49 protein-coding genes (1 of these 49 only partly in view) are annotated in these 57414 nt (G+C 72.9%); 28 read left to right on the top strand and 21 right to left on the bottom strand.

The features are described 5' to 3' along the window. On the bottom strand, positions 1-112 hold a 112-nt coding region (locus FLV34_RS30495), incomplete at its 3' end, for a biotin carboxylase N-terminal domain-containing protein (RefSeq protein ID WP_147944737.1). Between the two features lie 211 nt (positions 113-323). Between FLV34_RS30495 and mycP the strand changes: the two genes are divergently transcribed. Together mycP and FLV34_RS30505 are read left to right on the top strand one after the other, a co-directional pair. Further along, positions 324-1478: a type VII secretion-associated serine protease mycosin gene (mycP, locus tag FLV34_RS30500; protein ID WP_142646528.1), complete on the top strand. Its 1155-nt coding sequence runs from the start codon at positions 324-326 to the stop codon at positions 1476-1478. A 117-nt stretch (positions 1479-1595) separates the two neighbouring features. Further along, positions 1596-3905, top strand: a complete 2310-nt coding sequence (locus tag FLV34_RS30505) for a serine/threonine-protein kinase (RefSeq protein WP_187280781.1) — start codon at positions 1596-1598, stop codon at positions 3903-3905. A 376-nt stretch (positions 3906-4281) separates the two neighbouring features. On the opposite strand, the gene FLV34_RS30510 is transcribed toward FLV34_RS30505, so the two are convergent. Continuing rightward, entirely contained in the window at positions 4282-4761 is a 480-nt protein-coding gene (locus FLV34_RS30510; protein ID WP_147944739.1) for a helix-turn-helix domain-containing protein, read from the bottom strand. Positions 4762-5070: 309 nt separating this feature from the next. On the opposite strand from FLV34_RS30510, the gene FLV34_RS30515 reads away from it, so the two are divergent. Continuing rightward, positions 5071-6528 carry an MFS transporter gene (locus FLV34_RS30515; protein WP_222709681.1) on the top strand — a complete coding sequence of 486 codons (1458 nt, stop codon included), beginning with the start codon at positions 5071-5073 and terminating at the stop codon, positions 6526-6528. A 2-nt stretch (positions 6529-6530) separates the two neighbouring features. Here FLV34_RS30515 and FLV34_RS30520 read toward each other — a convergent pair whose 3' ends face one another. After that, the gene (locus FLV34_RS30520; protein WP_147944741.1) at positions 6531-7436 is read right to left on the bottom strand and encodes a helix-turn-helix transcriptional regulator; all 906 of its coding nucleotides are present in this window, start codon (positions 7434-7436) and stop codon (positions 6531-6533) included. Positions 7437-7641: 205 nt separating this feature from the next. On the opposite strand from FLV34_RS30520, the gene FLV34_RS30525 reads away from it, so the two are divergent. Continuing rightward, positions 7642-8502: an SDR family NAD(P)-dependent oxidoreductase gene (locus FLV34_RS30525; RefSeq protein WP_147944742.1), complete on the top strand. Its 861-nt coding sequence runs from the start codon at positions 7642-7644 to the stop codon at positions 8500-8502. 56 nt (positions 8503-8558) lie between these two features. Here FLV34_RS30525 and FLV34_RS30530 read toward each other — a convergent pair whose 3' ends face one another. From FLV34_RS30530 to eccCa, 3 genes are read right to left on the bottom strand one after another with little or no spacing between them, the layout of a single operon-like run. Then, positions 8559-9677: a WXG100 family type VII secretion target gene (locus FLV34_RS30530; protein WP_147944743.1), complete on the bottom strand. Its 1119-nt coding sequence runs from the start codon at positions 9675-9677 to the stop codon at positions 8559-8561. Then, positions 9674-9979, bottom strand: a complete 306-nt coding sequence (locus tag FLV34_RS30535; RefSeq protein WP_142646515.1) for a hypothetical protein — start codon at positions 9977-9979, stop codon at positions 9674-9676. The genes FLV34_RS30530 and FLV34_RS30535 overlap by 4 nt, the downstream gene beginning before the upstream one ends. Before the next feature lie 20 nt (positions 9980-9999). Beyond that, positions 10000-13980, bottom strand: coding sequence for a type VII secretion protein EccCa (eccCa, locus tag FLV34_RS30540; RefSeq protein ID WP_142646514.1), 3981 nt, complete (start codon positions 13978-13980; stop codon positions 10000-10002). Between the two features lie 73 nt (positions 13981-14053). On the opposite strand from eccCa, the gene eccD reads away from it, so the two are divergent. After that, the gene (eccD, locus tag FLV34_RS30545; RefSeq protein ID WP_260617167.1) at positions 14054-15547 is read left to right on the top strand and encodes a type VII secretion integral membrane protein EccD; all 1494 of its coding nucleotides are present in this window, start codon (positions 14054-14056) and stop codon (positions 15545-15547) included. A 70-nt stretch (positions 15548-15617) separates the two neighbouring features. Here the strand turns inward: eccD and FLV34_RS30550 are convergent, their stop codons facing one another. The 6 genes from FLV34_RS30550 to FLV34_RS30575 form a co-directional block, all read right to left on the bottom strand. After that, positions 15618-16397, bottom strand: coding sequence for an SGNH/GDSL hydrolase family protein (locus FLV34_RS30550; RefSeq protein ID WP_147944744.1), 780 nt, complete (start codon positions 16395-16397; stop codon positions 15618-15620). After that, positions 16384-17025 (bottom strand): PadR family transcriptional regulator, encoded by a 642-nt coding sequence (locus FLV34_RS30555; RefSeq protein WP_147944745.1) that lies wholly within the window; start codon positions 17023-17025, stop codon positions 16384-16386. Before FLV34_RS30555 ends, FLV34_RS30550 begins: the two co-directional genes overlap by 14 nt. 281 nt (positions 17026-17306) lie before the next feature. After that, a complete protein-coding gene (locus FLV34_RS30560) occupies positions 17307-17684 on the bottom strand; it encodes a YbaB/EbfC family nucleoid-associated protein (protein ID WP_261985968.1) in 378 nt (125 codons plus the stop codon). 11 nt (positions 17685-17695) lie between these two features. Then, positions 17696-18085 (bottom strand): YbaB/EbfC family nucleoid-associated protein, encoded by a 390-nt coding sequence (locus FLV34_RS30565; protein ID WP_147944747.1) that lies wholly within the window; start codon positions 18083-18085, stop codon positions 17696-17698. Next, a complete protein-coding gene (locus tag FLV34_RS30570) occupies positions 18082-18963 on the bottom strand; it encodes a hypothetical protein (RefSeq protein WP_142646504.1) in 882 nt (293 codons plus the stop codon). The genes FLV34_RS30565 and FLV34_RS30570 overlap by 4 nt, the downstream gene beginning before the upstream one ends. Positions 18964-19146: 183 nt before the next feature. Then, complete coding sequence (locus FLV34_RS30575) at positions 19147-19464, bottom strand: hypothetical protein (protein ID WP_147944748.1); 318 nt, start codon at positions 19462-19464, stop codon at positions 19147-19149. Between FLV34_RS30575 and FLV34_RS30580 the strand changes: the two genes are divergently transcribed. Both FLV34_RS30580 and FLV34_RS30585 read left to right on the top strand, forming a co-directional pair. Further along, complete coding sequence (locus FLV34_RS30580; RefSeq protein WP_147944749.1) at positions 19463-19885, top strand: hypothetical protein; 423 nt, start codon at positions 19463-19465, stop codon at positions 19883-19885. The genes FLV34_RS30575 and FLV34_RS30580 overlap by 2 nt on opposite strands. Before the next feature lie 212 nt (positions 19886-20097). Next, the gene (locus FLV34_RS30585) at positions 20098-20538 is read left to right on the top strand and encodes a YbaB/EbfC family nucleoid-associated protein (protein ID WP_142646498.1); all 441 of its coding nucleotides are present in this window, start codon (positions 20098-20100) and stop codon (positions 20536-20538) included. 181 nt (positions 20539-20719) lie between these two features. Here the strand turns inward: FLV34_RS30585 and FLV34_RS30590 are convergent, their stop codons facing one another. The 6 genes from FLV34_RS30590 to FLV34_RS30615 form a co-directional block, all read right to left on the bottom strand. Then, positions 20720-22120, bottom strand: a complete 1401-nt coding sequence (locus FLV34_RS30590) for a hypothetical protein (RefSeq protein WP_147944750.1) — start codon at positions 22118-22120, stop codon at positions 20720-20722. Between the two features lie 26 nt (positions 22121-22146). After that, positions 22147-22572 (bottom strand): hypothetical protein, encoded by a 426-nt coding sequence (locus tag FLV34_RS30595; protein ID WP_142646494.1) that lies wholly within the window; start codon positions 22570-22572, stop codon positions 22147-22149. Between the two features lie 16 nt (positions 22573-22588). Further along, the gene (locus FLV34_RS30600) at positions 22589-24061 is read right to left on the bottom strand and encodes a WXG100 family type VII secretion target (RefSeq protein ID WP_142646492.1); all 1473 of its coding nucleotides are present in this window, start codon (positions 24059-24061) and stop codon (positions 22589-22591) included. A gap of 30 nt (positions 24062-24091) precedes the next feature. Beyond that, positions 24092-24448 carry a hypothetical protein gene (locus FLV34_RS30605; RefSeq protein WP_142646490.1) on the bottom strand — a complete coding sequence of 119 codons (357 nt, stop codon included), beginning with the start codon at positions 24446-24448 and terminating at the stop codon, positions 24092-24094. A gap of 92 nt (positions 24449-24540) precedes the next feature. Next, positions 24541-24840 (bottom strand): WXG100 family type VII secretion target, encoded by a 300-nt coding sequence (locus tag FLV34_RS30610; RefSeq protein WP_142646488.1) that lies wholly within the window; start codon positions 24838-24840, stop codon positions 24541-24543. Between the two features lie 39 nt (positions 24841-24879). Further along, complete coding sequence (locus FLV34_RS30615) at positions 24880-25230, bottom strand: WXG100 family type VII secretion target (RefSeq protein ID WP_142646486.1); 351 nt, start codon at positions 25228-25230, stop codon at positions 24880-24882. A 239-nt stretch (positions 25231-25469) separates the two neighbouring features. Here FLV34_RS30615 and FLV34_RS30620 point away from each other — a divergent pair, with 239 nt between their 5' ends. Genes FLV34_RS30620 through FLV34_RS42780 form a run of 3 tightly spaced genes read left to right on the top strand, consistent with a single transcriptional unit; the run spans position 25470 to position 28735 of the window. After that, positions 25470-26630, top strand: coding sequence for a hypothetical protein (locus tag FLV34_RS30620; protein WP_142646484.1), 1161 nt, complete (start codon positions 25470-25472; stop codon positions 26628-26630). Positions 26631-26633: 3 nt separating this feature from the next. Next, the gene (locus FLV34_RS30625; RefSeq protein WP_147944751.1) at positions 26634-27419 is read left to right on the top strand and encodes a WXG100 family type VII secretion target; all 786 of its coding nucleotides are present in this window, start codon (positions 26634-26636) and stop codon (positions 27417-27419) included. Next, entirely contained in the window at positions 27419-28735 is a 1317-nt protein-coding gene (locus tag FLV34_RS42780) for an SseB family protein (RefSeq protein ID WP_261985964.1), read from the top strand. Before FLV34_RS30625 ends, FLV34_RS42780 begins: the two co-directional genes overlap by 1 nt. 139 nt (positions 28736-28874) lie before the next feature. On the opposite strand, the gene FLV34_RS30640 is transcribed toward FLV34_RS42780, so the two are convergent. After that, positions 28875-29255, bottom strand: a complete 381-nt coding sequence (locus FLV34_RS30640) for a cupin domain-containing protein (protein ID WP_147944752.1) — start codon at positions 29253-29255, stop codon at positions 28875-28877. A gap of 100 nt (positions 29256-29355) precedes the next feature. On the opposite strand from FLV34_RS30640, the gene FLV34_RS30645 reads away from it, so the two are divergent. The 7 genes from FLV34_RS30645 to FLV34_RS30675 all read left to right on the top strand — a co-directional run bounded on the left by FLV34_RS30645 (position 29356) and on the right by FLV34_RS30675 (position 42259). Then, a complete protein-coding gene (locus FLV34_RS30645) occupies positions 29356-30210 on the top strand; it encodes an AraC family transcriptional regulator (RefSeq protein ID WP_142646476.1) in 855 nt (284 codons plus the stop codon). Between the two features lie 85 nt (positions 30211-30295). Beyond that, positions 30296-30712, top strand: coding sequence for a YbaB/EbfC family nucleoid-associated protein (locus FLV34_RS30650; protein WP_142646474.1), 417 nt, complete (start codon positions 30296-30298; stop codon positions 30710-30712). Further along, a complete protein-coding gene (locus FLV34_RS30655) occupies positions 30709-31059 on the top strand; it encodes a hypothetical protein (protein WP_147944753.1) in 351 nt (116 codons plus the stop codon). The genes FLV34_RS30650 and FLV34_RS30655 overlap by 4 nt, the downstream gene beginning before the upstream one ends. A gap of 2 nt (positions 31060-31061) precedes the next feature. Next, the gene (locus FLV34_RS30660; protein WP_147944754.1) at positions 31062-35987 is read left to right on the top strand and encodes a hypothetical protein; all 4926 of its coding nucleotides are present in this window, start codon (positions 31062-31064) and stop codon (positions 35985-35987) included. Continuing rightward, the gene (locus FLV34_RS40830) at positions 35945-41197 is read left to right on the top strand and encodes a hypothetical protein (protein WP_187280782.1); all 5253 of its coding nucleotides are present in this window, start codon (positions 35945-35947) and stop codon (positions 41195-41197) included. Before FLV34_RS30660 ends, FLV34_RS40830 begins: the two co-directional genes overlap by 43 nt. Further along, positions 41197-41709 carry a hypothetical protein gene (locus FLV34_RS30670; RefSeq protein ID WP_142646470.1) on the top strand — a complete coding sequence of 171 codons (513 nt, stop codon included), beginning with the start codon at positions 41197-41199 and terminating at the stop codon, positions 41707-41709. Before FLV34_RS40830 ends, FLV34_RS30670 begins: the two co-directional genes overlap by 1 nt. 10 nt (positions 41710-41719) lie before the next feature. Next, entirely contained in the window at positions 41720-42259 is a 540-nt protein-coding gene (locus FLV34_RS30675; protein WP_205830002.1) for a hypothetical protein, read from the top strand. 1 nt (position 42260) lies between these two features. Here FLV34_RS30675 and eccB read toward each other — a convergent pair whose 3' ends face one another. Further along, complete coding sequence (gene eccB, locus FLV34_RS30680) at positions 42261-43682, bottom strand: type VII secretion protein EccB (RefSeq protein WP_261985965.1); 1422 nt, start codon at positions 43680-43682, stop codon at positions 42261-42263. 463 nt (positions 43683-44145) lie between these two features. Between eccB and FLV34_RS30685 the strand changes: the two genes are divergently transcribed. Continuing rightward, positions 44146-44418, top strand: a complete 273-nt coding sequence (locus FLV34_RS30685; RefSeq protein WP_030508536.1) for a WXG100 family type VII secretion target — start codon at positions 44146-44148, stop codon at positions 44416-44418. 151 nt (positions 44419-44569) lie between these two features. Here FLV34_RS30685 and FLV34_RS30690 read toward each other — a convergent pair whose 3' ends face one another. After that, positions 44570-49327 (bottom strand): FtsK/SpoIIIE domain-containing protein, encoded by a 4758-nt coding sequence (locus FLV34_RS30690; RefSeq protein ID WP_147944755.1) that lies wholly within the window; start codon positions 49325-49327, stop codon positions 44570-44572. A 474-nt stretch (positions 49328-49801) separates the two neighbouring features. Here FLV34_RS30690 and FLV34_RS30695 point away from each other — a divergent pair, with 474 nt between their 5' ends. From FLV34_RS30695 to FLV34_RS30740, 10 genes are all read left to right on the top strand, one after another. Further along, complete coding sequence (locus FLV34_RS30695) at positions 49802-50485, top strand: hypothetical protein (protein WP_142646467.1); 684 nt, start codon at positions 49802-49804, stop codon at positions 50483-50485. Between the two features lies 1 nt (position 50486). Continuing rightward, positions 50487-51278, top strand: a complete 792-nt coding sequence (locus FLV34_RS30700) for a hypothetical protein (RefSeq protein ID WP_147944756.1) — start codon at positions 50487-50489, stop codon at positions 51276-51278. After that, positions 51275-52594, top strand: coding sequence for a CpaF family protein (locus FLV34_RS30705; RefSeq protein WP_142646462.1), 1320 nt, complete (start codon positions 51275-51277; stop codon positions 52592-52594). Before FLV34_RS30700 ends, FLV34_RS30705 begins: the two co-directional genes overlap by 4 nt. Then, positions 52591-53526 (top strand): type II secretion system F family protein, encoded by a 936-nt coding sequence (locus FLV34_RS30710; protein ID WP_147944757.1) that lies wholly within the window; start codon positions 52591-52593, stop codon positions 53524-53526. Before FLV34_RS30705 ends, FLV34_RS30710 begins: the two co-directional genes overlap by 4 nt. Next, complete coding sequence (locus FLV34_RS42785) at positions 53523-54584, top strand: type II secretion system protein (protein ID WP_261985966.1); 1062 nt, start codon at positions 53523-53525, stop codon at positions 54582-54584. The genes FLV34_RS30710 and FLV34_RS42785 overlap by 4 nt, the downstream gene beginning before the upstream one ends. Beyond that, complete coding sequence (locus FLV34_RS30720; protein ID WP_142646458.1) at positions 54584-54805, top strand: hypothetical protein; 222 nt, start codon at positions 54584-54586, stop codon at positions 54803-54805. Before FLV34_RS42785 ends, FLV34_RS30720 begins: the two co-directional genes overlap by 1 nt. A gap of 11 nt (positions 54806-54816) precedes the next feature. Continuing rightward, positions 54817-55359 carry a TadE/TadG family type IV pilus assembly protein gene (locus FLV34_RS30725; protein ID WP_261985967.1) on the top strand — a complete coding sequence of 181 codons (543 nt, stop codon included), beginning with the start codon at positions 54817-54819 and terminating at the stop codon, positions 55357-55359. Between the two features lie 20 nt (positions 55360-55379). Continuing rightward, positions 55380-55745 (top strand): TadE/TadG family type IV pilus assembly protein, encoded by a 366-nt coding sequence (locus tag FLV34_RS30730; RefSeq protein WP_167530251.1) that lies wholly within the window; start codon positions 55380-55382, stop codon positions 55743-55745. A 68-nt stretch (positions 55746-55813) separates the two neighbouring features. Next, complete coding sequence (locus FLV34_RS30735; RefSeq protein WP_147944758.1) at positions 55814-56215, top strand: pilus assembly protein TadG-related protein; 402 nt, start codon at positions 55814-55816, stop codon at positions 56213-56215. Positions 56216-56352: 137 nt separating this feature from the next. Then, positions 56353-57414 carry the 5' portion of a hypothetical protein gene (locus FLV34_RS30740; RefSeq protein WP_147944759.1) on the top strand. Its footprint extends 2346 nt past the window's final position, so only the first 1062 of its 3408 coding nucleotides appear in the window; its start codon is at positions 56353-56355; the stop codon falls past the right edge of the window.

A 57414-nucleotide genomic window follows, 5' to 3' on the forward strand; every position in this document is an offset into this window, starting at 1 on the left:
CGTCCAGATCCTGGTCCGCGTAGACCGCGACGCTGGACAGCCCGGCGTCTGCGCAGGCCCGGGCGATCCGTACGGCGATCTCACCGCGATTGGCGATCAGGACCTTGTGCACCGCGTGCATCCTTCCCTCGGGCCCCCTGGGTTATGAGCTGTGGTGGATTTTATGCACCTGCCGGCTCTGGACGGCGTCCGGCCCCTTACTGAGTGGGATCGCCGCCGTGCCTCGTCTCCCTGCACTTCCCTGCCCCATCGCCGGTATGTCCGGGTTGAAGCGGCATATTGTGAAGTGGCACCACCGGTCGGGTTCGTTAGGCTGATCGCTTATGCGGGGACCCGGCCTTCTGGCGACCGTGCTGGCTCTGCTTCTCGTGGCGCCGCCCGCGCCGCCCGCCGAGGCGCGCGTCGCGCCGGCTCGGTGCGCGCCGCGCAAGGGCAGCATGCAGGTGGCCGAGCCGTGGGCGCAGCGCAGGCTCGACCCCAAGCGGGTGTGGCCGCTCACCAGGGGCGAGGGCGTCACGGTCGCGATCATCGACAGCGGCGTGGACCTGACGCACCCGCAGATCCGGGTGGCCAAAGAGGTGGACTACACCGGCACGGGCCACCGTGACTGCGTCGGGCACGGCACGGCGGTCGCCGGGATCATCGCCGCCCAGTATCTGAAGGGCGTCCCCTTCCATGGTGTCGCGCCCGGCGTACGGCTGATCTCGCTCAAGCAGACGAACGAGGAGCGCGGCGACCCGGACACGCTGGCCAGGGCCATCGTGGACGCGGCCGACTTCGGCGCCGACGTGATCAACGTGTCGATCGACGCCCGCGACGATCCGAAGCTCAGGCAGGCCGTCGCGTACGCGGTCGGCAAGGACGCGGTGATCGTGGCGGCGGCCGGCAACACGACCGCGGAGGACGGCACGCCGGAGGCCTCCTATCCCGCCGCGTATCCGGATGTGCTCGCCGTGGGGTCGGCCACCCCGGACGGCCGGCGTGCCGACTTCTCCAACACGGTCACTCCCGTCTCCGTCCTGGGTCCGGGCCAGGACATCACCTCCACCTGGCCAGGGCGGTCGTACATGAGCGGGCTCGAAGGCACGAGCTTCGCCACGCCGTACGTCGCGGGGGTGGCGGCGCTGGTGCGTGCCCGCCATCCGGAGCTGAACCAGGAGCAGGTGCGCGGGCGCATCACCGCCACGGCGGACGGCGGACTGGGGACGGGCACGGGAGCCGGGATGGTCAACCCGATGCTTGCCGTCACCGCGATCCTGCCGATGGAGGTCGGCGGCGCTCCCGTCATCGCGCCGCCGGCGCCTGCCCCCTTGTCGCAGGACGCGGTGAGCAAACCGGCTCCGGTGGACCAGGAGGCGATCGACCTGGCGCTGACGATCGCGGCGGCGGCGTTGTGCGCGGTGGGGCTGATCGTGGCCGTACGGGTGTTCGTGCCGATGGGCAGACGGAGAAGGTGGCGTCCCGGCCGTGAAGGTTGACTCTTCGGCTTTGGGTAATTGACGTTTCAATGTTTTGTGCCTGCCGGAAACTGATGCTTTGCCCCATGTCCTCTTGGTTGAATGATCCTTATCAGGTCACTTCCAGAAAGGACTGAGATGCACCCTTTACGGCCGGGTGATCCCGAGCAGATAGGCGAGTACGCCATCCAGGGACGGCTGGACGAGGGGCCCCGCGGCGACGTCTATGTCGGCAAGGAGACCGGCGACGACGCCCCTGTGCGGGTGATCAAGCTCTTGGCCGCGGAGCCGGGTTCGGGGCAGGCCGTCCTCGACCGGCTCACTGTGGCCACGCGTGTGTCCAGCTCATATGTGGCCCGCACCATCACGGCGGGCCTATTCGGGGATCGACCCTACGTCGTCAGGGAACACGTCGAGGGACGCAGCCTGGCCGCCGTCGTGGCGGCCGAGGGCCCGCTCTCGGGGGAGGCGCTCGAACGCGTCGCGGTGGGCGTGCTCACCGCGCTGACGGCCGTGCACCTCGCCGACCTCGCGCATGGTTCGCTCACCCCGCACAACGTCATCGTCGCGGACGACGGCGTCAAGCTGACCGACGTCGCGGTCGGCCCACCGGTGGGCGAGCTCGCCTACCGGGCTCCGGAGCAGATCAGGGGCGAGCGCTACGACGCGTACGCGGACATGTTCGCCTGGGCCGCCACGGTGGTCTTCGCCGCGACCGGACGTCCGCCGTTCCCGCAGGAGCCGCAGGCCGTGCTCAACGCGCAGCCCGACCTCGGCGGCCTGGACGAACGGTTGCGCCAGGTCGTGCTGCCCGCGCTCGCCAAGGAGCCGGGGCAGCGGCCCACCGCGTACACCGCGATGCTGCAACTGCTCGGCGGCGCCGCAGGGGCACAACCGGCGCCGGCCCCCGGCGCGACGGTCGTGCTGCCCCCGCAGCCGGCGGTCGGGGGAGTCCCCGTTCCGCCGGCGCCTGCTCCCCAGCAGGGGCCGGTTCCGCAGCAGGCTCCTGTTCCTCAGGCCCCGGTGCCTGGGCAGACCTGGGGCCCGCCGCCCGTCCCTCAGCAGGCGTCCACCGCCTCTTGGCAGCCGCCTGCCATGCCGCAGGAGCAGCCCCAGCAGCAGACGTGGGGGCCGCCGACCACCCAGGGCCAGGTCGAGACGGCCAAGCGCAGGCCGTTCCCGGTCGGGCTCGCAGCGGCGGTCGGCGCCGTGGTCCTGCTCTCCGGAGTGGGGCTGTGGGGCGCCGGTCACTACTCCCAGGTCCAGTTGTCACCTGCCGCCGCGGAGGGCTCCGCGGGCGGGCACGGGAACGGCGGACGTGCGCTCGCGGACGGTGGAAACGCGGGCGGCGGAGGGACCACGGGAGGCGGCGGCACCACAACGGGAGGCGCGACCGGGGGCGGCGGATCGGCCCCGACGGCGGCGCCGCAGGTGACGGTGCCGTGGGCGCTGTCGTCCGACGACCCCGACTCGCCGGTGCAGCCGCTGGTGCTGCCGAGCGAGTGGCCGACGGACTCTCCGGTGACGCCGGAGCTCACGTCGGCGCCGACCCCCGGCCCGCTCGTGCCGATGCCGAGCCAGCCGGTGGTCCCGCCGCCGCAGCAGCCGACCTGGTCGACGACGCAGCCGACGGCCCGGGTGACGACCACCGCCACGGTCACCGCGCTGCCGAGCCCGGTGCCGACGCAGCCGACTCCCGAGCCCCCGCCCACGCAGTCGCCGAGCCCGGTGCCCACGGAGCAGCAGGAGCAGGTGCCGAGCCCGCGGCCCACCGCGCCGACCGAGGGGCCAACAGAGGGGCCAACAGAGGGGCCAACAGAGGGGCCCACCGAGAAGCCCGTCGAGAGGCCCAGCTGGGTTCCCTCCTGGGTACCGACCGAGAGGCCCGGGCGGAGGCACGCCCGGAAGCCCACCGGGGAGCCGACGGCGTCCGCGCAGCCGAGCACCCCGACCCCGACCCCGACCCCGATCCCGACCCCGACCCCGACCACGGTGGCGCCCAAGCCCACTCCGACGGTGAAGCCGACTACGGTGGCGCCCAAGCCCACTCCGACGGCGAAGCCCACGACGGTGGCCCCCAGGCCCACCACTCCGACTCCGGAGCCGACGACCGCGGCGCCGGTCCGGAACCCCTTCGGCCCCACCCAGGCCTGCGGTCCGGGCTTCTCCGTCCAGCGCAGCAGCGCCCTGGCGGGGGGCACCGTCTATCAGCTGTACAACCCCGGCACGGGGGAGAACTGCGTCGTCACGATCAAGACGGCCGACGTCGGCAAGGAAACTCCGGTCTCCGCGACGCTGGAAGTCCAGGGCGGCGGTTCCAAGACCGACAGCGGTAACTACAAGTACTACGCCGGCCCGGTGAAGCTGCAGGCCAAGGGCAAGTGCGTCAGGTATTCCGGCAGCGTCGGCGCGTCCAGCGCCGGCGGCGACTGGGACAACTGCCGCTGACGCTGCGACCGGCACCACAGCCGCACTGCGACTGGCACCCCCGGCTGGCACCCCCGGCTGGCACTTCCGGCCGACAGTGCCGGCTGACAGCCGGCTGACCGGTTCACACGAAGGCCGGGCGGACATCCGCCCGGCCTTCCGTCTGCGCGGCCCGTCTGCGCGGCCCGTCTGCGCGGCCCGTCTGTGCGGCCCGTCTGTGCGGCCCGTCCGCGCGGCTCTGCCGGTGCCACTCTGGGGAGGCGATCCCGGCTCGATCTCAGGCCGGGATCAGGCCGCGCCTCCGGCCGGCTCGGGACCGTGCCGCCCTGCCTGGATCACCGTGCCCGGATCGCTGCGCCCGGGACGCGCTCGGGGACGAGCTCGCGCGGCTCGCTCGTCACGCTGAGCCGTTGACCTGCAGCAGGTTGTCGAAGTCCCCGGGTCCGGCGACGGGCCACACGTTCTCTGCCGCGAGGGACTCTCCGCAGTGGGAGCAGGTCATGGTCGCCTCGACCGTCTCCCCGCAGCCCTTGTGCACCATCTGGAGCGGCGGCCCGTCGGGGGCGGCGTGCCGGTCCCCCCACTGCCTCATGGCGGTGACCACCCCCCACAGGTCCCGGCCCTTGTCCGTGAGGCGGGACTCGTATCGCGCCGGACGGTCACTGTAGGGGACCTTCCGCATGACGCCGTGCTCGATCAGGTGGCCGAGCCGCTGGTTGAGGATGTTGCGGGAGATGCCCAGGCGCTGCTGGAACTCGTCGAACCGGGTGACGCCCAGGAAGGCGTCACGCACGATCAGCATCGTCCACCACTCACCGACCACCTCAAGGCACTGGGCCACCGAGCAGTGCATGTCGGCGAAGCTTTTGCGTTCCACACACCCAAGACTACAAGTTGCGTCATAGAACTGACCAGCATTAGCGTGCGTTCTATGACGCAACTCAGGGGGGATTCGTCCGAATCACAGGACCCATCCCAGAAGTCACACGAGGGAACCGCGCTCACGGGCGCAACGGAGCTACCGCCGTCGGCGCCGGCCACGACCGGGACCACGACCGCGACCGGAACCGCGACCGCGACCGGAACCGCGACCGCGACCGGGACCGCGGTTGGGACCACGACTGGGATTGGGACCGGGATTGGGACCGGGCGGCCGTGGCTCGCGCTGGCCGCGGCCTGCCTCGGGATGATGATGACCTTCATCAACATCACCGCGACGATCGGGTCTCTCGGCTTCATCCAGTCGGGACTGCATACGTCCACCACGACCCTGGTATGGGTCAGCAGCGCGTACACCCTGGCGGTGGCAGGTCTGACGCTGTCCGCCGGCACTCTCGGCGACCTCGCCGGCCGGCGCACCGTCTTCCTCATCGGCACCGTCGTCATGGGCGTGGGCAGTCTTGTCGCGTTCGGCGCGGGCGACGGCGGGACGCTGATCGCCGCCGAGGCGGTGATGGGCGTCGGCGGCGCGATGATCCTGCCCAACAGCCTGACCATCGTCAGCCACATCTTCCCGGACCCCCGCAAGCGCACCGAGGCGATCAGCATCTGGGCGGGCTGCTCGGGCGTCGGCCTGGCCGGAGGTCCTCTGGTGGCCGGCGCGCTGCTCAACCACTTCTCCTGGCACAGCGTGTTCCTCGTCAACGCCGCGATGTCGCTGATCGTCCTGGCCGTCACGCCGATCCTGGTGAAGAACAGCCGTCACCTCGGCCGTCGTATCGACATCCCCGGCCTCGTGCTGACCACCGTGTCCCTGCTGGCCCTGACGTACGGCGTGATCGAGGGCGGGCACGTCGGGTACGGCGATACGCGCATCCTGGTCGCGTTCCTCGTCTTCCTCGTCACCCTTGTCCTGTTTGTCCGTGTGGAACTTCGCAGCGCGGACCCGATGCTCAACCTGACGCTGTTCCGTTCGGCGTCGTTCAGCACCGTCATGGGCGTGGCCCTGGTGATGATGTTCGGATTCGGCGGGGTGCCCCTGCTGATGGTGCTGTATTTCCAGCGCGTCCAGCACGCGTCGGCCCTGGACACCGGATGGCGCCTGCTGCCGATGTTCGCCGTCTATGTGGCCGTCAGCGCGGTGGCGGGACGCCTGATCCGCCGATTCGGCACCCGATCGATGCTCACGGCCGGGCTCGTCATCGCGGCGGCCGGGACGGCGCTGCTCATGGCGTCGCCGCCGGACGACTCCTACGCCTGGGTGTGGCCCGGAATGGTGCTGTTCGGTCTCGGTGCCGGCTTCGTGCTGGCACCGAGCACCGCCGCCTCCATCTCCAGCGTCCCCCACGAAGCCGCAGGCATGGCCAGCGCGTCCGTGAACATGTTCCGCCAGCTCGGAAACGTGCTGGGCGCCAGCGTGCTGGGCACCATCCTGACCGCGCACTTCTCGGCGGTGCTTCCCGAGCGTCTGGCCGGGGCCGGAGTGCCCTCCGGTGTCGCCGCCCAGGTCGAGAGCGCGGTCGCGCACGGCGGCCACGCGCCGGCGGGCGCCGGGGCGATGGGCGCCACGATCGCACGCGGTGTCGCGGGCGCTTTCACCGATTCTCTGCGGCCCGGGTTGATCGTCACGGTGTGCGCTCTCGTGCTCGCCGCCGTCCTGACGTTCGTCCTCTTCGCCGAGAAGTCGGCGGGCCACCGGAAGTGACATCAGCGGGCACGGTCGTCGGTGCCGGTACGCAGGTCGTATGGTGAGGCGGCGTCGGCGCCCGGGCCGGAGAGGGTCCAGCTCGCGAGAAGGTCCAGGGCGAGTTTCGAGCACGAGCCGGCTTCCGCGGTGTAGAGGAAGAGCGTCACGTCGGGGTCACCGGGCAGGCAGAGCGTCTCGAACTCGACGGTCAGCTCACCGACGAGCGGGTGGCGCAGCCGCTTGGAGCCGTGGGTGCGCTGGTGGACGCGGTGCTGCTCCCACCAGTGGGCGAACTGGCGGCTGTGCTCGCGCAGCTCGGCGATGAGGGCGGCGGTGGCATGGTCGTCCGGGTCGCGACCGGCGTCGAGCCGCAGGCTCTCGACCGCGGCCCGCGCCTGGACCTCCCAGTCGACGAACAGCGATCGGGCGGCGTCGTCGAGGAACATCCACCGCGCGTAGTTGCGCTGCCGGGGCGGCATCCGTTCGAAGTCGGCGAACAGCGCCTTCGCCATCCGGTTGGCGGCGAGCACGTCGGTGCGGCGGCCGAGTACGAGGGCGGGCTCGCCGTCGAAGGCGTCGAGGAGCTGGTAGAGCCCGGGGCGTACGCGCTGGACGCCGCGGGTGCGCCGCCGTACGGGCATCGTGGTCACGCCGGTGAGGTCGTGCAGATGCACGCGTCCCGCGTCGTCGAGGCCGAGGGCGCGGCCGATGGCCTCGACGACCGACGGCGACGGGGTGATGCGCCGGCCCTGTTCGAGGCGGGCGTAGTAGTCGGCCGAGACTCCGGCCAGGAAGGCGACCTCCTCGCGACGCAGGCCGGGGACCCGCCGGACGCGGCCGTCGGGGGGCAGGCCGGCCCGTGACGGGTCCACCTGGCTCCGGGCGCGTCGCAGGAAATCGGCGAGTTCGCGGTTGGTCTCTGCCATGCCCTCCAGTGTCTCTCTTGCCGTCTGAATCCTGCCTGGTCCTATTACTCCTAGGTTGCCCGGTGCGCGGTCGCACAGGGCGTGATATGGGCCTCCGCAGCGGGTCGAGGCGACCGATGCTGGTGCTGTGCCGGTCTCCGGGACCTCCGGGCCGGCGCCACCGCCGAATCCGGCAAGCACCGCCTTCTACCCGCAGAGGATGATCATGAGCTTTCCCGCCAGCCGACCGGCCGTATGGTTCGTGACCGGCACCTCCCGGGGCCTGGGCCTCGAACTGGTCAAGCAGCTGCTCGATCGCGGTGACCGCGTCGCCGCGACGACCCGGTCGTCCGAGCGGCTGCTCGCCGCGCTCGGCGACGAGACCGACGTCTCGCGCCTTCTCGCACTCACCGTCGACCTGCGCGACGAGGCGGAGGTCGCGTGGGCCGTCCAGGAGGCCACCGAACGCTTGGGCGGCCTGGACGTCGTCGTGAACAACGCGGGCTACGGCTTCCTGGCCGCGGTGGAGGAGACCGGCGACCGCGAGGTCCGCGACATGCTCGACGTCCAGGTCGTGGGCGTGTGGAACGTGCTGCGCGCCGCCCTGCCCGTCCTCCGCGAGCGGCGCGGGGGCCACATCGTCAACGTGTCCTCGATCCTCGGCCTGACCGCCGTGCCGGGCTGGGCTCTCTACTGCGCCGGGAAGTTCGCGCTGGAAGGGCTGAGCGAGGCCCTCGCCGCCGAGGTGGCGGACTTCGGCATCGGGGTCACGATCGTGGAGCCCGGCTACTTCCGCACCGAGTTCCTCACCGAGGACTCGCTCGCCCTGCCCGCCGAGACGACCGCGCACTACCCGGGCATCCGCGAGATGGTGCGCGACCACCTCAAGCTCCAGGGCGGCCAGCTCGGCGACCCGGTCAAGGGCGCCCGTGCGATCATCGACCGGGTCGTGACCGGGAAGGGCCCGTTGCGGCTGCTGCTCGGATCCGACGCCCACTCCTACGCCACGGCCAAGGTCGAGGCCCTGCGGGCGAACGTCGAGGCCGCCGCGCTCACCGCGCCCGCCACCGACTTTCCCGCCGCCTGAACGGCCGCCCTTCCCCGCCGCCGCGAAAGCACGTCGTTCAGATATGGGCTGCCGGGTCAGTATCCGCGATATCCGGTGCCGGTCTTCATGCCCACCACGCCGGGGACGGCCGAGACCGACCCGTAGCGCGCGATGGCGTAGCGGACGCCCGCGATGATGTTGTCCACCGGGTTCCAGATGTCCTTGTGCCCGGGCAGCGACCAGCGGTCGAACGTCGGGTCGATGGTCTGCATCAGGCCCTTCGACGGGGTTCCGGCGGCCGCGTTCGAGTCCCAGTTGTTGATCGCGTGAGGGTTGCCGCCCGACTCGTGCCGGATGATCATCCAGATGTCGTCCCGGTTCATCTTGTCGGCGGGGTAGCCCTGGGCCCTGAGGATCGCGATGGCCTGGTCGATCCAGTCCTTGACCTGTCCCGTGGGCGCGGGCCCGCCGCCGGCCGGCGGCGGGCCGCTGGGGCCGTAGCCGCCGAAGCCGCCGCCCGTGCCGTTCGCGCCGCTCAGGTTCGTCGGGTTGTACGAGGCGAGCGTCGGGCGCGGGTCACCGGAGGCGCCCGTGTAGCCGGGGGTGCGCTGCCAGTCGACGGTGTGCCCGTGCCGGGGCACGAACTCCTGCTTGCCCGGGTCGGGGATCTTGGCGAAGGTGAGCGCGCCGTCCCGGTAGTCGCCGCCGAGGCGGTCGCCCAGCGTCTTGGTGGCGTCGCCGACGGCCGTGTTCACCTGCTCCAGATGGGGCCGGGCGTCCTCGACGCCCCGGGAGACGATGGCCCGCAGCCCGCTGTCCAGCTCCTCGTCGGTGGCGTCCTGGTGCCGGCTGCGGTAGGTGGCCGCCTCGGCGACCACGTCACCACAGATGCCGTCGATCTTCGACTTGGCGCTCTCCAGGGCGGTGGCGACCTTCTCCAGCGCGCCCGCGCACGCGACCAGGGCGTCGTGGAGGCCGTCGGCCGCCTTGCCGTACCTGTTCATGTACGTGACGAAGGCGTCGGCGGAGCGGCCCTGCCACGCGGCGTCGACGGTGCGTACGGCGCGGCTCACCCCGCCCGCGTAGTCCTGCGCGTTGCCGGCCGCGCCGCGCCACTTCCCGGCGATGTCGCGGATCGCGCCGGGATCGCCGCTCACCTTCCGCAACATGGAGGCCAGCTCCGCACCCCCCGGCAGGTCGGCGACGCCACTCATGCCCGCATCGAGGTGGACGTGGCCTTGTTGGCCGTACGGACGTTGTCCTGCACGGTCTCCAGCGCCCGCTCGACGCCTTTCAGCTTGGTCCTCGCGTCGGCCGCCTCGGAGGTCAGCGCGGAGTAGGCCGTGTCGACGGCCGCGGCCAGCGCCGCCGCGCCGTCCACGTGCCCGAAGTCGGCCGCGCGGGCGCCGGGCGTCTCGGGCAGGCCGCCGTGCAGGCTCTCGTACTGGCCCCAGGCCTTGCGGACCGCCGTACGGCAGCTTTCGAGCGCCTGGAAGTGGATGTCGAAACCGGTCACGTGCTGCTCCTTTCCGTCCGTCACTCACCGTCCGGAGGAGGCAGGAACGCGGTCTGGGCGAGCCGCGCCCCGAACCTCCTGTCCACGTGGTAGCCCCGGCCGGGTGGCAGCGGATGCGCCCGGACGTTGCCGAACAGGTAGCCCTCGTCCTTGTTGCCGGAGAGGATGACGGCGGGGCTGGCCATGTCCTTCAGCTTCTGGATGACCGGGTCGTACATGGCCCGGCCGGCGCCGCCCATCTGGCGCGACAACACCAGGTGGAGCCCGATGTCCCGCGCCTGCGGCAGCAGGTCCACCAGAGGCAGCAGCGGGTTGGACGAGGTGGCGACCAGGTCGTAGTCGTCCACCACGATGTAGACGTCCGAGCCCTGCCACCAGCTCCGCGTCCGGAGCTGCTCGGGCGTGAGGTCGGCCGGAGGAAGCCGCTTGAGCAGAGCGCCGCGTACGTCGTTGACCAGCTCGGCGGCGGCGGTGCTCGACGCCGCGTAGCCGATGCGGTGGGCGGTCGCGGCCGAGTCGAGCAGCGACCTGCGGTAGTCGACGACGATCATCATCGCCTCGTGCGGCTCCCGCCTGGCCACCAGGCCCTCGGCGATCAGCCGCAGCAGGTTCGACTTGCCGCTCTCGGTGTCGCCCAGGACGACGAAGTGCGGGTCGGCGTCGAAGTCGAGCAGCACGGGCGAGAGTGTCGCCTCGTCGATGCCGATGGGGATCTTCGGGCCGGTCTCCTCGGGGCTCGGCAACGACGCCGCGGGCAGCACCGGAGGCAGCAGCCGGATCGGCTGCGCGGGCGGCCCCTGCCACGCCTCCCTGATCGCGTGCACGAGCCCGCGGACGCCCGCCGCGAGGTCTTCGGAGCTCTGCACGCCGTCGATGCGCGGCAGCGCGGACAGGAAGTGCAGCCCCTCCTTGGTGAGGCCGCGTCCCGGCACGCCCTCGGGGACCGCCAGCGACGCCTTCCTGTTCACCTCGGACTCGTACGCGTCGCCGAGCTTGAGCTCGACCCTCGTGCCGAACAGGTCGCGGATGCTCGACCGGAACTCCGACCACTTGTTGGTGGCCGCCACCACGTGGATGCCGTAGCCGAGGCCACGTGCGGCGATGTCGGTGATGACCGGTTCGAGCGACTCGAACTCCTGCCTGAGCGTCAGCCAGCCGTCCACGACCAGGAACACGTCGCCCCAGCCGTCGCCGTCGCGGCCGGACTCGGCCCGCATCCGCCGGTAGGCCGCGATCGACTCGATGCCGTGCTCGGCGAAGTCCGCCTCGCGCCGCTCCAGGATCGTGGAGATCTCGGCGACCGTACGGCGCACGCGGTCGGCGTCGAGGCGGCTCGCGACGCCGCCCACGTGGGGCAGCCCCTCCAGTGAGGCCAGGGAGCCGCCGCCGAAGTCGAGGCAGTAGAACTGCACCTCGCGCGGCGTGTGCATCAGGGCCATGCTCGTGATCAGCGTGCGCAGCACGGTGCTCTTGCCGCTCTGCGTGCCGCCCGCGACGCCGACGTGGCCCGCGCCGCCCGACAGGTCCAGCCAGTAGGGGTCGCGGCGCTGCTCGAACGGCCGGTCGACGATGCCGACGACCGCGTGGAGCATCCCCCGGCCGCCCCAGGTCGCGGTGGTCAGGCCGTGTTGCGGGGTGACGGACAGCGGCGGCAGCAGGTGGGCCAGCGTCGGCGGCTCGGCCAGCGGGGGCAGCCAGATCCGGTGCGCTGGGGGGCCGTGGCCGGTGAGGCGGCCGACGACGACGTCGAGCAGGCTGTGCCGCGGGCCGGCCTGCTCATCGGCGGGTGCCAGCTCCTTGGGCGTCTCGGTCACCTCGACGGGCGCGAAGGCGGTGCCGTACTCGACCACGTCGCGCATCGGACGGCCCGGCTCGCCGGACGCGGACCGCGTGGGGTCGGCGTGGTGCGGCCCGGACACGTAGGCGGCCTTGAACCGGGTCATGCCCGTCGTGTCGTACTTCAGGTAGCCGTTGCCCGGCGCGGGCGGCAGCTCGTACGCGTCGGCGACGCCGAGCACGACCCGGCTCTCCATGGCGGAGAACGTGCGCAGACCGATCCGGTACGACAGGTGGGTGTCGAGGCCGCGCAGCCTGCCCTCCTCAAGGCGCTGGGAGGCCAGGAGGAGGTGCACGCCGAGCGAGCGGCCGAGCCGTCCGATCATCACGAACAGGTCGATGAACTCCGGTTTGGCCGTCAGCAGCTCGCTGAACTCGTCGATCACGACGAACAGGGTCGGCATCGGCTTGAGATCGGCGCCCTGCTCCCTGGCCCGCTCGTAGTCGCGCAGCGAGGCGTAGTTGCCCGCGGCCCGCAGCAGCTCCTGGCGACGCACCATCTCGCCGTGCAGCGCGTCGTGCATGCGGTCGACGAGCGGCAGCTCGTCCTCCAGGTTGGTGATGACCGCCGACACGTGCGAGAGGGACTCCAGGCCGAGGAACGTCGCGCCGCCCTTGAAGTCGACCAGCACGAAGTTGAGGATCTCGGAGGAGTGCGTGATGGCCAGGCCGAGGACGAGCGTGCGCAGCAGCTCGCTCTTGCCGGAGCCGGTCGCCCCGATGACCAGGCCGTGCGGGCCCATGCCGCCCTGCGCCGACTCCTTGATGTCGAGCTCGACGATCCGCCCGTCGGCGCCCAGGCCGATCGGCACCCGCAGCCGGTTGCGCCCGGCGCGGGGCTGCCAGATCACCGCGGGATCGAGCCGTACGGGGTCGCCCACGCCGAGCAGGTCGGTGAGCGAGGTGTTGACGCCGAGCACGTCCTGCGCCTCGCCCTGGGCGCCCGCGGAGGCGCGCAGCGGCGCGAGCTGCCGGGCCAGGCCCTCCGCCTGGGGATAACCGAGCCGGTCGGGGTCGCCGAGCCGGTTGCTCGACCGCCGTCCCGTGTGGTCGATCTTGACCATGTGGAAGCCGTCGGGCTGGACGTCCAGCCGGAGCGTGATCGCCTCGGGCACCGGCCCGGTCACCGCGGACAGGTCGATCACGGTCACGCCCTGGATGGCGTCGGAGCCGAGCTGGCTGTCGTGCGGCACGTGCCCGCCGTCCACGATCACCACGTGGTACGGCAGGGCATCCGCGGAGGCGCCGGGACGGAACCTGGCCCGCTCCCTGAGCTCCTCCCCGACCAGCGCGTCGAGGTGGCCGAGGTTCTCCGCCATGAGCCTGACCTGGCCCGCGGCGTCGTTCTGCTCCGGGTGCAGGGCGTGCGGCAGCCACTTCACCCACTCCCAGTGGGGCATCCACTCCTTGCTCGCGCAGATCATGATCCGCATGTCGTCGGGGGAGTGGAAGACGACGAGCTGCGCGATCATCGCACGCACCAGCTCGCGCATCGCGGTGGGGTCGCCGGTGAGGTGGATGCGGGCGAAGGAGTGCAGGGCGACCGCGACGGGCAGCCCCGAGACCGTGGCGTGCGCCCGGACGAACCGGCGCAGCGCCCCGGCCGACAGGGCGTCGAGGTCCTCCACCGGCTTGGTGTCCGGCGGGACGAGCTGGATGGCCAGCTTCTGCACGCCGGTGCCGAGCCGTACGGTCGCGAAGTCGTCGTCGCGCGGCCTGCGTTCCCACAGGCGCGGCCCCATCGCGAGCCACCACAGCGAGTCGGGTGGCGGCCCGCTCCACTCCAGCGCCTCCCGCTGCTGCACGGCGGCCCTGCGGACCTTCCTGCGGATCTGCGACAGATAGCGGAAGTAGTCGCGGCGCAGCCCGTTGAGCCGGTTCCTGCGCTCACCGGAGTTGCGGCCGAGCTGGCCGACGCTCATGCCGACCATGGAGACGGCGAACAGTCCGCTGGCCACGTACATGAGGGGGTTGCCGTTGCCGCCCGCCGTGAACATCAGCGCCATCGCGGCGCCGCCGGCCAGCATCGGCACGTACGTGAGCATGGACATCAGGCCCTGCGGCTGGACCTCGGGAATCTCCGGCGGGGATTCCAGGAGGATCTCGCCACGGGGCGGCTTGGGGCCCGGGCGGCGCTCGGGACGCGAGACCACGACAATGCTCATCTGACTGACTTTTCTACCAGGTTTGCCGATATTTTCGGGCTGTCAGAGAGATCTCCGGGAGAGGATTCCCGCTGTGTCATCGCCGGTCCCCCTCCACGTCCAGCAAGGTGTGGTCCAGCAGGGCATGGTTCAGCCCGGCCCGGGCCCGCACGGCCCGGCCCAGCAGGGCGCGTTGCCGCAGGCGACCGTGCCGCTGCCGCCCCTGTGCCACGTCACGGTGGTCGCCCCGCGCAAGAAGGCGGACCTCGCGCTGCCGTCGGACATCCCGCTGCCGCACGTCATGCCCGGACTGCTCCGGGCGGTCGGCGAGGTCGGCGGCGAGGCCGCCGCGGCCCCCGGCTGGGTGCTCCAGCGTCTCGGCGGGCCGCCGCTCGACCTCGGCCAGAGTCTGGGGGCGCTGGGCGTCCTCGACGGCGAGGTCCTCTACCTGCGCCCGCGCGACGCGGTCATGCCGCCCGCGGTGTTCGACGACGTGGCCGACGTCGTCGCCACCGGCACCAAGGAGGGCGGCGGCAGGTGGGAGCCGCGGCACACGCGGCTGCTCGGCATGGGCGTGGCCGCCGCGCTGCTCGCGCTCGGCGCCGTCGTCCTCGCCCTCGCGGCGGCCCCGCCGCGGCTCACCGCGGGGGTGGCCGGAGCAGTCGCGGTGCTCCTCGTCGCCGCCGGGGCCGTGGTGTCGAGGGCCGTCGGCCAGCCCACCGCAGGCGCGCTCGTCGGTTACGCGGCGCTGCCGCACGCCTTCCTCGCCGGTCTGTTCACGCCCGGGGCCTCGGGCGCCGTGCTGATCCTCGGGGCGCCGAACCTGCTGGCCGGGCTCGCGTACACCGCGCTGGTGGCGACGGTCGGCGGCGTGCTGATCGCCGACGGCGTGGCCGGCTTCCTCGGCGTCGCGGTGGCGTCCGTCGCCGGGGCCGTGGGCGCCGCGTGCGTGATGGTCTTCGGGGGACCGGGCGCCGGGGCGGCGGCCGTGGTCGCCACGGCCCTGCTGGCGCTGAGCCCCCTCATCCCCACGCTGTCGTTCCGGATGGCCAGAGTGCCGCTGCCGCCGCTGCCCACCAGCGCCGAGGAGCTGCGCAGCGACAACCAGCGGATCGACGGCCCGCTGGTGCTCCAGCGGACCGCGCAGGCTCACCGGTACGCCACCGGCATGGTCATCGCGATCGCGCTCGCCGGCGTGGCGGCCGAGCTGCTGCTCGTACGGCACGGCGGCTGGGTCGCCGACACCACGGCGGCGACGCTGGCGCTGGCGCTGGCCATGCGGGCGCGGGTCTTCGCGGGGGTCGCCCAGCGGCTGTGGATGGTCCTCACGGCGGTGGCCGGGGCCGCCACCCTGGCGTTCGCGGTGGGCACCGGCGCCGACGCCGTCGGCGAGGTGGCCGTGACGATCGGGGTGCTGTGGACGGCCCTGCTCGCGCTCGGTCTCGGCCTCTGGCTGCCCGCGGGCAGGCCCTCGCCGTTCTGGGGGCGGGCGGCCGACATCCTCGACGCGCTGCTCATCGTCGCGCTGGTGCCGCTCACGCTGGGCGTGCTCGACCTGTACTCCTGGGTGCGCGGCCTGTCGGGCTGACCGTCCCTGTCGTGGGCCGTCCCTGTCGTGGGCCGTCTCGGTCGTGGGGCCGTCTCGCGGGGCGTGTGGGTCACGCCGTCGGCCGTACGGGCAGCAGGGCGGGGCGCTTGGCGGTCCGGCCGTCGCCGGACGACCTGCCGAGGAGGCGCCGCACCAGCCACGGGCCGAGGAACGTGCCCGCCCAGCGCACCTCGGCGCCCACGGCCCGCCAGCCGGCCGGATCGACCGGGGGATGCAGAGGCAGCGTCCAGCCGTCGTCGCTGCCGGGCAGGCCGAGGGCGTGGGCCACGGCCGCGGCGATGCGCTCGTGGCCGAGCGGACTCGCGTGGAGCCGGTCGGCGCTCCAGAGCCGGGGGTCGGTCGAGACGGCGTGGTCCGCCGTTTCGGCGACCACGACCCCGTGCCGCGCCGCCGCCACCCGGATGCGGTCGTTGAGGTCGAACACCCGCGACCGGAGCGGCCGGGCGATCGGTGCGATCTTCCCGACGTCCGGGAACGTGAGGGTCGCGACGCGGGCGCCCGCCGTCGTGAGAGCGGCGAACATCGCCTCCAGGTGCCCGGCCACCTCGGCGGCGTCGAAGCGCGGCCTGATCAGGTCGTTGACGCCCGCGACGACGGTGACCAGATGGGGGCGCAGGGCCAGGGCCGGCGCGAGCTGCTCCGCCCGCACCTCCCCGGCGAGCCGCCCGCGCACCGCGAGATTGGCATAGGTGACCTCCGGGTCGACGGCCGTGAGCCGCTCGGCGAGCCGGTCGGCCCAGCCCCGCGGGTGGGCGGGATCGCCGTCGCCGAGCCCTTCGGTCTGGCTGTCGCCGAGGGCGACGTAACGCAGGCGCTCATCGGTCGGCACGGGCCACCTCCGGACGGCGAGAAGCCGGTGCGGCCCCTTCGCCTGCCACGGCCGGGGTTTCTTCGCCCGCGACGGCCGCGTTCCTGGCCCGGAGGATCGCGGCGGTTCGCCGGCACCAGTCGCGGTTTCCCTCCTCGAAGGCCAGGCCGCGCAGACAGGTCAGGTATGGCCCTATGCGCCGGCCCACGCGAAGGAACTCCTCCTCGCCCAGGTCGCCGCGCATCTTCCGCAGGATCCGCCGGAACAGGTCGATCTTGGCCTCAGCCATGGCGGCCCGCTCCTCGACCTGCCGGATCAGCGCTTCGGCGTCGACGTGGTCGGCCGCCTGCACCTTGACGAGCAGATCGTCGCGGATGAACGACGGCTTCGACGTGTCGGCCGCGAACCGCTCCAGCTCGGCGAGCCCGGCGTCGGTGACGTGGAAGAGGCGCTTGGCAGGCCGGGTCTCCTGGACCACCCGCCGCCCCGCGACCAGCCCCTCCTTCTCCAGCCTGGCCAGCTCGGCGTACAGCTGCTGGGGCAGGGCGTGCCAGAAGTTCGCCACGCCGACATCGAACGCCTTGGCCAGCTGATAACCGCTGAGCTCCCCGTCGAGCAATGCCGCGAGGACGGCGTGCCGCAAGGCCATGAACCGCTCCCTTCTCTCCGTTAGTCAAGGATATGACTATTCAAAGATCTGACTATCAGGAGATTGACGAGGCCCTGGGGAGAGGGTTCGAGCGGCGGCGACTTCGGCTGGAAGCGGAGTGACACCCGCTCGTCGAAGACGCGGCGGGTGTCTTGGGTTAGGGCCGGTGGGTGCCGTGGGGTGGCTCCCGTTCTCCGGAGGCACGTGGGGTGTCTTGGGCTAGGGCCGGTGGGTGCCGTGGGGTGGCTCCCGTTCTCCGGAGGCACGTGGGGTGTCTTGGGTTAGGGCCGGTGGGTGCCGTGAGGTGACGCCCGTTCGTCGAAGGCGCGGCGGGCGTCGCCGAGGAGATCGGCCACATGGGGCAGGCCCGCCGCCTCCAGCCCGCCGCGCATCAGCTCCTCCTTGGCCGCCTCCGCCGCCGCCTCGGCCCGCCGTACGGCCTTGAGGACGGCTTCGGCGAGTCCGCGGCCGTCGAGCCTGCGCATGCTGAGCGGGTGGATGTCGAGGGCGAGCAGCGTGCCCACGGCATCGACGGTCGCGGTGATCCTGCCCTCGTCGGCCCTGCCGATGTGCTTCCGCGTGCTCCACTCGGCGGCGAGCTCGTCCATCAGGGCGGCCGCGGCCGTCAGCCGCTCAATGCGCGCCCGGAGCTCACGCATCTCGTTCACCGTCACTCCTCGCGAAGCAGGGCCTGGACGTAGGGCACGAGCGGGTCGCCGGACGGGGGCGCGTCGCCGAAGTCCGCCGTGAACTCCTCCATGGCCTTGGTCAGCCGCTCGCCGGTCGCGCCGCGCGCGGCGCCGATCGCGCCCTGGATCGCGGCTGACATCGCGACGTGGTCGAGGTCGCGCATCGCCCGCGGGTCGATGCTCAGCCCGAGCAGGTGACCCGCGCCGGTGACCCGGGCCGTCACGGCGCCCGTGGCGTCGGTGCCCTCGATCACCTCCTCGCTCAGGGTGTGGAGCAGGTCGGCGAGCGCGCCGACGCGGCCCTGCACCTCCCGCACCAGGCCGGCGACGTCGCCCTCCCTGCCCTCGTTGAACGCGGCCGTGTTCCTCATCGCAGGTCCCTGTTCGCCGGCTGCCAGTAGTCGTGGATGTTCGCCCGCTCCGCCACGGCGGGGGTGAGCGTGAGGTCACGGCGGCCCCGCGCCGGGTCGCCCTGGTGGTAGAAGGCGGCCCGCACGTCGTTGAGCTTCTGCTCCATCTTGTTGAGGTCGCTCTCGTACGCCATGTAGATGTCGGCGAACTGCTTGACGAGGTTGCCCAGCGCGCTGACGAACGCACCGGCCTGCGAGATCAGCGCGACCCGGCCGACCGGGTGCGCGCTCATCGCCGCCAGCGAACGGAGGACCGGCGCCGAGGTCGCGTAGAGGCCGAACACCGACAGGTCGTACTCAAGGACCTCCTTGAACTGGCTGTGCATCGCACCGCTCATCTCACCGGTGATCCCGTGGAGCTTCTCGTACAGGACCGTGGTGTTGAAGCGCACCCGCCGCCCGAGCAGGTCCGCCGCCTGGCCCTTCCAGTTGGGGCTGACGTCCTGGAAGTAGGAGAACCAGATGTCCGACCTGCCGCTCTCCAGCCGGCCTCCCATCTCCTTCCAGGTCTCCCGCCTGTCGTAGAAGAGGAAGGGGTTGCCGAGGTTCAGCGTGGCGGCCACGTCCAGGGCGAGTGCCGCGACTCCCAGACCGGACATGGCCGAGGCCGCACGCGTCTGCTGCCGCAGCGGGTTCAACCCCTTGACCAGGCTCTTGAAGAAGCCGGGGTCGGTGCGGGTGGCGGCGGAGGCGGCGGCCGTGTCGGCGGAGCCGGCCGGTGCCACGGAGACGGTCCGCTGGACGTTGCCACTCGAATCGGTGATGTAGAGCTCCTTGGGGCCCGAAGTGGGCCGGCCGGGAACGAACAGCGTGCCCGGCTCGCTGGGCGGAGTCGACATGCGGGTCCTAATCGGTTCTTGGAGTGAGCCGTGCGGCAGACTCCTGGTGGCAGCCGCCGGCAGGTGAGCACTTGTGATTCCTGGACGTTGAGCCCTGCTGAAAGACCGTGCCCCTGCCGGTCGGCCGGGAGAGTCGATCGCTGATGGGATGTCGCGCCCGCTGGGCCGGCGTGAGCACTGCTTTCAGGGGCGCGGCTGCTGGATCGTGGCCTTGCTCGCCTTCTCCGCCGCGACGTAATTGTCGGCCGCCCTGACCAGCGTCTCGCCGTCCGTGTGCAGGGCGTCGCCGAGGATGGCCGCGGCGCCCGACCAGGTGTCGGAGATCGTGTTGAACCGGTGGACGACGGTGAGCCCGACGATGGGGATCCCGGCGAGCGGGGCGAGGCTCCAGCCCTGGAAGCGGGGCGTCGCGTCCCCCAGCCGCCGGACACCGTCGGCGGAGCCGCTCACCGTGCCGGCGAACTTCCTGATGAAGCTCGCGGCCACCTCGTAGCCGGGCATGGCGCCTGAGCCGCCAGAGGGTGCGGCCGGGGCCGCCGGCGACCGCGGGGCCCGCTGTGGGGCCTGCTGCGTCCCCGGCTGCGTCCCCGGCGGTGTCCCCGGCTGCCGTACGCGCAGCGAGTCGGGCAGGCAGGGGCCCGGCGGCGGGCAGGGCGGCGTGTGCGGGCACGGGCTGACCATCGACGGCACGGACGGAGCCGGGGAAGCGGGGGACGTCGGTGTCGCCGCCGCCGTGGGCGCGCCGGTCGGCGGTGCTGCCGATGATGCGGTGGACGGTGTGGCGGGCGGCGTGGTGGACGGTGTAGCGGACGGCCCCGGCGAGGGCGGTGCCGTGGACGCCGGTGGGGTCGTCGGCGGTGTGGCCGAGGTGGGCGGAGCCGGGGAAGCGGTGGGCGACGCCGTGGCGGGGACCGGTGGCTGACTTGACGAGGGTGCACCATAGGACACGTGATCTTGCCTATCACCGGGTTTCGGGTCCCTGCCATGCGTCGGGGATACGTTTCCGCAGGTAGAAAGCGGAAATTCGGCGGATGTTCACTGATGCGTAACGGGTGAGCCGATAAAACCCGTACGCCTCGGTTTGAATGCGTTAACTTGCCGATGTTCCGAATATCGCGGGGAAAAGGGGCTCAGATGGCCGACGGCGGGTTCGACGACTTCGACGTGGAGCGTTTCCAGCAGCGAGTGGACGCCAGGATCACGGCCGTCGAACGGCTCCAGACCACCCTGTCCTCGCTGGTCGGCCGGGCCCGCGACGAGGACGGCCTGGTCAGCGTGGAGGTCTCCGCCCGAGGGCTGAGCGAGCTGGAGCTGCATCCCAAGGCCATGCGGCTGAGCTCGGGGGAGCTGGCCGAGCGGATCAAGGAGACGATGCGGGCCGCGTCCGACGACCTGTATCGGCAGATGAACCGGGCCATGGCCGACGCGCTCGGGCCGGAGGGCGACCAGTCGAAGTTCCTGGACGACCCGGAGGCCGTGCTCGCCCAGGTCAGAGAGGCGGAGTCCGCCTTCGACCGGACAGCGAAGGACGTGCTGGGCGAGCTCGACCGCATCAGCCGCAGCCTGGGCCTGTAACCCGCCGCCCGCTCCACAGCGGGCGGGCCCTGGGCCGGGCATGACCACGCGCGCCGCGACCACCGGCGCCATGCTGTCTGTGCGGCCCGGCCCCGCGCCCGCTGCGACCACCGGCACCGTGGCGCTCGTCGTGGTGGCGAGCGCCGCGAAGCCCGATGCGGCTGATGTGGTCGCGGCGGGGTCAGCCGATGCGGTCGGGGCTGGTGGTGCCGGTCACGCGCCAGACGTCCGGCTCGGGGTCGTAGATCTCCCGCTGGCGCTCCTCCCGGCCCTCCGATCCGGCCGCGCCTGCCGGGCCGTAGGGCATGAAGGAGGAACCCCCGCCGGCCTGGCCCGGCCGCAGGGCGCCGAGGACGGACTCGCCCGCCTGCACGCCGCCGACGCCGAAGCCGGTCCCGAAGCCGCCGCGCTGCCCGCCGTACGTGCCGATCACCCCGCCGGGCGGGAGCGTGCCGGTGGGGCCGGTCGTCGTGACGGGAAGGTGCGTGTCCGGATAGCCGGTGAGCCCGTTGGGGATGGTGCCCGCGGGGTTCGTGCCGGTGGGCAGGGGATGGGCGTTGGCCAGGTCGGTCCTGTCGGAGCCGCCGATCACGGGCGGAGCGGTGCCCGACCCGTCGCCGGAACCACCCGGCTGCCCCGCGTTCTGCCCGGAACCGTTCTGCCCGGTGCCGTTTTGTCCTGTGCCGTTTTGTCCGGTGCCGTCCTGGCCCGTGCCATCCTGTCCGGTGCCGTCCTGGCCAGGGCCGTTCTGCCCGGGGTCCGACGAGCCGGAGTCGCCCGACCCGTCCGTGCCGCCGCCGCCCGAGCCGCTGCCGTCGGAGCCGGGGCCGCCCGTGCCGCCGCCCCCGCCGGAGCCCGAACCGCTCGACCCGGAACCCGAGCCCCCCGAGCCGGACGTGCCATAACCGGACGTGCCGTCACCGGTGGAGCCGCCGTGCCACGTGTCGGTGGTCGTGACGGGCGCCCCCGTCCCGCCCACGTGGATGCGCGGCGACCGGGTGAGGTCGATGCTCGTCGGCTCGATGGCGGGCAGCTCGAAGGCCAGCCCCTCGGCGAAGGCGTTGTTCGCCTGCTGGATGTCCTCGTTGAGCTTGCGGAAGTGTCTGCGCGCGGCCTCGTCCGCGTCGGTGGGCGGGCTGCCCGTGGTGCCGCCCCCGGCGCCCTCGTTGCTGGTGTCCGTGGCGGCGGGGAAGTTGGCCTGCGCGTTCTTCACCACGGTCGCGTACCAGGACATGGCGGCTCCGCTGGACGCCATGGCGTCACCCAGCGCGCCCGCCGTGGCGTACAGCGCGCGGAGCGCCGACTGCACCTGGACCGCGGCCGGGCCGCGCCACACCTGGGCGAGCTCCTTGGCCGTCCTGCTGAGCGCGGCCTGGATGCCGCTCTCGGACGGGCCGTTCCCGCCGATCGTCCCGCCCATGAGGTCGGCGGCGTCGAGGAACGCCTGGCCGGCCCTGCCCATGTCGTCCGGCTTGGCGGCGTCGAGCTTCTGCTTGATCTGTTCCCGGGTCAGATTGCCCTGGTCGAGACCGTAGAGGGTCTCGTAGATCTTGATCAGCTCCCAGCCGGAGTCGGATCCCATCGAGGTCTATCTCCCTGCCCTCTGGCTCACGCGCTGCTGCTCTCGTGGCCCTTTTGGTAGTTGGCGACCGCCTGCTCGACGGCCGTGACCAGCGCCTCGACCCGGTCGATCAGCAGTTGGTACTTGCCGCTGAGCACCTCGTGGGCCTGCTCGGCGTTCAGTCCGAAATATCGGGCCGTGTCCCACGGACCGGCCTCGGCCGGGCCGACGTTGGTCAGGCCCTGGACCTCGCCCGCGGTGCCCGGGCCGCTCCAGGTGGCGCTCATGCTCGCCGGAGCGCGACCGCGCAGTGTCCCGAGCTCCTCCCGCAGCCCCTTGAGGACCTGGAGGACCCGGGTGTGCTCGATGTACGGCCCGCCCGCCGCGCCGTCCGGGCTCCCGTCGAGACCCGGCCAGTCCGCGGGTAGGCGCAGCTTCGGTGGCGGCGAACCGCCGCCGGAGTCAAGGGACACGTCACACCTTTCTCGATCATGCCCTGTCGATGCGGGGGGAGGTGGTCGGCTGGTCGCTCATGAAGAAGTCCTCGTCCTCCAGCAACCAGGTGGTCCGCTCGCGTTCCTCGCGCTCCTCGCCGTTGCCCGTGCCGTGCGGCGCGATCGGGAGCATCGAGCCTCCGGCGGAGGATCGCAGACCCGCCGCGTTCACGCCGGTCACGCCGCCGGTCCCGGCTCCGGCACCTGCGCCGCCGCCCGCTCCGGCTCCGCCGTAGCCGCTGCCGCCGAAGCCCGTGCCGTACCCCGCGCCCGCGCCACCGCCGGAGCCGCCCGATGCGCCGAACGCGTCGAGCCCCGGCGTGTGGCCGGCCAGGCTGGTGCCCGGACCCGCGCCGTACTGTCCGTTGCCGGCGCCGTTGCCGCCCGCGCCGTTGAGACCGCTCCCGTCCAGCCCGCTCCCGTTCAAGCCGCCGTTCAGTCCGGCGCCGTTCAGGCCCGAGCCGTCGAGCCCGTCGAGGCCCGTCCCGTTCGGTCCGCCGTCGAGCCCGTTCCCGAACCGCCCGTCGCCGCCCGCCGCCGATCCGGGCCCGCCCCCGAGCCCGTACGGCGGGTAGCCGGTGTCGAAGCCGAGCCCGTCGCCGGAAGGGTCGTTTCCGAGGTCGCCGAGCGACCCGAGATCGCCCAGGCCGTTCACGTTCGTGCGGACGTTCCCGTTCGGGAGGCTCCCGCCGGGCCCGGTGACGGGGTTGAACGGGGGAGGCGTCATGTCGAACTTCGGCACGTCGGTGTCGAGTGAGGCGGGGAACATGTCGTTGGCGGCCTTCGTCGCCTGGGTGAGCTTCTTGAGGTGCTCCTCGGCCGCCTTCATGTCCTTCTCTTCCTTCGACTCCCCGAAGATGTTGAGGAAGGGGCCGTCGCCGAAGATCGAGCCGATGGCGCCGCCGATGCCGCCGACGATGAACCCGCCGACGCCGCCGATGACGGCTCCGGGGATGGCTCCGACACCCGCGAAGGGGGAGCCGGCGATGGCGCCGCCCGCGGCGCCGACCGCCCCGGCCTCCAGGGCGGCGTCATACCAGTCGATGTCGCTCTTGGTGGGCTTCGGGACGTTCTCCCCCCGGAACTGGTTGAGCGAGCTGGCGTACACGTCCAGCGCGGGGACCACGCCGCGCGGTGTGGAGGGCGGTCCGGAGCGGCCGTCGGGCAGGGAGGTCTCCACGATCGCGTTCATCACGGCGAGCGTGGAGGTCCTGAGCCGGTGGAGCTGCTCCTTCACCTGCTTGGCGTCGTCGCCCGTGGTCCAGTGCTTGTCGAGGGCGTCCAGGTGCTTGTCGAGGGTGTCGACCACGGTCTTCAGCTTGTCGTGCACACCCTTGAACTCGCCCGAGGCCGCCCTGATCAGCTCGGGGTCGGTCTTCCCGAGCGCGTCGCGCAGGGTGTCGAGCATGACGACGCCCGGGTCGGACGCGTCGATCGCCGCCCTGATCGGCATCTTTCTCTCGGCCAAGACGCCTCCTTAACCGTTCCCCGTGTACGGCTAGACCTGCGCCGTGCCCGCCTGCTGCACGCCCGCCTGCTCGCCGGCGTCGAGATTCCTGATCGCCAGCTCCAGACGCTCGGCGGCGATGCCCAGGGTCGCGGCGATCTCCGCGTAGATGGCGGTGACCGCACTCTCCGCGCTGGTCACGCTCGTGTGGAAGCCCATGGCCGCGGGCCAGAACCCGCCGATGGCGTCACGCTGCGCGATCAGCTTCTTCACCGCGCCGCCCTCGGCGAAGGCGACCGGAGTCACCTCGCGCTTGGACGCCCCGGGCGCCAGCAGTTCGAGCGCCTCCTCGAAGTCCTTGCGGGCGTTCCTGAGGGCCGTACGGCTGACCTCCACGCCTCGGGACATGCGTCACCCTCCCGTTCACGGCCGAAGACGGCGCCGACGAGGGATCGCCGGTGCCGCCGGCCGTACGTCGGACGTTCGCTCTGCCTGCCGTCCTACTTGCCGTCGAACATGGCGGCGTTGATGCGCTCGACGTCCTTCATGTTCATGTTCGTGATGTTGATGTTCTTGGCCAGCAGGGACACGATGTCCGCCAGGCCCTTGGCCTCCTGCTGCCAGATCCGCCGGGTCTGGTCGTAGGCGTCCTTGGCGCTGCCCTGCCAGATCGCGGTCTTGGTGTTGAGCTTGTTCTCCAGGTTCTCCAGCTCCGTGACCAGCCTGTTGAAGGCGTTCTGGAACTCGGTCTCGCCCGTGTCGAGACCGCTGAAGTTGACCTTTGTGATGTCGAAGTCCACCGTCGCGCTCTCCGTCCGTTGCTGGTGGTCGTCTCGGGCTCAGCGGCTGTACGAGGCGGGCGGGGCCTGGTTGATGAGCGCCTCGATCTTGTTGATCTCGGCGGTCACCTGCGTGTTGAACTCGGCGTAGTTCTTGTTGTTCGCCCGGATGCTCTCCGCGAGGGTCTGCAGGCTGCCCAGGATGACGTCCATGCGCTCGTGCCACAGCAGGTGCACCTTGTTGAACGCGTGGTGCGACTCGCCCTGCCAGTGCACCTTGAGGTTCTCACCGGCGCTGTCCAGGTAACGCTGGATGCCGCGGATGTTCTCGGCCGCGTCGCCGATCCAGGTGATCGCCTCCTCCAGGTCGTGCCGGCTTACTTGGGCCTGGCTTGCGCCAGAGTGCGACATGGTCACCTCCACTGATCCTGTCGAATTCCCCCGACCAGGAGGGTCGGGTGATGACCCAAAAGTCACAGTAATGGATCAGAAGGGGGCTTGCCGGGACTGTCCCAGATTAAGATTTTGTCACGTCGCTTACGCATTTGTCAGACGGCAGGTTAGGGGTTTCATACGATTTGCGAGCTTTGTGGTGACTCGGCCGTAAGTAGTTGAAAACGCAATCTGTCGGCAACCGGCTGGAGGGTGCTGTGACCGATACGAGCGGCGGCGGGAATCCTTTCGCCGGCCTGGCGAACACGATGAACACGGGCGGCGTGGTGGACCCCCGCCTGGTGGACCCCGAGTTCAAGATGGACTACCCCGAGGTCACGAAGTTCGGCAACGACGTGGCCGGCCGGGGACAGGTCCTGGGGGCCACGAGCGGGCGGATCAAGAACATTCACCTTCCGATGCTGACCTTCGGCGTGATCGGCGGCAGCCTGAACGGCGTGCACAGCCGGGTGCGGGACCAGACGGCCGAGGCCGTGGCGAAGGGCCAGGAGGTCCTGGAGTCCTACCGGCCGGCCATCGACCAGGCGGTCGAGAACGCCAAGGAAGCCGAGAAGCAGAGCTCCGGCGGCCCCGGGGACCCCCATCAGCCCGGCCTGCCGGGCGGCCCGAAGGCCCCCGGGTTCGACCCCAAGAAGCTCGGGCTCGACGGTGGCGGGCTGCCGAAGACCGACCCCGGCGCCGACCTCGGCAAGGACCTCACGCTGCCCAAGGACAAGCTCGGCAACGGCCTCGACGACGACCTGCCGCGCCCGGACGTGCCGGACGGCAGCTCGCTGCCCGATCCAGGCGACATCGGCGACGGCCTGCCCGGCCCCGGTGACCCGGACGGCAACGGCCCCGGCGGCAGCGGCCTCGACCCGAACGGCGGTCTCGGTCAGAACGGCCTCGGCTCCACGGGCCTCGACGGGCTCGGCCAGAACGGTGCGAACGCCCTGGAGACCCCCAAGCTGAACAACCCGGGCGACACCTCCCTCTCCTCGTACAACCCGAACCCGTTGCAGACGCCGACGCCGCCGTCGGTCCCCGACCTCGGCACGACCGGCTACGGGCCGGGCGACTACTCCCTGAACCGGCCGGGGAGCGGCGGCTACGGCTCGGGCGGCTACGGCTCCGGGGGTGCGTCGTACGGCTCCGGAGCGAGCGGCGCGGGCGGCGGGCTGGGCTCCGGCGCCGGGCGGGCCGGCGGCGGGTCCGGGGGGATCCCCGCCATGCCGTACGCCCCGATGGGCATGGGCGCGGGGAGCAACGACGACGGCAAGGAGCGCACGCGGGGCCCGGCGGTGCCGGAAGACGAGAGCACCTGGTTCGGCGACGAGGACGTGGCGCCTCCCGTCCTCGGGATGCAGGAGGACATCTAGGCCATGGTGAGCATCGGCAACGTCGAGATCTGGAACGCGCAGAACAACTTCATCACCGGCGCCGGGCTGGCCGGCACGGCCTCCCTCCTGGAGCCGGCCGCCCGGCCGCTGGCGGCGGTGCTGCTCGCGATGGTCGCCGACCCCGACGCGATGGCGCGGGGCGCGCGCGAGTGGCGCAACGAGGGAGGCGACGACGCCAACGCGTCACCCGACATCGGGCAGCTGCGCACTGATCTCCGCGGGCAGATCACCGCGCTCGAGTCGGACGGGCATCTGAAGGGGCAGATGCTGGCCACGATGAAGCAGAAGTTCGCCGAGCTGGACACGCAGCTCGACTCGCTGGACAGGGGAATGAAAGGCGTCGGCGACAGCCTCGACTCCGCGGCCCAGATCTACACCGCGGCCAGTTACATCTCGCTGTCGCTCGGCGGGGCGGCGATGACGCTGGCGTACGCCGGCGCCGCCGCCAAGGGCAACCCGATGACGCTGGCCGTAGTCGAGCCCATGGTGATAGCGGTGATCGCCTCCCTGTCGAGGATCGCGGAGCGGGTGTTCGCGATCCTGGGGAGGGTGAGCTTCAAGGTCGCCGCGATCTTCATGGGAGTCTCCTATCTCACCGCCGGCGTCCAGCAGAAGTTCCCCGGCATGCAGGCCATCACCATGGAGGCGCCCGACTTCGCCAAGGCCAAGGTGGCCTTCGACCCGTCCACCGGAGGCCTCGCCGAGCCCCTCCCCGACCCCGACGACATGCCGAAGACGCCGTCCTTCATGCCCCCGTTCAGCCTCTGATGGAGTGGGCGGCCAGCGCGTTCGAGCGGCGGCTCGGGGCGGCGTACGACGCGGGGGACCTGGCGGTCTGCCTGAGCATGCTCAGGGACACCGAGCTGGCGCTGCCCGCGCCCCCGGAGGGAGACGCCGCCTGGCCGACGATCACCGCGCCCGACCGGGTGTGGCTGCCCGCGTACACCTCGGTCGAGGCGATGCGGGCGGCCACCGGGTTGTCGCGGGTCAGGATCACCTCGCTGGTCGAGCTGGCCGCGGGCTGGCCCGACCCGCGGTGGGGCCTGGCCGTCAACCCCGGCCTGCCGGTGCGCTTCCTGCTCGAACCGGGCACCGTGGCCAGGCTCGCGGTCCCCACCCTCGCGCAGGACCGCAGGGCGGAGCCCGAGCCCGCGCTGCCGGTCGTGCAGAAGCCGCTCACGCCCCACGACCTGCGGTCATATCTCGGCGAGGGGGAGTCGCGCGTCTCGGGCTACTGCCACCACGCGCTCGACGTCGCACACCTGGCGACGCCGGCCGTGCTCGCCGACGCCATCGGCCGAGGCGACGACGACGGTCTGCTCAGCCGCGAGGGCTCGCTGTTCCTGCTGCGGTGGCGCACGGTGGGGCTGAACCTCTACCGCACGCCGTACGGCGGGACCGACGAGGCGGGCATGGCGGCGGTCGCCGGGTGGGTCATCGAGGAGCCGCCGTTCGCCGGAATGGGCCTCGCGCCCAACGCGGACTCCCTTGTCCGTGAATACAAGGTGGACGCCGTACGGCTGCCGCACGCCTCTGAGATAGTCGAGCTGACCCTGGCCGGCAGCGAGGTCGTACGCGCGGTCTACGACGGCGACCTCGGCCGCTGGCTGCCGCCCGGCCCGGAACAGCCCCCGGAACAGCCCCCAGAACAGGCCCTCGCACCGGCACCGGCGTCGGCGAGCTCCTATCGGGCGCGCCGGCGCGGAGCCGAGTTCACGGCGAATCCGGACGCGGGACACGACGGGCTGCTGATCCGGCTGCTGAGCGACGGGCCTGCCGACGGGTTCGAGGAGCGGGCCCCGGGCCGCTTCGTCCGGCCGGTGCCCGCCGAGGAGTGCGAGGCGGTCTTCCACGTCACGCGGGTGTGCGAGTGGCGCGGCGCCCCCTGCCTCGTACGCGACGAACGCCCGGGCGAGCTGCTGCTCGAATACACCGGCGGGCGGCTGCCGGTCGCGCGGGCGCTCGGCATGGAGCGGATCGAGCGGGGCGTCCACCGGCGGTGGGTGGGCCACGCCGAGGTGAGCGGGCTACGCGAGCACGCCGAGCCTCTCGACCTGGGCTCGGACGAAGGGAGCGGACGTTGACGAGCGAGACCGATCCGCACATCCACGTCGCGCAGCGGTTCGCCGGCGGACGACCCGGCCGGGCCGGCTTTTGAAGCACGCCGCGGAGACTCCTCGCCGCGCCGTCGCCCCAGCGGTCCCCGCCCTCGCCCGCGATCTCCTACAGGGGTTCGGCGGCCCTGGTCATCGGGCCGCCCGCGTCGCCGGTGTTGAGCGTGCCGACCGGCTCCACCAGCATCACGGCCGTCTCCTCCTCGGCCACGGGGCAGTGCTCGACGCCGCGGGGCACCACGTAGAGCTCGCCGGGCCCGAGGACGACGTCCCCCTCGCGATCCTCCTCGCGCAGCCGGATGGTGAGCCTGCCGCTGACGACCACGAACAGCTCGTCGGTCTCCGGGTGGGTGTGCCAGACGAACTCTCCCTTCAGCTTGGCGAGCTTGATCTCGTAGTCGTTGAGCCCGGCGATCGTTTTCTGCGTCCACAACTCGTCGATCCGGGAGAGCTTGTCGGCGATGTTGACGGGGTCGAGGGAAACGGACATCGTGTGTGCCTCTCACTTCGGATGCACCGCCCGGAGCGGGCGATGACGCACGTGATGAGCGTGGCCCGGCCCGCTGTCGCCCGTCTTGTACGTTCTTAGCGTGACGGCTCACCATCGTCCGCCGACGGTCAGTGCCTGGCGGCCGCCGGTGCCCGGCATCGCCGAGGTCTTCCACGCGCACTTCACCGACCATGCCTATCCGGCCCACACTCACGACACGTGGGACCTGATGATCCTCGACGACGGCGCGGTCGACTTCGGACTGGACCGTCGCCGGCACGCCGCCGCCGACCTGTCCGCCGTACTGCTCCTGCCTCCCGGTGTCCGGCATGACGGCAGGACCGTCACCGCCGCGGGCTTCCGCAAGCGCGTGCTCTACCTGGACACCACCGTGCTGCCGGAACGTCTCATCGGCAAGGCGGCGGACGCCCCGATCCTGGCCGACCCACTCCTGCGTGACCGGATCCACCGCCTGCATGCCGCTCTCGGGCATCCGGGAGAGGTGGTCGAGGGCGAATCACGCCTGTTCTTCGTCGCGGAGAGGCTGCGCTTCCACCTTGAGGCGTTCCGGCATCGGGAGCCCGGCCGGGAGGCGCACCGGCTGGCCGTCGAGCTGCGTGAACTGCTGGACGCCCGGGTCCGGGTGGGGCTGTCGCTGCGGGAGGCGGCCGCCGTCCTCCACTCTCATCCGACACACCTGATCCGCTGCTTCACGCGGACGTACGGCCTGCCGCCGCACACCTATCTCACGGGCAAGCGCATAGACCTGGCCCGCAGGCTCCTGCTGAGCGGTCAGCGGCCGGCCGATGTGGCGACGAGCGTGGGATTCCATGACCAGGCGCACCTGAACCGGCACTTCACCCGGCATGTCGGCATCACACCCGCGCGCTATGCGTCCGGTGGGCACGTGTCGCGTAGGGATGCCCGTCAGGCGTCCCGAGGGAATCGACACTAACCGGATGCCAAACGAAGATGTGATAATCCCCGATATTGGACGTTGATCGGCATTGGGGTGAACGCGGGCGATCGGGGTGATGAACATGGCCGGGGGACAGACGCCGGATGCCGCCGGAATGCGGGCGTACGCCGAGGAACTGCGGGCCACGTTCATGCGCCTGCAGGAGGAGGCGCCCGTGCTGCACGAGAAGGCGCGCGCCGTACAGGTGACGGAGAAGTCGCGTGACGGGCTCGTGGCGGCCACGGTCGGGGCGAACGGCGACCTGATCAGGCTCGACCTCGACCCACGCATCTATCGGCGGCAGGACGCGCGCGGCCTGGCCGACGCCATCACGCGGACCATCCACGCCGCCGTGGCCAAGGCCCAGGACCGGGTCGTCGAGATCTTCGCGCCACTCGTTCCCCCTGAGCAGATGAGGGCGCACATCGAGGGTGACCTCGATGCGGTGCTCGAACAGATGTCGAGGCAGATGCCGAAGCGGACACCGGAGAGCCCATGAGCGAGCTGTTCGAGGTGAACTACGTCGACATCCGCCCGCAGCAGCTCGCGAAGGGCCTGTCGCAGTGGCACGCCACGGCGACCGACGTGGAGAGCGGCTACGCCGCCGCACTGCGGGAGATCCAGCGGCTCAACGCCGCCGAGCCGTGGGGACACGACACGGCCGGCGCCGCCTTCCGCTCCGCGTACATGGAGGGCGGCGGGCCCGACACGCTGATGAAGAAGGGCGAGGAACTCGCCGCGAAGGTGGTCGAGCTCGGCCCGACCGTACGGCGCAGTGCCGAGAACGCCCGCGGCATGGACGGAGAACGGGCCAGAGAGGTGCGCGAGATCCTGAAGCGGGTCTGACGATGACGCACTCCTCCACCACCGGCACGGGCTCCGGTGCCAAGCCGGCCACGACGAACGGCGACGTCACCTCGAACGGCGACGGGCTGCCCGCGTTCGCCGACGGCGGCGGCTCGGTCGTCGACGTCACCCCCGCCTGGGGCGAGTCGCTGCCCGCCTGGGCCGACGACCTCATCGCCCTGCTCACGGCGGGCCAGACCTGGCCGGAGGCGAGCGAGAGCCAGTTGTGGCAGCTCGCCCGCGCACACCGGTCCGCGACCGTGAACGTCGTGCAGTCCGTCGATCCCGTGGGAGCCGCCGCCGTCGCCGTGCTCAGCGGGATGCAGGGCCCGTCGATGCAGGCGTTCCTGAACCGGCTCGGCGAGCACTACTCGGAGGACACCGGCCTGCTCAAGGTGGCGAACAACCACTTCGCCTACGGTGCGCAGGCCGACAACTTCGCCCGGGAGACGCAGTATTCGAAGCTGTCGGTCAACGTGGTGTTCTGGATCGCGCTGATCGCCACGTTCATCGCGCTCGTCGCCGCCTTCTACTCCGCCGGGGCCTCCACCCGGGTCATCGGGCCGATCGCCGCCCGCGCCAGGGCCGAGACACAGAAGATCCTCGAACGGCTCGCCCTCATGGCCGGCCGCCCCGCCGCGGCCCAGGCGATCGCCAAGGGGACCATGCTGGCCTCGGTCCGGACCGGCCTGCTCGGCCGCATCCTCGCCAGCCCCCTGGGCAGAGAGCTCGTCGAGGAGATCGGCGAGGAGGTCGCCGGCGACGCACTCGCCCAGTCCGAGCAGCGGAAGTCGGGCACCCGCAACGGCTGGGACTGGAAGATGACGAGCGCCACCGCCCTGGGCGCGGCGGGCGGCGCGGGCGTCGGCATGCGGGTCGCGCACCCGGTCAGCAAGCTGGTCAACAGGACGCCCCTGCTCAGAAGGCTGAACACCGACGCCCCCGGCTTCGGCAACGCGTTCAAGCGCTTCCCCGGCAGGGCGTTGACGACCGGCCTCACCAACGTGATCGCCTCCCCGGCCGGGAGCATGCTGGCCAACGGGCTCGTGTACGGCCAGTGGGAGCTGCCCGACGGGGAGTCGCTGGTCGGGGCCGCACTGTCCGGCGCCGGCCGTACGAACACGATCAGCCCGTTCAACCCTGACGTGATCCAGGCGGTCGCCAGTCCGCGTACGGCCCTGGCCTCGGCGTACGACACCAGCGTCCACACCGATCTGACCCGGGCCCTGTCCACTCCGTCTCCCAATCCCACGGCCGGGCAGCCTTCGGGTGGCGATCCCGGCTCGGCGAACACGAACACGGCGGGCAGCGGCCAGACCGCGACCGGCGGTGGAACCGCGGGCTCGGGCAGCACGACCACCGCGTCCGTCGCGGGGCACCCCTCCGGCGGTTCGGCCACCCCATCCGGTGCCGGCCAGACGGCAGCCGCGACGCCGAGCGGATCCGCCCAGACCTCCAGCTCCGCGCCGTCCAGCTCCGCGCCGTCCGGCCAGGTGACGGCCGCACCCCCCAGCGGCTCCAACCAGCCCTCCACCACCGGCCAGCCCGCCACCGCAGGGTCCTCCGCACAGTCCGGCGTGAGCCCGACGAACCCCGGCACAGCCACCACCGCCAACGCGGGCGCCACCACCTCTGGCACCTCGGGCTCCAGCACCGCCACGAACGTCACCAACGCGAACGCGACCGGCGCCACGAGCGCGACCAGCGCCACGAACGCAGGCAACGCGACGAATGCAGGCAACGCGACCAACGCCACGAGCGCCGCGGGTACTACCGCCGCGAATCCGGGTCAGGGTCAGGGCGCCTCGCCAAGCGCGTCCGGCCCGCAGACCACCGCCAGTTCTGCCCCGGGTGCGAGTGGCACCACCGGTGCGGCGGGCTCGAACACCCCGGCCTCCGCAGCGACCCCGAGTGCGAGTACGTCCGGCCCGGCCAACACGGCAAACACGGCGAACGCGGGCAGCGCGAACCCGGGGCAGGCGTCGGCGGCTGCTTCCGCTGCCTCCCCATCGGCCGGCTCTGTGAGCACGCCCGCCGCGGCCATGCCCGCAGCCCCTGCGGCGACGCAGGCGTCCGCTTCGCCGTCGGCTGCTGCCTCCGGTGGCACCACGTCATCCAGCACGTCGTCCGCCACTTCGTCGGCCACATCGTCCGCTGCGGCGTCACCGGCCGCCCCGGCCTCCCCGGCGGCGTCCTCGGGAACGAACAGCGGCAGCGCTTCGGGAAGGACCTCCGCAGCACAGACGGCGGCGCAGGCGGCGGCTCGTACGGCGGTCTCCGACGTGCTGCTCACGATCGCGCCCGACACGCTCTTCCTGCGCGACGGTCGGGGCGCGAGGCTGACCGGCCCCGACGGCAGGCCGATGCAACTGTCGGGCGAGGACATCAAGACCGTTACGGAGCGGCTGGCGGCGCGTGCCGCCGAGGGCGTGGACACGCCTCGGCTCCATGCGGAGGCGGCCGCCCTGCTGGGGGCGAGGATCGCCGAGGAGAGCCTGGGACTCCCTGCCGAGGGGGCACTCGACGCGCTCGCCCGGCTCGCCGACGCGACGCCGGACAACCGGGGCGCCGCTGCCGAGGTGGCCGGTGAGGTGCTGGAGGACAACCCGCGCGGCTGGCGGCCCGACCGGCTGAGCGACGCGGGGGCCAGGCTGGTGGAGGAGGCGACGGTCCCGCCGCACGGACCCGAGCACGCTCTGCGCGTCGGCCGCTCCTCCGACACCGCCTCCGACATCGTCCGCCGCGCCGAGGCTCTCGCCGGGATCACGTCCGCGACCGGCGCGAACGGAACGGCCAACCCGGCGAGCGGAGGCCAAACCGCCGCGCCCGCCTCCAGCACCACGCCCGCCTCCAACACCGCCCCCGGAACCACGGCGCCCGGAACCACCGCGTCCGGAACCACTGCGCCCGGAACCACCGCGTCCGGAACCACGGCGTCCGGAGCCACCGCGTCCGGAACCACGGCGTCCCCGACCGCGGGGACCGCTCCGGCGACGAACTCCGCCCAGGCGGCCAACCCCCAAGGCCCCAGGCGGTCCGGACCGCGTACGACCCGGGGGAACGGCCGGGTGACCGCCCGGCCGATCGCGCGGAGCCTGTTCGTCGCCGACGGCAGGGCGTCGCATCTGGCCGACCTGTCGTCGAGTGAGGCGGAGCAGGGCTTCCTGGCGCTCCAGCCGTCCGACGTGGGCCCGGACGTGACGGCGCTGGGCCTGGCCGGCGAGCGGACGGTCGTCGTGGACACGGGCTGGCTCGGCGGGCAGCACTTCCGGTACGAGATCGGCCGGGTTCGCGGCGGTCGTCTCGCCGAGACCAGGGTCAGGTCGGGCACGGCCGAGGACCCCCACGTCGTACGGCTGTCGCCGCGCCTGGCGAACGACATCCTGCCCCGGGTGTGGCTGCACGAGATCAGCGACGTCTTCCAGCGGATGTCCGGCCCACGGCAGGGCATGGTCCGCTCCTTCCTGAGCCGTACGGCCGAGCCGGACCCCACGGCCTGCGTGACCGCGCGCTATCGCGAGCACGCGCTCCTGGACAGGCTGTGGCGGGAAGCCCCGGCGTCGGAGCGTCCCGCCATCGCGCACGAGATCGAGCAGATCGGACGGGAGATCGAGAGGCTCGGGCACACCGCCCCCGAGCCCCCCTGGTCGGCGCCCCGGCCACCCACCGCATCCCAGCAGGCCCCCGGCCCCGCGACGCAGACCGCGAACGCACCAAGCACCACCGGACAAGGCGCGACATCGTCCGATCCGGTGGCGGAGCTGCGCGGGCTGGCCCGCTCCCAGCGGGAGACGCTGACGGACGCCGCCGGTGAACTGCTCACGGCGGTCAAGGAGAAGATCCGCAGCACCAGGGCGGCCGCGGCCGATGCGAAGAAGGCCGAGGATGCCGCGGAGAAGGCGTCGCGGGAAGAGGACCTCGACGCCGGGGAACGCCGCCGCAAGGCGCTGACGGACCGCGACGTCCACCGGGCGAGCGCCGAACGCGCCCGCCACAGCAAGGAGGCGTACGCGCGGGCGTTGCGGCGGGCGGTCGAGGCGCGCACGAAGTACGAGGCGCTGGAGAACGCCCTCGACGCCCTCCCCGCCAACCGTACGGGCCCGCTGCCGGCGGATGTCGCCCGGCTGGCCCGGGAGGCGGAGGAGGCCCACACCGCGTACAAGGAGGCGCACGCGGACGCCCTGCCGCTGCCCGAGGTCCTGTCGGAGGCGACGCCGGCGGGCCGGCTGCCCCATCTCGAACGGCTCACACGGGTCGTCAACGAGATGCTCGAACGTGCCGGGGTCGACCACCGCTACGCGCCCGACGAGCTGTCGCACGTGTTGCGGTCGAACTTCAGGTGGCTGGTGTCGGAGGACGGCGCGCTGCTGCGGGTGGGCCGCGGCACGCGGGGCGAGCTGCGGCTGCGGCTGAAGGTCACGGACCTGGTCGAGGTCTTCGGCCATCCGGTGCGGCACTCGCAGTCGATGCTCGGCCAGTTGCCGCAGGGCGGACGCTCGGCCTCCGTCACCGCGAACCGTTCGCTGCGCCTGGCGCCGAGCTTCGACCTCAACACCTTGAGCAAGCCGTTGCAGTACGTGCACTGGGTCGGGCTGCTGATGAAGTTCGGCGTGCTCAGGGCCGGCGTCACGTTCGGCAGGAGCGAGTCGTTCAACGGCAACGCCTCCGAGTTCGCGCTGGCCGGCGCGGTGCAGGACAACGCGGGCGAGGCGCTGGTGCTCGACGGGCTCGCCTCGGCCGAGGTCGAGCTGCGCACCGCGAACGGCACCGAGCGGGCGCAGGTGGACAGCGGCGCCCCCGGTGACGCCCGGAGCCTGCAGGTGTATCTGCCGCACACCCACGCGCAGCGGGGGCCGGCCGAGGTCACCCGGCTCCCCAGGGGCCAGTGGCAGCGGACGCCGTTCCCGAGCACGCGGTCACCGGGCTGACCGGGCTGCAGGACCTCGCCGACCGCACCGCCGAGCGGATCGGCCGCCCGGAGATCGGCAGGATGACCCGCGACCAGATCGTCACGATCATGACGAAGGAACTGCCCGCCCGGCTCGGCGAGGCGGTCAACGATCCCGAGGGGCTGCACCGTCCGATCACCGTCAACGGCCGGGTGGTCGGCTACGTGCGGATCAAGAGCGAGGTCGTGATGGACACGGCGCGGCCGGTCGGCACGCCGAGCATCAAGCACCGCCTGGAACGGCTGCGCGTGGGGTTCTCGGGCGCGTCGGGTTCGCGCTCGGCGGGCCGGTCGGTCGACGTCAAGGGCACCGCGGGAGCCCAGCTTCCCATCGGCGGCCCGCGTCTGCTCGGCCGTCTCCACCTCGGCGGATTCAAGGCCGCCGCACCGCGGATCACGGCGGGGCTCGGCCGTTCCTGGTCGCGGTCGCGGTCGATGAGCGCGGGCGGCACCGCCATCCGGCCGAGCGTGCAGCGCTGGGCCGGCCACACCCAGGCGTACGCGCTGGAGCTGAAGCACACGGTGACGGTGCAGCTCAACACCGACGAGACGCCGCTTCCCGCCGTGCACGGCGAGAGCACGGGCCTGTTCCGCATGCCCGAGCCGCACGCGTACCGCTACGGCCTGCCGGTCGACCGGGCGGCCGTGGTGAACGCGGAGGAGGGCAGGCTCAGGGACGACCCGAAACCCGGCGTGCCGAAGGGCCGCCTGGCCCGGCTGCCCGGCTGGGCCCGCGGCACCGGGGCCGGGCCGGGGCTCGTGCAGGCGAGCGACCGTCCCGAAAGCGTCGAGAACTTCAACGAGGTGCGGGCGAAGGTCGTGGCGCAACTGCGTGCGCGCGGCCTGCTGCCGGGCGAGGACGGCCGGCTGTCCCGCGACCCGCTGACCCGGGCGAGCCAGATCGCCAACATGATCGAGGTGGCCGAGCAGCTCTCTCCGGCCCGCCTGCAGACCGGCTATGACCAGGCCATGCAGGACGGCATCATCCTCGACCTGGTGAGCCAGGGCATCGGCCGGGCCAGCCGGCATCTCACGGTGCGCATCCGGCTGGAGCAGTCGGGCCGGGAGGATTTCGTCGGCACCAGCGCCGCCGTGGTCGCGGCCGACCTCGACATCTCGTCGGAGACCTCCGGCCGCACGGTCAGCCGGTCGAGCGGCCGGTCCGTGGACGTCGGCCCCGCCCTCGGCCTTGAGCCGGGCGGGGTCGGCTCGACCGGCGCGGACGCGGGCGTCCACTGGAACAAGGGCAGCGCGGCCGGCCTGACCGTCAACGACACGGGCAACCTGGTCACGCTGATAGAGGGCACCGCTCCGGCGGCGATCTTCGAGGTTCCGCACACGCTCACCGTGGACCTGATCGAGGACGGGAAGATCACGCCGCTGGCCCAGAGCGACGACGTGTGGATGCGGGTGCTGCTGCCCTCCGATCTCCTGCCCGAGGACCGGACCGGGGTCTCGCCCCGCCACCCGACGTCCCCGGAGGCGCTGAGCCTGGCCACTCTCCTGCACGTGGACGGGACCGGCGTGCTCGACGCCCTGCGATCGGTGCTGCCGAGGGCGATGCAGCCGGGCTCGGTGTCGTTCCACCACCTCGCCGAGGCGTTCAACACCCGCAGCCTCATCTCCCACCCGGAGTGGCTGCTCGCCGACCCCGCCAACCCCGCCACGACGTACGGCACCGCCTTGGCGGTGCGCCCGCGCCGCCTGCGTACGCACCGGGCGTCGGCATGGGTCACGGCCAGGCCGGGCGAGTCGGAGTTCGTGACCGCGGCCGACCTGGTGATCGGCGACATCAACTTCACGATGGGCGCCTACACCGCACGGACGGAGGCGCGCGGCGGGCGGTCCATGGACGCCTCGACCGGCGTGAGCGGGGCGCTGCCCCGGGCGCTCGGCGGCAGGGCGGGGCTCGGCGGGTCCGCGGCGGGGAGCACGTCGTCATCGATCGCCGACACGGCGATCTGGGGCAGGGAACGGCTGGCCATCGACACCGGCAAGCACTACGTGTTCGCGATGAAGGCGGACATCACGGTCTCCGGCGACGAGGCGGGCAACCGGCGGGCCGACGCCGAGCCGCTGCGGGACAGGACGGTCGTCTACTCCCTCCCCGAGCGCGACGCCCTCGACCTCTACGGCAGGGGCGAGCTCAAGCTGCCCCTCGACCAGGTGGCCGACGCGGTGACGCGGCTGCTCGACGGCAACCTCCAGCTCGACCCGCGTACGGCCGTGCCGCTGGTGCGCAGATATCTGGCCGACCGGGCGCTGGCGCGAAGGGAGGGCAACCCCCGGCCCGACCTGGAGCAGAGGCACCCTCGCGACGTGCTCGCCGATCGGCTCGCCAAGGACTTCCCGATGCGCCTGGCCGCCGAGGGAAACCGGCTCAAGCGGATGCACGACAGGCTGCCGGACCTCGCCAGCCCCGTGGACGTCCCCGACCTCTATCGGGACTCCCTCGGCGAGAGCACCGTGAAGAAGACCGCCCTCAAGGCCCCGGACGGCACGCCGACCCACGTGCTCGACCAGGTGCTCGGCCAGATCGGCAAGGTCGCGCCCGGTGCGCTGAAGCGTGACCCCGTCCTGCTGCGCAGCCTGTTCGGCGACTTCGCCGGCAAACGCTGGTGGGGCAAGATCGACGCGATGAGCGGCGAGGAGGGCTTCGTCAAGACGTACTCGCTCAAGATCGGCCCCCACCTCACCGAGGAGGTCACGGTCAGGATCAGGGCGGTGCTCCACGGCGACGAGGCGAGCTACGGCGGGAACGTCCACAACTTCGGCCAGATCCTCCAGGACTACACGTACACGCAGGAGGACCGCACCGAGTCGTCGGGCAAGACGTTCGGCGGCAGCGGGAACGCCGGGGCGGGCCAGGCCGCAGGCAGCGGCGGCAGGGCGGCCGCCACCGACCGCTCGCACACCGGCACGGCCTCCACCGGCACCCAGCGGACCCGCATCCAGCGCGCGGCGGCGTTCCGCGGCGGGCAGCTCGTCGAGCACCCGGTGACCGTCATGATCGAGGTCGAACGCACGTCGGGCTCCCTGCGCGGCGCCGTGGCCGCGACCACCCGCGTCCCCCGGACCAGCCATGTCACGCTGGACGGCACGATGGCCCGGGTGCTGCCGGACGGCATGGTGGCCAAGAAGGGCACGGTCGCCGAGCGGCCGCCCGCCCCGCCCGACGTGCGGCGGGTCGCGCCGCCCGAGGTCTTCGTGACCGAGCGGCTCAAGGCCGACGGGCTGCTGCGCGCCGTGTTCGACCGGCTCTCCCGGCAGGACCTGATCGGCGGGGCCGCCGCCATGGAGCACTACGCGGCGCTGGCCAAGACGCTCACCGGTCCCGGGCTCACGACCCGGCTTGAGCGGATGACCGGCCCCGACGGGCACCGGCTCCTCCGGCTGCCCATGCCGGGCCGGCCGGGCCAGATGGTTGACGTGCGCATCCACGCCGACCTGTCCGAGCCCGACCCGGTGGCGCTGGGCCTGCAGGACACCGAGCTGGGGCAGGTGGACCGCGAGCAGAACACGGCAGGCACGGCCACCGACCGAGGGCAGATGACGCCGCTCGGCCGCACGTACAGCGGGGGGAGCGCCGTGGGCGCCGGCGCCGACCTCGGTGCCGGGGACCAGACCGCGCAGTCGAGCTCGGGCAGCGGCGGCAACCGCGACGAGACCAGCGTCTTCGAGAAGGGCACCGGGGCCAAGGTGCGGTTCCGGGTCGACTTCGACCTCCGGTTCGAGGTGCGCCAGGTGGCGCGCGACGGAGCGGAGACGGTGGTGCGGACCGTGGCCGTCCCCCGCGGCGCGACCGGCACGGCCCACCTGATCATGTTCCAGCACGCGCTGGAGGAGATGCTGGCGAACCGCGAGGCCGGCGCCGCCCGGCCCCTGTGGGACTTCAACCGGCAGCACGCCACGACACCCGGCGTCTTCTTCTCCCACGACCGCGTGCGCGAGATGGCCACGAGACATCCGTCGTACGACCCGGCGGAGCCCGCCACGCTCACCAAGGCGATGGCCGAGGCGCTCAGAGGGCGCACCGGGACGCGTCCCGTGGGCATCGTCGCCGACGCCGGCCAGACGGGTTCGACGGCTCTGGTGGAGGAGGCCAGGCTGCTCGCCCGCGACCTCGGCGCCGACGTCCACCTCCATCTCACGCTGCCCGACGGCACCGTCGAGCGCCACCGCGCCACGCCCGTGGGCGAGCTGTCCGGCAACCCCTTCGCCGAGGCGCTCGGCACGGTGCCGCCCGACCTGGTGGCGCTGGCCGAGCGGCACGGCCTCGACCTGCGCGACCTGTACGGCGGGCGGCCGAGCGGGTTCGCCGACCGGATCGCCGAACGGCTCGACTCCCTCGGCGTCGCCCGGCCCGCGCAGGCCGACCCGGGATGGCCGGTGCCCGAGACGGCCGCGGACGGCACCTGGGGCGGCAACCCCTCCATCACCTCGCCCGGCTCCGTGACGGCCCAGCCCATCCCGAAGACCGCGTTCGTGGCCGACGGCCGGGCCCCGCACCTGCCCGACCTGTCGCACGCCGAGATCCCCGCGGCCGTCGCCGACCTGCGCCCGGCGGACTTCGGCCGGGGCCTGCACGCCCTGGGCGCGACGCCGGACGGCAAGGTCATCACCGCGGAGACCGTCAGGTCCGGCGCGGAAGGCTTCCTCGTGCTGATCGAGGACCCCGGCGGCGGCCGCCCCGCCCGTACGGAACTCGGGTCGGGCGGGCGTCCGAACGTGATCCGGCTGTCGCCGAGGCTGTCCCCCGACGTGGTGGCCCGGGTGCTGCTCCACGAGATCAGCGACACCCTGCAGAAGCGGGCCGCGCTGGAGCAGGGAGTGGTGCGCCGGTTCCTGAACACCGTCGATCCGGGCTACGACGCCTGCGCCACCGCTCGCCGCAACGAGCACGCCTACCTGTCCCGCAAGTGGCTGGCGGCCACCTCCGCCGAGGAACGGGCGCGGTTGCGGCACGAGATCGAGGCGGTCGCCCGCGACCTCGGCGCGCGGGGCCAGGCGGCGCCTCCACCGCCGTGGATCACCGTGCCGCCCCAGGCGCCGGTGCCCGACCTGTGGGAGCGGATGCGCAGGCTCAGCAACATCTCCGGCTGGGAGCCGCCCGACGACGAGGACGACGACAAGGACGAGACCGTCCCCCGGCAGGAGGACGCCGGACGGCCACAGGTGAGGAACGTGTGATGCCCTACTCGATCGCCAGAAGCAGGGACGAGGCGCAGCTCTATCTCGACCTGCACCCCTGCGCCTGCGGTTCCGTTGACACCGACTGGGACAGCGGCCTGGCGAGCGTCGAAGGGGAGCTGGTCACCTCATACGAGGGGCGCTGCGCGGCGTGCGGCGCCGAGCGGGAGCACCTGTTCGGGCTCCCGGCGCGGGAGGTGACGCCCACCGGTTTCCCGACGTTCGGCGGCGCGGAGCCGTCCGAGCTGCTCGACCCCGGCGAGTGGCTGTGGGTGGCCGACCTGACGGCGGGCAACGCCCCGATGGAGGGCGATCGGCGGCAGGCGCTGTCGATCGCGCGGGCCGCGGTCGAAGAGGTGATCAAGTTCGTCCCGCCCGGGCAGGACGAGGTGCCCGAGGACGCGTTCTGGTCGGAGCGGGGACGCGCCGTGCGGGCCGCCGAGCCGGGTCGGTTCCGTCTCGACCGGCTGCTCGTCGTGCGCGACACCTACCGGGAGCTCGCCGGAGCATAGGGTTGCCGGCATGGAACAGGTGCCCATCCCCCACGCGCGGACGCTCGCGGAGGCCCGGCTGTATCTCGCGCTGACCGTCGAGGAGGCCACGCCGGAGGAGCCGCCGGTGGAGGGGCCCGAGGCGTGGACGGTAAGGTCCGGCGGCGTCGAGGTGCTCGTGCCGTACGCGAGCGAGGCGGAGGCCGGGGACGAGGGGGAGCGGTTCGGCGTCGGCCTGTCCGAGCTGATCGACCCCGGTCAGTGGCGGCTCGCCGGCGCCGGGTACGCGCGGCGCGCGCTCGCCGACGACCTCGAATACACCGAGGAGCCGGGGGACGAGCGGCTCTTCCAGCGGGTGGTGAGCGGCTGGGAGACGGCCAGGGACGCGCTGAAGGAGGCGCTCAAGTTCATCCCGCCCGGCGAGGACGAGGTGCCCGCCGAGGCGTTCTGGACCGAGGCGGGGCTGGCCGCCCGCGAGGCGGAGCCCGACTGCTTCCTGCGTGACCGGCTGGCCGAGGACATCGCGTTCTACCAGCAGAACCTGGACGACTTCCGCCGCCTCAACGGCTGACCTACTTGCCGAGGGGCACCGGCGCGCGGGCGGCGGCCGGGTCGAGCGCCGGGCCCTCCGGGATGAGGTGCAGCAGTTGCGCGGGCACCGGTGTGGTGTCGGCGGCGTCGTAGCCGAGCTTCGGCAGCAGGTCGGGCGAGGCGATGGCGAACCTGCGGCCCTGGTCGGTCACCAGGAAGTAGTTCGTGATCGACCCGAGCTGTCCCTCGCCCGGCAGCAGCCCCGCGACCGCCGCCGATCCCGGCGGGAGCAGCACCTGGTCGAAGGTGTCCTGGGTGCCCGGAGCGCGGGGCGTGGGGATCGTGATCGAGGCGCCGACGGTCAGGGTCGCCCGGGTCGAGCCGCCGGCGGTGCCGGCGAAGACCGCGCACAGTGGCGTGGTGGAGGCGGGGGAGACGACCGTGGGCATCGTCTCGGGCATCCCGCCGCCCATGACGCTCGGCTGCTTCGACAACGCGGCCCCGGCCGTGGCCGCGTCGATCGGGATCGGCTGCAGCGGGCGCCTGCCGTACGCCGCCTTGGTGGCCGGGTCCGACAGCAGGAGCGTGGCCTGGGTGAGGGAGATCGGCGCGAGGCCGTCGGACAGCAGGACATACCAGCGGGCGGGGGCGCCCCCGATGCCGGGCACCGTGAAGACCTGCCCGACCGCCGCCGTCACCTTGCCGTCGGGCCCCCGAACCTTCCTGCCCAGATTCGGCACCTTCGGCCCGCTGAACGCGGGGCCTTCGGGCAGGGCGTTGAGCCAGCTCGCGGGCACCTTCCTGGGCTGGGCGTTGAGGGCGTTGACCGCGCTGGTGCTCGCCCGCATCCGCCGGTCGGCCCAGACGACCCACTTCTGCCGGCCGTCGTCCACGACCATGGCGCCGCCGCCGAGGGGCCTGCCGCCGACGTCCATCCCGCCCACCAGCGTGACGTACGGCCTGGGCGTCCCCGAGGCGTCCGGGCCGTCCACGACGCACACCGACCACGGCCCGTGGACCAGTTTGTCCTTGGGCGGCAGCGAGTCGGGCGCGCCGGGGATGCCCACGAGCGGCCCGCGCGGCAGCTCGGCCAGCGAGGCGGCGGAGACGTCGCGCACCGTCACGTCGGCGGTGTCGAGCAGCAGCCGGGCGGAGACGTAGTTCGCCGTGGGCAGCAGCACGCGCTCCTGCTGGCTGTAGACGTAGGTCGCGCCGGTGTCCTGCTCGACGAGGAGCTGGCCGGGCTCGGTGAGCCTGGTCGCGCCGCCCGGCTTGATCACACCCCAGATGCCGAAGCCGGCGAGCAGGAGCACCGACAGCAGGATCCCGCAGAACGTCGCGATGTTGTGCCGCCGCATCGGCGACTCCGCGACGTCCGGCTCGCCCTGCAGCAAGGCCTGGCCCAGACGCTGCTGCATCAGCCGGTACGCCTGGTAGAGGTCCTTCCGGGTCTGCACGGTCACCTCTCCCTGTCAAAGGGCATGGATGTCAGCATATTGACCCGCGGCCATCGTCGTGATCTCCGCCCTCGCCCGTCCGGTTCGCCGTCAGGGCCCGCGCGACCTGCCGGATCTCCCGTCGCGGCTTCGATGAGCTTCGTCTCCACCGGTGTGCCGTCGTCGCCGACGGGCCCGGCCCGTCCCGCGCCGTCGTCGCGGCCGGAACCACCCTGATCGCCGCCGGCCTGTGGCCGCTCTCGTACGCCGACGCGGCCACGCCGTACGGGGTCTACGCTGTCGTGCTCGTCGTCGTCCTGCTTTATCCCGCCAGACGACGCATTTCCGGACGTTAGAAAAAGGGGGAATGGAACAACAGGAAAAGCGTATTCTTCCGGCACTCGATATAGCCGCTCGGCATAAGGGGTTCACAAGATTGACAAACGATTTACGGTGGGGGCGGCCCCTTTGTCGATGAAGGAGTGACTGGATGAGTAACAGCTTGCTCGGCGGCGACCCCGCGGAGATGCAGAGCATGGCCGCGCAGTTCAGCCAGCAGGCGGACCAGGTTCGCACCACGATGGCCAACCTCGACCGCGAGGCGGCCAAGGTCGGCACCGCCTGGACCGGCCCCGGCGCGCAGCGCTTCCACGACGCCTGGCAGAGCTACCGGGCGGCGTTCCAGCGCATGGCGGAAGAGCTCAACGAAGCCTCCCGGGTCATCACGACCTACCGCGGCAACATCGAGTCCGCGACTCGCTGACCACCGCAGACCGCAGGCCGCCGGGCCGCCGTGGAACCCCCACGGCGGCCCGGCGTTTTCGTGTCCCGGCGTTTTCGTGTCCCGGCGTTTTCGTGTCCCGGGGGTCTCGTGTCCCGGCGGGTTGTGTGTCACAGCCCGGCGGTTTCGTGTTTCAGTCCGGCACCGCGGCCTGGATGGGGGTCGCGACGCCCGAGACGACCAGCAGGCCCCGCCCGGGAGGCCCGCCGACCGCGCCGCGCGGCAGCCGTACGGCGAACAGGTCGCCGTCTGCGGGGCTCTGCACGTTGAGCAGCAGGCCGGTCCTGCCCTTGCGGGCCTCGGCCGCGAACCCCCGGTAGGCCGTCGCCAGGTCGCCGGTCGCTCCGGCGATGAGCAGGCCGTGCTCGCCGTCCCGCCCGGTGCGCAGCATCTCGTCCAGGGCCAGGCCGAGCGGGGAGTCGGGGGAGATGAGCTCCGCGTCGTCCACGGCCACCACGTAGCGCTCGTGCCCGGCGACCAGGGCGAGCGGGTCGAGCGCGCCCGGCAGGCCGCCGAAGTCGTCCGCGCCGCCTCCGGTCACGCTCCTGGCGTTGCCGTCCAGCACGGCCAGCACCCCCGGCGTCCCTGCGAGGTCGCGCAGCGGGCTGCGGCGGGGGGTCACGACCAGCACCGGCGTTCCCCGGCCGAGCAGCGAGCGCGCCGCCGTGACCAGCGCGGACGACCGTCCCGAGCGCGGCGGCCCGGCGATCACCGCGGCAGGTCCCTGGCCCTGGAGGTCCACGCCCATCGGGACGAGGGCGTCGCCGCCCGCGCCGAGCAGCGCCCACAGGGCCGACGGCGGCTCGTACGCCGGCTCCAGGTCGAGCGCCTGGCTCGCCGTGATCCGCATCGGCAGCGCGTCCACCCGCAGCGGCGGCTCCGACGGCCAGGCCCACTTCGCCGGGGTGTCCGAGCCGCCGAACCGCGCCGCCGCCGTACGGGCGAGCTCCTGCACGACGGCCACCTGCGCCGGGCCGGAGGGGTCGTCGCACAGCAGCGCGATCTGGCTCTCCACCAGGCCGTGCTCGCCCACGGCCAGGGCCCGGCCCGGGGGCATGGCGCTCGGCAGGTCGCGCACCGGAAGCCCGGCGAGCCCATAGTCGGCGGGGTCGGCGAGCCGCAGCACGAGCCGGTCGTCGAAGACGGTGGAGATCTGCCCGAGCAGGCCCGACCGGTCAGAGGTGACGACGGCCCGCAGCCCCACGGCCGGGCCCTCCCGCAGCAGTTGCAGCATGGCGTCGACCAGCCGCCCGTAGTCGTAGTTCTCGAACGCGGCGACGTACCCCTCCCAGCGGTCCACGAGCAGCACCAGCCAGGGCAGCGCGCCCACGCCGGAACGGTCGCGGGCGGCCCGGGACTTGGCGGCGGAGCGCGCCTCGGCCAGCGAGGCATAGCCGGCCTCGGCCAGCAGTTGCTGGCGGCGTCCGACCTCCGCGCGCAGGCGGGTCAGCAGGCGCTCCACCCGGTCGAGCTGGTCCCGGGTGACGACCGCCCCGCAGTGCGGCAGCGCGACCAGCGGCAGCAGCGCGCCCGACCCGCAGTCGACGGCGTGGACGTGCACGTCCTCGGGGGAGGCGCCGGCCGCGATCGAGCCCGCGATCGTCCGCAGCGCGCTCGACCGCCCGCTGCGCGCGCCGCCCGCGATCAGCAGGTGGCCGCCGTGCCGCATGTCCAGCGTGAGCGGGCGGCGGCCCTGCTCCCACGGCAGGTCGGTCATGCCGAACGGCAGCGGCGGCACCTCCTCGGCTCCCGGCCGGTACGGCGCGGCCCCAGCGAGCAGGCCGCCGGAGGAGCCCGCGGGCCCGACGTCGAGGACGACCTGGTCGGGCAGCGGAGGCAGCCACGGGCTCGGCTGCCGGGGCAGCTCGCGCCCGGCGTCGCGCAGCGCGTCGACGAGCAGGGCCAGGTCGGTGCCGCTCGCCGCCTGGGCGGCGGGCGGGGCGGGCAACGGGTGGCCGAGCGCCTGCCAGGGCAGGTCGAGCACCCGCAGATCGTCCCCCGCGTCGGCCGCACCCGCACCACGCGGATGCGGTGTGCGACCGCCGATCCTGGCCGTCTGCACGGCCACGGGCGCTCCCGAGCCGGCCCGCACATAGCAGCGGCCGGGCGTCGTACGGGAGATGTGGGCGGCGTCGGGCACGTCGATGACGTCGGTGGACTCGGCGGCGTCGGTGACCCGCAGCGCGATCCTGAGCGAGGTGTTGGCCTGGATGTCGGCGGTCACCACGCCGCCGGGCCGCTGGGTGGCGAGGATCAGGTGGATGCCGAGCGAGCGGCCCCTGCGCGCGATGTCGACCAGCCCCTCGACGAAGTCGGGCAGCTCCGTGACCAGGGCGGCGAACTCGTCGATGATCAGCACGAGCCGGGGCAGCGGCGGCAGGTCCTTCCTGCTCCCGGCGGCCTCCGGCACCGGCGCGGCGAAGATGCCGCCGCCGCGCGCCCGCCGCACGCCGCCCGCGCCGAGCACCCAGGTGGCGCCCCGTGCCCGCTGGTAGTCCTCGATGTCCTTGGCCCCCGCGTCGAGCAGCAGCCGCTCCCTGCGCCGGATCTCGGCGGCCAGCGACGACAGCGCCCGCTGGGTGAGGTGGCCGTCGAGGTCGCTCACCATGCCGACCGTGTGCGGGAGCCGTACGCACTCCTTGAAGGCCGCGCCGCCCTTGTAGTCGATGAGCACGAACGTCATCTCGTCGGGCCGGTTGGCCACCGCGAGCGAGCAGATCAGCGTCTGGAGCAGCTCCGACTTGCCCGCACCGGTCGTGCCCGCGACCAGGGCGTGCGGCCCGTCCCGGCTCAGGTCGACCTCGAACGGGCCGTCCGGTCCCACGCCGATCAAAGCCCGGGTCGTACGGCCCTGCCGCTCGGCGAGCGCGGCCGGGTCGAGCGAGACCTCCAGCAGGTCGAGCAGACGGACCGCGTCGGGGAGGGCGGCCGAGGGGTCGTCGCGGCTGACGTCGCGCAGCGGGGCCAGCGCGCGGGCCAGGCGTTCGGCCCAGGACGGCGAGACCAGGTCGGCGCGGATGCCGGTGATCGGGTCGAGCCCGCCGCCGTGGAGGCGCACCCCGCCCTCCCGGTCGCAGGACACGACCGTGGCGCACTCCTCGGGCAGCAGCCGCTCGTCGTCGTCGATGGCGATCGTGTAGACCCCGGCGCGCGGGCCCTGCCGCAGCACCTGCGGCATGCCGGGCAGGCCGCGCAGCACCTGCGCGCCGTCGAGCATGACGAGCACGTCGAACGGCCGCTCGTCGTAGGTCGCGAACGCGGGCTCGGCGGGCCGGTTGCCGCCGCCGCGCCCCAGGTCGTCCCAGCCGGCCGGGCCGCCGGACAGGCGGACGCCGCGCGGCAGCCCCGGCCCGGAGCCGTTCTCGGCGTCGAGCCGTTCGGTCACCAGGGCGGCGAGCTCGGCGACCCGGCGGGCGGCGGCCTCGGGGTCGGCGCCGACGAGCGCGGCGCAGTCGGACGACAGTGCGCCGCCGCGGGCGGCGGCGTCGGGCGCGCAGTGCGGCAGCCAGCGCACCCAGCCCCACTGCGCGGCGCCGTCGGCGTTGGCCGACAGCACCACGATGGCCAGGTCGCGCGGGCTGTGCAGGGCGGCGGCCTGGCCGACGAGCCAGCGGGCGCAGCCGAGCGCCACGTCTCTCGGGCCGGTGAGCCCGGCCACGCCGAGACGCCGCATGACCAGGGCGACGGGGACGTCGTGGCAGGTGGGCGGCTCCCGGCGGGGCGCGTCCTGGGGTGTGCCGCTCTCGGGCTCGAACTCCAGGTCGGCGGGCAGGTCGGCCAGGCCCACGCGCAGCCGCAGCGCGTCGCGGTCGTGCACGCGGCGCTCCCACAGCCGGCGGCGCGGGCCGGTCGCGGTGAGCAGCACCTCGGCCGGGTCGGGCGCGCCGCCGCGCCTGGCCTCCTCGTCCTGCCGCACCGCGCGGGCCACCTCCTCCTCGAAGGCGGCCATCCGCTCGCGGTAGGCCTTGACCGCCCGGCGGTGCTTCTTCCTGCCGTGCCTGCGGTCGCTCACCCACTGGCCGATCATGATCAGCGGCGTCATGAACGCGATCAGCAGGTAGTACCACGTGCGGGTGACCACGGCCATGACCACGCCGAGCACGGCGGGCAGCAGCGCGGCCAGCAACTGCAGCCGCATGCCCTCGCCCCGCTTGGGCTCGGCGGGCACCGTGAACCGCCGCTGCCGCTCGGGCCGTTGGAGGCGCGGCGGGCGGTTGTAGGCGAGCCCGCCGTCCGGCAGCGCGTCGAGGTGGGCGTCCGGCGGCACGACCGGCCCCAGGGCGAACACCGAGCCGCCGCAGGCGAGCATGCCCCCGGGCGGCCACGCCACGGCCTCCGTGAGCGGCTCGCCCTCAAGCCGGGCCACCGGGCCGCCCCCGGAGACGGCGGGCTCCACGGTGGCCGTGCCGGGGGCCAGCCGCACCACCAGCGCGACCGGCGGCATCCTCGGGTCGGGCACGGAGATCGCGCAGGCGGGATCGGAGCCGATCGTGTGGGCGCCGAGGCCGATCCGGTGGACGACCCCCGCCCCTGGGCCGCCCACGACGCGCAGCTCCGCCGGCCCGCCGGGCTCCTCGGTCACCGTCGCCGCAGCGGCCTGGCCGTCCAGGGCCACCACGTCGCCATCCCTCAGCAGGCCGAATACGGGCGCGTCCGGGCCGACGGGCCGGCCGTCGACCCACAGCTTCACCTCGCCGGACGGCCGGGCGTGCCGGTCGCCCCGGTCCAGGTCGTACGGCGCGCGGGCGTGCGGGAGCCGTACGACGTTGGCCGGGCGGGCGGCCCCGCCGTCGAGCGCGGCGGCGAGGGCGGCGACCGTGGCGCTCCCGTCGCCTTCGACCAGCACGTCGCGGCGGCCGTCCTCGCTGACCACGGTGAGCGTTATCCGCATGCGCGAACTCCCAGAAGGCGGTTGTGCGGCGGCCTCGCGGAAAGCGTTTCATCCCGGGGCGTCCCCGTGAAGATCTCCTGGCGTACGGGCCATGCGGCCCGCGGGGCCACGGTAGCCGTGTCACCCCCGCTCATCGGGGCGTTTCCCCGGAATGGGTAAGGCGCGGTCATCACGCCCCTCCGGTCGCTTTGTACGGCGGTACGAAGAGTGTGAATGGTGTGACAGTTGGGAAACAAGTGCAAACGTACTATCACGAAATATCGGGCCGGTAAAGCCGTGTGTCGATATGGCGATAGATCGACTCCCGTTGACAGGCGTATTCCTAACGGATAAGCATGGGTCGCCGCATCAGGCCACTTATGGCGGCGCAAGCTGGCCATAATGGAGTGAATTAGCAACAAACGGCTAGACCATAAACACATTCGTGCGGCCCGAAAACAGAAGGGCGCCCTCATCCCTGGGAGTCCCCCCCCCATGAGGATCAGCGAGAAGACGTCGCAGGACGGCCGGGCACCCGCACGGCCGGGCCTGTCCGGGCCCGCCGCACGCCGGCTGCCCGTCCCGCCGAGGGAGCGCAAGCCCGCGCTCGCCGCGCTCGCCGTCCTCCTCATCCTGGGCGGCGCGCTCGCCACCACGCTGCTGGTCATGCGCAGCGGCGACCGCGTCTCGGCCGTGCAGATCACCCAGCAGGTGGGGGCCGGGCAGCTCATCCCGATCTCCGCCATGCAGGAGGTGCAGATCGCCGACACCGGCGTCCAATACGTTCCCTGGCGGTTCAGGAACGAGGTGGCCAAGACGTACGCCCGCGTGACGCTGCTGCCGGGCACGCTGCTCACCGAGCCGATGACCGCCAGGACGACCGACCAGGTCGGGCCGGGCAAGGCCAAGGTGGGCCTGTCGCTCAAGGCCGGCCAGATGCCCGCCGACCTCAAGTGGAGCGACATCGTCCAGGTGATCTACGTGCCGTCGGCGGGCAAGGGGTCGGGCACCGCCCAGCAGAAGGTGCTGGCGACCGCCGCCCGCGTCGAGAGCCTGTCCATCGGACGGTCCGGGGGCGGCCTGGTCACGATCGTCGTCGACACGTCGATCGCGCCTGCCATCGCCCAGTACGCCTCCAGCGGGGAGATCGCCATCGTCACGCTCCCGGGGGTCAAGTGACGTGGCGCTGATCGTGCTCGCCGCCGACAAGGGGGCGCCCGGCGTGACCACCGCGGCGACCGCCCTCGGCGCCGTGTGGCCCCGGGCGGTGCTGCTGGCCGAGTGCGACCCCTCCGGCGGCGATCTCGCCTACCGCCTGCCCGGCGAAGACGGGAGCGTGCTGAACCCCGGGCGCGGCCTGCTCAGCCTCGGCGCGGTCGCGCGGCGCGGGCTCCACGCCGAGCTGATCTACGAGCACACGCAGCGGCTCGTCGGCGGCCTCGACGTGCTGGCCGGCCTGACCAACGGCGAGCAGGCGTCCGGCCTCACCTGGCTGTGGGGCCCGCTCGGCCGGGCGTTCGCCGCCCTGCCGCAGGCCGACGTGCTCGCCGACTGCGGCAGGCTCGGGTTGCACCCCCAGATCGGCGACCTGGTGGCCGAGGCCGACCAGGTGGTGCTGTTCACCAGGGCCAGCCTCGACCACGTCGCCCACCTGCGCGAACGGCTGTCGCTGATCGGGCGGAAGGTCGGGATCGTGGTCATCGCCGACCCCCGGTCATACCGGTCGTCGCTTGAGGAGATCCGGCGCATCGTCTCCGGCTGGGACGTCGCCTTCGTCGGCGGGCTCGCGTACGACCCGAAGGGCGCCGAACTCCTGCGCGGCCAGTGGGGCGGGCGGCTCGACCGCAGCCTCCTCATCCGTACGGCCAGGGAGCTGGCCACGCGCCTGGCCGCGCAGCTCGCCGAGGGCGGCGAGACGGCGGCGCCGCCGGCCGCGGGGCGGGCGAAGCGGCGGCCGGAGGTGCGGTCGTGAACTCCCAGCGGCGGCCGGTCGACCACAGCCTGGTCAAGCGCTTCCGGCAGGAGGTCGGCGACCGGCTGGCGCACCAGCGGCGGCTCGACCAGGCGAGCGGCGTGCCGCCGATGTCGGGGGAGGACGAGCGGCAGTTCGCCCGGGCGCTGATCGCGCAGGTGCTGGAGGAGCACGCGCGCAACGAGATCGGCGTGGGGCGCACCCCGCCCACGGCCGAGGAGGAGGAGGCGCTGGCGGCCGGCATCCACGCCGCGCTGTTCGGCGTCGGCCGCCTCCAGCCGCTGCTCGACGACCCCGACGTCGAGAACATCGACATCAACGGCTGCGACCGGGTCTTCGTCGGCTACGCCGACGGCCAGGAGATCATGCACGACCCCGTCGCGGACTCCGACGAGGAGCTCATCGAGCTGATCCAGATCCTGGCCGCCTACTCGGGCCTGTCGTCGCGGCCGTTCGACACCGCCAACCCGCAGCTCGACCTGCGCCTGCCGGACGGCTCCCGGCTGTCGGCCGTCATGGACGTCACCGTACGGCCCGCGCTGTCGATCCGCCGAGCCCGGCTCGGCAAGGTGTTCCTCAGCGACCTCGTCGGGAACGGCACGCTCACCCCCGAGCTGGGCCGCTTCCTCACCGCCGCCGTGGCCGCGCGGAAGAACATCATGATCGCGGGGTCCACGAACGCCGGGAAGACCACGCTGCTGCGGGCGCTGGCCAACGAGATCCCGCCGCACGAGCGGCTGATCACGGTGGAGCGGGCGCTGGAGCTCGGGCTCGACCAGTTCCCCGAGCTGCATCCCAACGCGGTGGCATTCGAGCACCGCCTGCCCAACGCCGAGGGGCAGGGCGAGATCACGATGGCCGAGCTGGTGCGGCGGTCGCTGCGTATGAACCCCTCGCGGGTGATCGTCGGCGAGGTGCTGGGCGACGAGATCGTCACGATGCTCAACGCGATGACCCAGGGCAACGACGGATCGCTGTCGACGATCCACGCCAACTCCAGCATGGAGGTGTTCAACCGCATCGCGACCTACGCGCTGCAGGCCGAGGAGCGGCTGCCGATCGAGGCCACCCACATGCTCATCGCCGGGGCCATCGACTTCGTCGTCTTCATCGAGAAGCGCAACGACTATCACCGCGGCGGCACCCTGCGGCGCTACGTGTCCAGCGTGCGGGAGGTCACCGGCTGCGACGGGCGCGTGCTGTCCTCTGAGGTGTTCGCCATGGCCGGCGACTACCTGGTGCCGCACGCCCCGATCTCCTGCGCCGACGAGCTGGCCGCCCACGGATACGACCCGGCGCGGGGAGCGTGGCGATGAACGGCCTGCTGCCGGCGCTGCCGGCCGGCGTCCTCGACCCCCTGGTGCTGCTCGCCGGGGCCGCGGCGGGCGGCGGGCTCTTCCTGCTCGCCCTGGCCGTGTACGGCCTGCGCCCCCGCCCCGCCACCCCGGACGGCCGGGCCGAGCGGATGCGCCTGCTGCGCACGCTGTCCACGAGGTCGGCGATCGCGGTGGTGACGGGTGTCGTGGTGCTCGTGGTGACCGGCTGGCCGGTCATCGCGGCGGGCGCCGTGCTGCTGGTCCTCGCCTGGCGCGGCTTCACCGGCGGCGCGGCCGAGGAGCGGGCCGCCATGCGACGCCTGGAGGGCCTGGCGGCGTGGACGGAGTCGCTGCGCGACACGATCGCGGGCGCGGCCGGCCTCGAACAGGCCATCCCCTCCTCGATCAGGGCCGCGGCCCCCATGCTGCAGCCCCACCTGCGGGCCCTGGTCGACCGTCTCCACACCCGGATGCCGCTCGCCGACGCGCTGCGGATGTTCGCCGACGAGCTCGACGACCCCTCGGCCGATCTCGTCGTGGCGGCGCTGATCCTCAACTCGCGGCTGCGCGGGCCGGGCCTGCGCGACGTGCTCTCGGCCCTGGCGGTCTCGGCCCGCGAGGAGCTCGACATGCGCCGGCGCGTGGAGGCCGAGCGCAGGTCCACCCGCAAGAGCGTGCAGATCGTGGTCGGCACCGCGCTCGCCTTCGCCGCCATGCTCGTCGTCTTCAACCGCTCGTACGTCGAGGAGTACGACTCCGTGCTCGGCCAGGCCGTACTGGTCGTGGTGGCGGGCCTGTTCGGCGCGGGGTTCGCCTGGATGCGGCGGCTCGCCCGCTTCGACAAGCCGGCCAGGATCCTCGCCCCCTACCACCGCCCGCGGTCCGCGGTGGCCGCGCAGGCGCAGCCGCCTGCGGCGGAGGTGACCAGGTGATCACGACGGTGCTCTGCGGAGCCGTGCTCGGCCTCGGGCTCTTCCTGCTGGTGCGGGCACTCTTCCCGCCCCGGCCCGGCCTGACCGCCCGGCTCGCCGCGCTCGACCAGGCCCGCGACGGCAAGGGCGTGCCGCGGGCGCCGCTGATCGCACCCGAGGAGGACGTCAGCGAGTTTCGCCGCATGCTCGGCCTGCGGCTGGCCCGGTTCTACGCGGCGCGAGGATGGGAGGCACGCTCGACCAAGGCCGACCTCGCGCTGCTCGGCAAGTCGTTCGAGGGTTTCCTCGCGACCAAGCTGCTGCTCGGGGTCTCGGGCCTGCTGGCGTTCCCGATCCTCGTCGGCTGGCTCGCGCTGATGGGATGGGGCGTCTCGGTGCAGGTGCCGCTCTGGTCTGCCCTCGTCGTCTGCGTGATCTTCTTCCTGCTGCCGGACGCGCAGATCCGGCGGGACGCCGCCGTACGCCGCCGGGACTTCCGGCACGCCGTGGGCGCCTTCCTCGACCTCGTGTCGATGAACCTCGCGGGCGGCAGGGGCGTGCCCGAGGCGCTGATGATGGCGGTCGCCGTGGGCAGCCCCGTCACCACCCCCGGGGCGCTGAACGGCACGCTGAGCGGCACTGCGAGCGGTTCTGTGAGCAGCACCGCGAACGGTTCTTCCGCGAGCGGTGCGGTGAACGGCGCGTCGGGCGCTGCCACGAACGGCGCCGGTCCCGCCCCCGGCTCCAACTGGGCGATGGAACGCATCCGCGAGGCGCTGGCCAACGCCCGGATCGTCGGCATCACCCCCTGGCAGGCCCTCGGCCAGCTCGGCGACGAGATCAACGTGGACGAGCTGCGGGACCTGTCGGCCGCGCTCGGGCTCGTGGCCGACGACGGCGCCAAGGTCCGCGCCTCCCTCACGGCCCGTGCCGCCACCCTCCGCCGCCGCGAACTCGCGGAGGTCGAGGGCAAGGCGGGTGAGCGGTCCCAGTCGATGCTCGTCGCCCAGCTCCTGCTGTGTGCGGGCTTCGTGATCTTTCTCAGTTTTCCCGCAGCCATGAAGATGTTGGGGGCCTGATGCTCTGGTTCCACTATTTGATCGCCGTGCTCCATGTGCGGCTGGACCGCGCCAGGAACGCCCCGTCCAGGGGCGCCTCCGCGGTCGAATGGGTGATCATCACCGCCATCATCGCCGGAGTCGCGCTCGGCCTCGCCACGCTGATCAAGCAACTGGTCGAGCAGAAGCAGTCGGACATCCAGAACAGCTTCAGCGGAGGCGGCGGGGGTAACGGGGAGTGATCGTGCAGGGCGTGACCGGCCCCCGCGCCCCGGCCACCGCACGCCACGAAGGTGGCGAGCAGGCCGAGCGCCGCCACCGGGGCGGACGGCCCGGGCACCGCGAGCCGAGCGGGCCGGTCGCGCGCGGCCGGTGGGCTCGGCGAATGCGGAGCCGCGAGCGGGGCGCGACGGTGATCGAGCTCGCCATGCTCATGCCGGTCGTGCTCGCCGTCGTGCTGCTGATCGTCCAGGTCACGCTCTGGTTCCACGGCCGCCAGGTCGCCGACGCCGCCGCGCGGGAGGGCGCGCGGATCGCCCGTGCGGGCGGCTCCGACGGCTGGCAGGAGGCGGCCGAGGGCAAGGCGCGGCAGATCGTGCAGGCGATCGGGCCGCAGTTGCTGAAGAACGCCCAGGCGCAGGCGTGGGAACAGGGCGACCAGCGCGGCGTCGAGGTGACCGGCAGCGCCGTCCAGGTGGTGCCGCTGCTGCCCGAGATGACCTTCACGATCACGTCACGGTTCGGCGGGCCCATTGAGTGCTTCCGTCCCGACGACGGCTCGGAGGGCTGCGAATGACCCGGCCGGAGCGTGGATCGATGACGGCCGAGACGGTGATGCTGGCCCCGCTGTTCCTGCTCTTCCTGCTGTTCCTCGTCGGCGCGGGCCGGATCGTGGAGGCCCAGGGCGAGGTCAACGGGGCCGCGCGGGACGCCGCCCGGGCCGCCTCCGTACAGCGCACCGAGGCGGAGGCCGAGTCGGCCGCGAAGGAGGCCGCCGAGGCCGCGCTCTCCGGAGACTGCTCGCCTCAGGTGGACATGTCCGGCAGCGATTGGACGATGGACGGCACCGTCCGGGTGACCGTGACCTGCGAACTGAACCTCGACTTCCTCGGGTTCGGCGCGGCGAAGCAGATGTCAGGCACCTCGGTCGTGCCGCTCGAACGGTATCGGAGGGTGGAATGACCCCGCCGCGTCCGCGCGCTCTCAGACGGGCACCGTTCCCGGTCGGATGCGGGCGGGAGCGGGGCTCCATGTCGGTGTTCGTGGTCCTCTTCTCGGGGGTGGTGTTCCTGCTGGCCGGTTTGCTGGTGGACGGCGGGGCCGCCATGAACGCCCGCCTCAAGGCCGCCGACATCGCCGAGCAGGCCGCCCGCGCCGCCGCCGACCAGATCGACGTCGAGACCCTGCGGGCCACCGGCGAGGTGCGGCTGCTCGCCGATGAGGGCGCGGTGTGCGGCGAGGCCGAGAAGATCACGGCGGACCAGGGAGCCGACGGCGTACGCATGACCGAGTGCACCGTGGGCGGCGGCCAGGCGGACGTCACGGTGGCGGTGTCGGTCCACTGGGACGCCTTCTTCCTGTCCGCGCTGGGCTTCGCCGGCTCCGACATGGAGGCCGAGGCCACGGCCGCTCCCGATGCGGGGGAGGCGTGACCGGGACACGGCCGCCAGGCGGCCGGTGGGAGGAGTTCGACCGGGAGGCCCGGCGAGGGCGGGGGTTCCCGCGCGGCGTTACGGCGGGCACATCCGGCCGGGACGCACGGGCCGATCACGAGGCCGCCCGAGGAGGCGTGCCCGACCGGGGTCCGCGAGCCGACCGCGAGGCCGCAGGCGGCGGCACGCTCGGCGGGAGCCTGTGGGCCGATCCCGAGGCCGCAGGCGGCGCGCCCGGCCGGGGTCCGCGGCCACGCCCGGATGGCATGCCGTCGGTGCTGGGGCCGCAGCAGGCGCCCGAGCACTGGCACGACGACCGGCGACGGCCCGTACAACTGCGGACCCGGCGCACGGCCGGGGACGTCCTCGCCGGGCTCGGGGCGCTGCTCGCGCTGGTGGGACTGGTGGGCGGCGTGCCGTACGCGCTGCTCCGGCTGGCCGGTCCGCCGATCACCGGCGACCTGCTGAACGCGGACCTGTTCACGAGCCAGGTCGGCCCCGAGACGATCACCGCGATCCTGATCCTCCTGGTGTGGCTGGCCTGGCTGCAACTGTTCCTGTGCGTCGTCGTCGAGGTCTACGCGGCGTTGCGGCGGGTCGGCATGCCGGCCCGGGTGCCGCTGTCGGGCGGCACCCAGGCGCTCGCGAACCGCCTGGTCTCCGCCGTGCTGCTGCTGTTCACCGCGACCGCCGTGGCGGTGCCCATCGCCCGCGCGGGCGCCCCCGCCGCGATCCGGCCCGACGTCGCGGCGCTGTCGGCGCCGGTGCCGCAGGCCGAGGCGGAGCGACCGGCCCTGCACGCCAGGGAGGTCAAGAAGGTCTACGTGGTCCAGCCGCCGCACGGGCGCCACCACGAGAGCCTGTGGGAGATCGCGGAGAAGTGCCTGGGAGACGGGCGCCGCTATCCGGAGATCTACCGGCTCAACCAGCACAAGGAGCAGCCCGACGGCAGCCGGCTGCACATGGCCGACCTCATCCGTCCCGGCTGGGTGCTCGACATGCCGGACGACGCCAGGAACGTCCACATCGTGCCGGTGGACGACGACCGGCCGGAGATCCTGAAGGAGCACCGCCAGGCGCCCGCCGAGCTCGACGGCGACACCCGCTATGCCAAGGGAGGCGCGACCGGCGGCGACGTCCACGCCGACCCGCGTACGACGGAGGACCGGCGCGCGACAGAAGACCGGCACACGACGCCT

The organism is Microbispora sp. CSR-4 (assembly GCF_008033685.1).
GTDB lineage: Bacteria > Actinomycetota > Actinomycetes > Streptosporangiales > Streptosporangiaceae > Microbispora.

Bases quoted from the DNA above. Each gene is read 5' to 3' on its own strand.
- mycP (WP_142646528.1), top strand. From the start codon at position 324: ATGCGGGGACCCGGCCTTCTGGCGACCGTGCTGGCTCTGCTTCTCGTG.
- FLV34_RS30505 (WP_187280781.1), top strand. From the start codon at position 1,596: ATGCACCCTTTACGGCCGGGTGATCCCGAGCAGATAGGCGAGTACGCC.
- FLV34_RS30515 (WP_222709681.1), top strand. From the start codon at position 5,071: ATGATGATGACCTTCATCAACATCACCGCGACGATCGGGTCTCTCGGC.
- FLV34_RS30520 (WP_147944741.1), bottom strand. From the start codon at position 7,436: ATGGCAGAGACCAACCGCGAACTCGCCGATTTCCTGCGACGCGCCCGG.
- FLV34_RS30525 (WP_147944742.1), top strand. From the start codon at position 7,642: ATGAGCTTTCCCGCCAGCCGACCGGCCGTATGGTTCGTGACCGGCACC.
- FLV34_RS30530 (WP_147944743.1), bottom strand. From the start codon at position 9,677: ATGAGTGGCGTCGCCGACCTGCCGGGGGGTGCGGAGCTGGCCTCCATG.
- eccCa (WP_142646514.1), bottom strand. From the start codon at position 13,980: ATGAGCATTGTCGTGGTCTCGCGTCCCGAGCGCCGCCCGGGCCCCAAG.
- FLV34_RS30555 (WP_147944745.1), bottom strand. From the start codon at position 17,025: ATGGCCTTGCGGCACGCCGTCCTCGCGGCATTGCTCGACGGGGAGCTC.
- FLV34_RS30560 (WP_261985968.1), bottom strand. From the start codon at position 17,684: ATGCGTGAGCTCCGGGCGCGCATTGAGCGGCTGACGGCCGCGGCCGCC.
- FLV34_RS30565 (WP_147944747.1), bottom strand. From the start codon at position 18,085: ATGAGGAACACGGCCGCGTTCAACGAGGGCAGGGAGGGCGACGTCGCC.
- FLV34_RS30570 (WP_142646504.1), bottom strand. From the start codon at position 18,963: ATGTCGACTCCGCCCAGCGAGCCGGGCACGCTGTTCGTTCCCGGCCGG.
- FLV34_RS30580 (WP_147944749.1), top strand. From the start codon at position 19,463: ATGGCGCCTGAGCCGCCAGAGGGTGCGGCCGGGGCCGCCGGCGACCGC.
- FLV34_RS30575 (WP_147944748.1), bottom strand. From the start codon at position 19,464: ATGCCCGGCTACGAGGTGGCCGCGAGCTTCATCAGGAAGTTCGCCGGC.
- FLV34_RS30585 (WP_142646498.1), top strand. From the start codon at position 20,098: ATGGCCGACGGCGGGTTCGACGACTTCGACGTGGAGCGTTTCCAGCAG.
- FLV34_RS30590 (WP_147944750.1), bottom strand. From the start codon at position 22,120: ATGGGATCCGACTCCGGCTGGGAGCTGATCAAGATCTACGAGACCCTC.
- FLV34_RS30605 (WP_142646490.1), bottom strand. From the start codon at position 24,448: ATGTCCCGAGGCGTGGAGGTCAGCCGTACGGCCCTCAGGAACGCCCGC.
- FLV34_RS30615 (WP_142646486.1), bottom strand. From the start codon at position 25,230: ATGTCGCACTCTGGCGCAAGCCAGGCCCAAGTAAGCCGGCACGACCTG.
- FLV34_RS30625 (WP_147944751.1), top strand. From the start codon at position 26,634: ATGGTGAGCATCGGCAACGTCGAGATCTGGAACGCGCAGAACAACTTC.
- FLV34_RS42780 (WP_261985964.1), top strand. From the start codon at position 27,419: ATGGAGTGGGCGGCCAGCGCGTTCGAGCGGCGGCTCGGGGCGGCGTAC.
- FLV34_RS30640 (WP_147944752.1), bottom strand. From the start codon at position 29,255: ATGTCCGTTTCCCTCGACCCCGTCAACATCGCCGACAAGCTCTCCCGG.
- FLV34_RS30650 (WP_142646474.1), top strand. From the start codon at position 30,296: ATGGCCGGGGGACAGACGCCGGATGCCGCCGGAATGCGGGCGTACGCC.
- FLV34_RS30655 (WP_147944753.1), top strand. From the start codon at position 30,709: ATGAGCGAGCTGTTCGAGGTGAACTACGTCGACATCCGCCCGCAGCAG.
- FLV34_RS30660 (WP_147944754.1), top strand. From the start codon at position 31,062: ATGACGCACTCCTCCACCACCGGCACGGGCTCCGGTGCCAAGCCGGCC.
- FLV34_RS30670 (WP_142646470.1), top strand. From the start codon at position 41,197: ATGCCCTACTCGATCGCCAGAAGCAGGGACGAGGCGCAGCTCTATCTC.
- FLV34_RS30675 (WP_205830002.1), top strand. From the start codon at position 41,720: ATGGAACAGGTGCCCATCCCCCACGCGCGGACGCTCGCGGAGGCCCGG.
- FLV34_RS30685 (WP_030508536.1), top strand. From the start codon at position 44,146: ATGAGTAACAGCTTGCTCGGCGGCGACCCCGCGGAGATGCAGAGCATG.
- FLV34_RS30690 (WP_147944755.1), bottom strand. From the start codon at position 49,327: ATGCGGATAACGCTCACCGTGGTCAGCGAGGACGGCCGCCGCGACGTG.
- FLV34_RS30695 (WP_142646467.1), top strand. From the start codon at position 49,802: ATGAGGATCAGCGAGAAGACGTCGCAGGACGGCCGGGCACCCGCACGG.
- FLV34_RS30710 (WP_147944757.1), top strand. From the start codon at position 52,591: ATGAACGGCCTGCTGCCGGCGCTGCCGGCCGGCGTCCTCGACCCCCTG.
- FLV34_RS30720 (WP_142646458.1), top strand. From the start codon at position 54,584: ATGCTCTGGTTCCACTATTTGATCGCCGTGCTCCATGTGCGGCTGGAC.
- FLV34_RS30730 (WP_167530251.1), top strand. From the start codon at position 55,380: ATGACGGCCGAGACGGTGATGCTGGCCCCGCTGTTCCTGCTCTTCCTG.
- FLV34_RS30735 (WP_147944758.1), top strand. From the start codon at position 55,814: ATGTCGGTGTTCGTGGTCCTCTTCTCGGGGGTGGTGTTCCTGCTGGCC.